The sequence below is a fragment of the Massilia sp. SYSU DXS3249 genome (assembly GCF_053668055.1).
Window position 1 is genome coordinate 1 of sequence record NZ_JBSIPX010000020.1, and the last position, 57,509, is coordinate 57,509.

Sequence of the window (57,509 nt, forward strand, 5' to 3'; positions counted from 1 at the left end):
GCCGCCACACGCTTATGGCCCGCAGTTCCCGACAGATACTCCTGAACCACTTCGAGCTTGAAACGCTCGTCGTACTTCGTCATGAAAAACCCCCAAAAGTTGTGTCCAACTTTTGGGGGTCAGTTCAATATCGCATGACCCTTATTTCCGGCACTGGCTGAACGCGTGGACGGCGGAGCCGTCCACCCTACATGACTCAGCGGAAATAGGCCTCGGACGCAAAGGTAATCACCACCACCAGCAGCACCGCCGCCAGCAGCACCAGCAGGAGCCGCCCGAAGCGGGGCGAGCCGACCGTGTCCGGCTCTTGCGGGTCGTTGTCGTCGCTGAACTCTCTCATGGCAGCAGCCTCATGGCACCAAAATCGTGGAGCCGGTGGTGCGGCGTGCTTCGAGCGCGATGTGCGCCTGGGCAGCGTCGGCCAGGGGATAACGCTGGTGGATGTCGATCTTGATCTTGCCGCTGGCGACCATTTCGAACAGGTCGGCGGCCATGCTTTCCAGTTCAGGGCGCGAGGCGGCGTAGGCGCCCAGCGAGGGCCGCGTGATGTAGAGCGAATTGCGCGAAGCCAGTTCGCCCAGCGAGAACGGCGGCACCGCACCGGACGAGTTGCCGAAGCTGACCATCAGGCCGCGCGGCTGCAGGCAGTCGAGCGAGCGGAGGAAGGTGTCCTTGCCGACCGAGTCGTAGACGACCGGCACCATCGCCCCGCCGGTGATCTCGCGTACGCGCGCCACGATGTCTTCCTCGTTGTAGTTGATGACGTGGGCGGCGCCGTGCGCCTTCGCCAGCGCCGCCTTCTCGTTTGACCCGACGGTGCCGATCAGGTTCACCCCGAGTGCGCGCGCCCACTGGCAGGCGATCAGGCCGACGCCGCCAGCCGCCGCGTGGAACAGGATGGTCTGGCCCGGCTTGAGCTCGTAGGTCTGGCGGAACAGGTATTGCACCGTCAGGCCCTGCAGCATCATGGCGGCCGCGGTCTCGAAATCGATCGCATCCGGCAGGCGCACCAGGATGTCGGCCGGCATGGTGCGCAGCTCGCTGTAGGCGCCGTTCGGACGGCCGGCATAGGCCACGCGGTCGCCCGGCCGCACGTGGGTGACGCCATCCCCCACCGCCTCGACCACGCCGGCACCTTCCTGGCCCAGGCCGGACGGCAGCGGCATCGGATACAGGCCGGTACGGAAATACACGTCGATAAAGTTCAGCCCGATCGCATGGTTGCGCACGCGCGCCTCGCCCGGTCCCGGCTCGCCGACCTCGACGTCGACGTATTCCAGTACTTCCGGTCCGCCCGTGCGGTGCATGCGGATTGCCTTGGCCATCATGTTTCCTTTCTTGTTGTGCAGGTTGATCAGTCCGGGTTCATCAGCTGCCCGAGCACCAGGTGCGCGGTGGCGACGTTGGTCGCGCAGGCGATGTTGTGCACGTCGCAGGCGCGCACCAGGGCGTTGATGTCGGGTTCGTGGGGCTGGGGCGTCATCGGGTCGCGCAGGAAAATCACGCAGTCGAGCTCGCCCGTGACGAGCTGGGCGCCGATCTGCAGGTCGCCGCCGAAGGGGCCCGAATGCTTGCAGTCGACCGGCAGGCCGAGTTCGTTGATCAGGCGCGCGCCGGTGGTGCCGGTGGCCATCAGCGCGCACCCGGCCAGGAAGTCGCGGTACTCGCCGGCGAGCGTGATCATGTCGTCTTTTTTCTTGTCGTGCGCAATCAGCGCGATGCGTGGTTTCGGTGGGTTCATGTTGCGCTACCTCGTTCCTGTTTGAGTGACAGTGCGTAGATTCCGGCCAGTACCAGGCCGGTGCCGGCCAGCTGCACGGCGGTCACGGGTTCGCCGAGCACCAGCGCGCCCAGGAACAGCGTCGAGACCGGGCCGATCATCCCCGCCTGCGAAGCGGTGGCCGCGCCGATGCGCTGCACCGCCGCCATCGTCATGAATACGGGGAGGATAGTACAGAAAACGGCATTCACGAGCGAGAGCCCGTAGACCGGCAGCGGCTGCACCAGCAGGGCGGCCGGCCGCAGCAGGAAAAACTGCGCGACGCCGGCCGCGCTGGAGACGCACATGGCGTAGGCCACCAGGCGCAGCGAGCCGATGCGGCGCACCATCTCGCCCGAGCCCAGCAGGTAGACCGCGTAGGTGACGGCCGAGCCGAGCACGAACAGGGCGCCGAGCGCGGTGTTGCCGGCGCCGCCGGCCAGGTCATGCACGAACACCAGCACGATGCCGCAGTAGGACAGCGCCAGCGCCGCCCACTGGCGCGCGCCGATGCGGCGCTTGAAGACCAGGGCGGTGATGGCCAGCACGAAGGTCGGCGTCAGGAACAGGATCAGGCGCTCCAGGCCTGCCGAGATGTACTGCAGGCCGAGGAAATCGAGGTAGCTCGACAGGTAATAGCCGACCAGGCCGAGCCCGACGATGCGCCAGCGGTCGGCCGCGGACAAGGGGGCTTCGGTACGCATCTTCCAGAAGGCGACGGCAGCGAACACCGGAAACGAGAACAGCATTCTGAACGCGATCAATGTCACTGCATCGATGTGGTAACGGTACAGCAATTTGGCGACGACGGCCTTCGTAGAAAACAGAATGGCGCCCGCGATGGCGATGCCGAGGCCGGCGAGGTAGGCCGGACGTGGCAGCGGAGCGGCAGTTGGGGCTGTTTTTGGCTGGCTCATCCAACGATTGTACGGCCAAGCACATAATCAGGCTCGGCAGGGCCCTCGAACGCAAAGCCGGCTCCGCAGTCCAACCAGAATATCGATCATTCATGAGGAGGAACAATGCCGAACTCGAGCATGACGCGGCCCCCCGCCCCATCCCTCCCACGCCGCCCCTGCGCCGGGCCACGCGCGCGCCGGAGGAAGCCGCGATGAGCGCCCTGATCCGCGTCGACACGCAACCCGGCCGGGAGCGGCCTTTCGTCATCGCCTGCCTGGCCATGCTGGTCGCGGTGTGCTGGGCCTGCCTGGTGTTCCGCGCCCTGCGCATGGCGAACGTCGACCCGGCGGCGCTGCCCGCCGCGGTGTCCACTGTTGGGCCCGCTGCTGCGCCCGCTGTTGCGTCCGGTTCTGCGCTGAGTGCAGCCCCTCCCCCTTACCGCCTGCCCGAGCTCGGCCTGGTGCTGGCCATGTGGGAGCCATGCTGTCGGCGATCATGCTGCCCGGTACGACACCGGCCATCCTGCTGTTTGCGCGCATCAACCGGCTGGTGCGCTCGGTGCGCTTTCCCAACCTGGCGACGCTCCTGTTCGTCGCCGGCTACCTGGCGGTGTGGGGCGGCTTCGGGGTGCTGGCCACGCTGCTGCAATGGGCGCTGCACGACGTCGGCGCGCTCGACACCGGCATGGCCATCGCCAACCACAGCGCCTGCGGCCTGCTGCTGGTGGCGGCCGGGGTCTACCAGTGGACGCCGGTCAAGCACGCCTGCCTGCAGCATTGCCGGGCGCCGCTCTCCTTTGTGGTAACAAGCTGGCGGCTGGGCCTGGCTGGCGCCTTCCGCATGGGGCTCTCGCACGGCCTGTACTGCACCGGCTGCTGCTGGCTGCTGATGCTGCTGCTGTTCGCGGCCGGCGTCACCAACCTGTTCGCGCTGGTCGCGCTGGCGGGTCTGGTGCTGGCCGAGAAGCTGTTGCCGGCCGGGTCGGTGCTGGCCTGCGTCAGCGGCCTGGCACTCGTTGCGTGGGGGACACTGTTGTTGTTTCCACAAGCCTGAGCGAGCGTTTCAAGGGCGGGCCCATGTTAGAATGTCGGCCATTCTTGCATACCGTCTAAGGAATTCTCGACATGGCTGGACACAGCAAATGGGCCAATATCAAGCATAAGAAAGCCGCCACCGATGCCAAGCGCGGCAAGATCTGGACCCGCCTCATCAAGGAAATCACCGTCGCCGCGCGCATGGGCGGCAGCGACATCAACGCCAATCCGCGCCTGCGCCTGGCCGTGGACAAGGCGGCTGATGCCAACATGCCGAAGGACAACGTCACGCGCGCCATCCAGCGCGGCGCGGGCGAGCTCGAGGGCGCCAACTACGAAGAAATCCGCTACGAAGGCTACGGCATCGGTGGCGCGGCGATCATCGTCGACTGCATGACCGACAACCGCGTGCGTACCGTGGCCGAAGTGCGCCATGCCTTCAGCAAGTTCGGCGGCAACATGGGCACCGAGGGTTCGGTCGCCTTCATGTTCAAGCACACCGGCCAGTTCCTGTTCGCGCCGGGCGTGGACGAGGACCAGCTGATGGAAGCGGCGCTGGAAGCCGGCGCCGAAGACGTGGTGCAGGACGAGGAAGGCGGCTTTGAAGTGCTGTGCGATCCGTTCGCCTTCTCGAGCGTCAAGGACGCCCTGGAAAAGGCCGGTTTCAAGGCCGAGGTCGCGGAAGTCACCATGAAGCCGGCCACCGAAACCGTGTTCACCGGCGAAGACGCAATCAAGATGCAAAAGCTGCTCGACGCACTGGAAAACCTGGACGACGTCCAGGAGATCTATACCAACGCCGTGATTGAAGAATAAACGCAGGCTCCTTATGAAAATCCTGGTAGTCGGCTCAGGCGGCCGTGAACATGCCCTGGCCTGGAAACTGGCCCAATCCGAACGCGTGCAGATGGTGTATGTCGCGCCGGGCAACGGGGGCACCGCGCTCGACGCGCGCCTGGTCAACGTCGACCTCAGCGATCCGGCTGCACTGGCCGATTTCGTCGTCGCCGAGCACATCGCCCTGACCCTGGTCGGTCCGGAAGCGCCGCTGGCAAGCGGCATCGTCAACCTGTTCCGCTCGCGCGGCCTCAAGATCTTCGGGCCGACGCGCGAAGCGGCGCAGCTGGAAAGCTCGAAAGACTTCGCCAAGGCCTTCATGCAGCGCCACGGCATCCCGACCGCGAAATACCAGAGCTTCTCCGATGCCGCCCAGGCGCACGCCTATGTCGATGCGAACGGCGCGCCGATCGTGATCAAGGCCGACGGCCTGGCGGCCGGCAAAGGCGTCGTCGTGGCAATGTCGCTCGAGGAAGCGCATGCTGCGGTCGACCACATGCTGTCGGATAACGCGTTCGGCGACGCCGGCGCGCGCATCGTCATCGAGGAATTCCTGGCCGGCGAAGAAGCCAGCTTCATTGTCATGTGCGACGGCAAGAACATCCTGCCGATGGCCACCTCGCAAGACCACAAGCGCCTGAAGGACCGCGACGAAGGCCCGAATACGGGCGGCATGGGCGCCTACTCCCCTGCGCCGATCGTCACCCCGGCCATGCATGCGCGCGTGATGCGTGAGATCATCAACCCGACCATCCAGGGCATGGCCAAGGACGGCATCCAGTTCACCGGCTTCCTCTACGCCGGGCTGATGATCGACGCCGAGGGCAATCCGCGCACGCTGGAATTCAATTGCCGCATGGGCGACCCGGAAACCCAGCCGATCATGGCGCGCCTGAAAAGCGATTACGTGACCGTGCTGGAACACGCCTGCAACGGCACGCTCGACGCGGTCGAACTCGAATGGGACCGCCGCACCGCGGTCGGCGTGGTGCTGGCCGCCGCCGGCTACCCGGACAGCCCGCGCAAAGGCGACGTCATCGACGGCATCCCGCCGGAGACGCCGGAATGCGTGACCTTCCATGCCGGCACCCGCCTCGTCGACGGCAGCCTGCAGACGAATGGCGGCCGCGTGCTGTGCGTGGTCGGCCTCGGCGACAGCGTCAAGATGGCGCAGAAGCAGGCATACGAGGGCGTGGACAAGATCCGCTTCGACGGCATGCAGTTCCGCCGCGATATCGGCTGGCGCGGGATCAAGTAACACCGCGCCGACAGGCAGCATCAATGGAGTCGGGACGACGCCCTGAACCTAGGGTGGCGTCCCGACTCCACGCGTTTACGCCCTATGAACATCCGCGGCTTTCCCCACACCCCACGCCGCAGTGTACAATCCCCCTCTTATTTTTCCGTCACCCATTCCACGCGCCATGTCCACTCCCTCCCCTACCGCCATCAAAGCCTGGCTGCTCGACCTGCAGTCGCGCATCGTTGCGGCGTTGGAAGACGTGGACGGCAAGCCTTTTCTGACGGATAGCTGGGAACGTCCCGAAGGCGGCGGCGGCATCTCGCGCCTGGTCGAAGAAGGCAACGTGCTCGAGCGCGGCGGCGTGAATTTCTCGCACGTGATGGGCGCCAACCTGCCGCCGTCGGCCGCGGCCAGCCGCCCCGAACTGGCGGGCCGCGCCTGGGAAGCCATGGGCGTGTCGCTGGTGCTCCATCCGCGCAATCCGTACGCGCCGACGGTGCACATGAACGTGCGCTTCTTCGAAGCCACAAGCCCGGGCCAGGATCCCGTCTGGTGGTTCGGCGGCGGCATGGACCTCACGCCGTATTACGGCAATGCCGCCGATGCGCGCCACTTCCACCAGGTCTGCCACGACGCGCTCGCGCCCTATGGCGAGACGCTGCACGGCCGCTTCAAGGCCTGGTGCGACGAGTACTTCTACCTGAAGCACCGCAAGGAAGCGCGCGGCGTCGGCGGCATCTTCTTCGACGACTTCAACGAGCTGCCTTTCGACGATGCCTTCGCCATGGTGCGCAGCGTGGGCGACGGTTTCCTCGACGCCTACCTGCCCATCCTCACGGCACGCAAGGACACGCCCTACGGCGAACGCGAACGCGACTTCCAGGCCTACCGGCGCGGACGCTACGTCGAGTTCAACCTGGTGTGGGACCGCGGCACCCACTTCGGCCTGCAGTCGGGCGGCCGCACCGAGGCGATCCTGATGTCGCTGCCGCCGATCGTCAAATGGCGCTACGACTGGCACCCCGAACCGGGCTCGCCGGAAGCCGCGCTGTACAGCGACTTCCTGCCGCACCGGGACTGGCTCGCTTCGTGAGCGCCTGCATCGCCCTGCTGGGGGGCAGTTTCGATCCGGTCCACCATGGCCATGTCGCGCTGGCGCGCCTGTTTGCCGAGACGCTGCGTCCCGACGAACTGCGCGTGCTGCCGGCGCGGCCCTGGCAAAAAGCGGCCTTGAGCGCCAGCGACGAACAGCGCGTGGCGATGCTGGAACTGGCGTTTGCGGATGCCGGCGTGGCGATGGCCATCGACCGCCGCGAACTCGACGCGCAGGGCCCGACCTATACCGCCGAGACCCTGCGCGGCCTGCGCGCCGAACTCGGGCCGGAGGCCTCGATCGTGTTCCTGATGGGCGCAGACCAGCTGCAGAACCTGCACACCTGGCGCGACTGGCAGCAGCTGTTCGCGCTGGCCAACCTCGCCGTCGCCGCGCGTCCGGGTTATACGCTGGACCAGGATTCGCTGCCGCCGGCGGTGGCCGCGGCGCTGGCGCCGCGCCTGGCGCCGGCAGAACAAGTGCGCACCACGCCCGCAGGGCTGGTGTGCCTGGCGCACACGCTCGCGGTCGACATCTCGTCGACCACGGTGCGCGCGCTGCTCAAGAAGGACGACACTTCAGCCGAGGAAGATACGACGGCGGAAGTGAACTTGCTCGTCCCCCGGGTAGTGCTAGACTATATTCAACACCATAATTTATACAAGACCTAATGGATATCAAAAAACTGCAAACGGTCGTCGTCGACGCCCTCGAAGACGTCAAGGGCCAGGAGATCATGCTGTTCGATACGACCGGGCTGACCAGCCTGTTCGATCGCATCGCCGTCGTCTCGGGTACGTCGAACCGCCAGACCAAGGCGCTGGCCGCCTCGGTACGCGACAAGGTCAAGGCAGCCGGCGGCGACGTCGTCGGCCTGGAAGGCGAAGACACCGGCGAATGGGTGCTGGTCGACCTGGGCGACATGATCGTCCACATCATGCAGCCGGCGATCCGCCAGTACTACCGCCTGGAAGAAATCTGGGGCGAGAAGCCGGTCAAGCTGGGCGCCGCCAAGCGCAAGTCGACGCCGGAAGCGGCGGAAGCAGCCGAGCCGAAGACCAAGTCCAAGCACCTGGCCGCCAACCAGGACGCGCCGGAAGTCAAGCCGGTCAACGAGCGCAAACCTGCCGCCAAGCGCGCCACCGCCGTGAAGACGGCCAGCACCGCGGCCGCGAAGAAGCCGGCAGCCAAGAAGGCGCCGGTCGGCAAGACCGTGAAAGTGGCGCCGAGCAAGAGCGAGATCGCCGCCGTCGAAGCGACCAAGGCCAAGCCGCCGAAGCGTACGCCACGTGCCGTCGCCGCCCCTGCGGACGCCGAACCGGCGAAGAAAGTCATCAAGCGCGTCGCCAAGAAGGCTGCTGCCGAGTAATCACCAGCCTGGTTTTACATGCAACTGATCATCGCTGCGGTTGGCCACAAGATGCCGGCCTGGATAGAAACCGGTTTCGCCGAGTACACGAAGCGCATGCCGCCCGAGCTGCGCATCGTGCTCAAGGAAATCAAGCCGGTCGAGCGTTCGGGCAGCAAGACGGCCGCCACCGCGATGGCGCTCGAACGCGAGCGCATCGAAGCCGTGCTGCCGAAAAGCGCACGCATCATCGCGCTCGACGAGCGCGGCAAGGACCTGACAAGTGTTGGACTGTCCCAACAACTGTTGAACTGGCAACAGGACGGCCGCGACACCGTCTTCCTGATCGGCGGCGCGGACGGCCTCGATCCCGAACTCAAGGCCCGGGCCGAAGGCCTGATCCGCATTTCGAGCATGACCTTGCCGCACGGGGTCGTGCGCGTCATGCTGGCGGAACAGCTCTATCGCGCCTGGTCGATTACCCAGAACCATCCGTACCACCGCGTCTGACCCAGGCTCCCCATGAAAGTGTTCGACAAAAAAATCTACCTCGCCTCGAAAAGCCCGCGGCGCCGCGAACTGCTGCGCCAGGTCGGCGTCGACTTCGACCTGCTGATGCTGCGCAGCGATCCGGCGCGCGGCGTCGACGTCAGCGAAGACGTGCGGCCGGGCGAACTGGCGCACGACTACGTGGTGCGGGTCGCGCTGGAAAAAGGCGCCTTTGCCTGGAATGTGCTGCAGCAGCGCCGCCAGCCGCTGCGCCCGGTGCTGACCGCCGACACCACCGTCACGGTCGACGACGAGATCCTCGGCAAGCCCGCCGACCCGGCCGAGGCCGCCCTCATGCTGGAACGCCTGTCGGGCCGCACCCACCAGGTGCTGACCACGGTGGCCGTGCACTTCACCGACATGGCCGAGCACGTCACGCAAGTCTCGAACGTACGTTTCGCCAAACTCACCCCGCAGGCGATCCGCGCCTACTGCGCCACGCCCGAGCCCTACGACAAGGCCGGCGGCTACGGCATCCAGGGCCTCGCCGCCCTGTTCGTCGAGCATATCGAGGGCAGCCACTCGGGGATCATGGGCTTGCCGCTGTTCGAGACGGCGGCCTTGCTGCGCAAGGCGGGCGTGCCGGTTTAAGCTGAGGCGCAAGACGTAGGGTGGGCTCTCGAGCCCACGCGGTACGGCAGCCGAGCAGTCGCATGGCAACCCGGTAGGCCACCAACTAGCAAAACCCGTGTCGATCGTCGAGGTATCGACAATTGCCAACGATGCGGCAGCGGAACCTTCGTACCGCGTGGGCTCAAGAGCCCACCCTACGAAAACCGAATCCACTTCCCCCACGCCGCCCCATCCCAGCGTGTATCATGGCACTCTGAACAATATCCCCGTGCGCAGCGTCCATGAACGAAGACATCCTCATCAATATCACTCCGCAGGAAACGCGCGTGGCGCTGGTCCTGCAGGGCGCGGTGCAGGAGTTGCACATCGAACGCACGCTCACGCGCGGCCTGGCCGGCAACGTGTATTCGGGCAAGGTAGTGCGGGTGCTGCCGGGGATGCAGTCGGCCTTCATCGACATCGGCCTGGAACGAGCGGCCTTCCTGCACGTGGCCGACATCTGGGAAGCGCGTCCGCACGACAATTCCAACGTGCCGCCGACGCCGATCGAAAAGCTGCTCTACGACGGCCAGGTGCTGACCGTGCAGGTCATCAAGGACCCGATCGGCACCAAGGGCGCGCGCCTGTCGACCCAGATCTCTATCGCCGGCCGCATGCTGGTCTACCTGCCGCAGGACAACCACATCGGCATCTCGCAAAAGATCGAGAAGGAAGCCGACCGCGAACTGCTGCGCACGCGCATGGCGGGCCTGCTCCCGAGCGACGAAAAGGGCGGCTACATCGTGCGCACCCAGGCCGAGGAAGCGTCAGACGCCGACCTCGCCGCCGACGTCGATTACCTGCGCAAGACCTGGGCCGCGATCCAGCACGGCGCGCGCACCCGCCCGGCCACCAGCCTGCTCTACCAGGATTTGAACCTGGCCCAGCGCGTGCTGCGCGACTTCGTGCATGACGAAACGGCGACCATCCAGGTCGATTCGCGCGAGAACCACGCCATGCTGGTCGAATTCGCCAAGGTCTACACGCCGAGCGTGCTGGCGCGCCTGCAGCACTACACCGGCGAGCGCCCGCTGTTCGACCTGTACGGCGTCGAGGAAGAAATCCTGCGCGCGCTGGGCCGGCGCGTGGACCTGAAATCCGGCGGTTACCTGATCGTCGACCAGACCGAGGCGATGACGACGATCGACGTCAACACCGGCGGCTATGTGGGCGGACGCAATTTCGCCGACACCATTTTTAAAACCAACCTGGAAGCGGCGCACGCCATTGCGCGCCAGTTGCGCCTGCGCAACCTGGGCGGGATCATCATCCTCGACTTCATCGACATGGACAACAACGAGCACCGCAACGCCGTGCTCGCCGAGTTGAAGAAGACCCTGGCGCGCGACCGCACGAAAGTGTCGGTCAGCGGCTTCTCCGCCCTGGGCCTGGTGGAAATGACGAGGAAGCGCACCCGCGAGTCGCTGGCCCACATCCTGTGCGAGCCCTGCCCGGCCTGCGCCGGCAAGGGGCAAGTCAAAACATCGCGGACGATCTGCTACGAAATCCTGCGTGAACTGCTGCGTGAAGCGAAACAGTTCAATCCGCGCGAGTTCCGTATCCTGGCCTCGCAGGAAGTGGTCGATCTGTTCCTGGAAGAAGAATCGCAGCATCTGGCGATGCTGGGCGACTTTATCGGCAAGAAGATTTCCCTGCAGGTGGAAAAGGGCTATCACCAGGAACAGTACGACGTGATCCTGATGTAGTCCGCGGGAGGCGGGTTCGAACCATTCGCCACGTTTCGCACTCAAATCTGGTAGTTCGACGGCTTCGGACATTGCTTTTCGTCTGAAGCTTGGTACGAATTGCCGACCTTTGATGGTTTTTTCTTGACTTGCAGGCAGAAAATCCCTAGCGTCTAAACAGATAGCATTTTTCGCCACTGTGTGGATTGCGGCAAGTCAACTTGCTCCCAAAATGGGTACACAAATTCCAGGCTTTAACGATACGATGCGCAGCCGGCGTCAGACAAACCTGCTCGAAGGAGGCGGCAAGGATGCCGCTGTGGATGGGGACGCCGATCGTGAAGCCGCCATGCTGCGCATTACCCAGAACCAGATGCTGGTCAACCAGGCGCTGGTGGAAAAGATTTTTGCCTGCGAACGCGCCGAGAGGCCTTGCGCGCTTCCGAACAGAAACTGCACGAACTTCTTGCGCACCAGCTCGCCACGCGCGAGGACGAACGCAAACGCATTTCTCAGGAAATCCACGACTCGCTGGGCCAGAATCTGCTTGCCTTGCGCATGGACATCGTCCGGCTGCACCAGCACACGGCCGGCAAGCATGCGCGCCTGCATCGCTGGGTCGGCACCGCGCTCGAGAACGTCGACACCACCCTGCGCACCGTCAAGGGACTGATCGCCGACCTGCGTCCGTCCATCCTCGAGCTGGGCCTGGTCGATACGGCGGCGATGGAACTGCGCAAGTTCAGCCGCAGCAGCGGCATCGCGGCCGAACTGGCTGCCACCGAAGACCTGGAAAACCTGCCGCTGGACGAAGAACTCGTGCTGGCCGCTTACCGCGCCCTGCAGGAATGCCTGGAAAACGTGTCCGCCCACGCCAGGGCGAGCCGCGTGCACGTTGCCCTGATGCTCGATGGCGACATGCTGACCCTCGTCGTGTCCGACAACGGCGTCGGCTTCGACCCGACCGCCCCACGCAAGCCAGGCAGTTACGGCCTGGTGAGCCTGCAGGAAAACCTGAGCTCGCGCGGCGGCAGCCTCGATATCGACACGGAAGAATCCGCCGGCACCAGCATTACGGTGTCCCTGCCCCTCATTCTCGCCAATCCAGGCTCGTGCCACGAGTCATGATCGGATAGAATCTCTCCTGACAAAAACACAATCTCACCCCGTGGCGTGAAGTGGCAGCATGTCGCCTGCCCACCGCTTCAGTTGCCCGACCACTTATGTCCATCCCGCACGAGTTACTCGCAACGATTACCCAACGGCTGGACCCCAGCCGTGGTCCGGCCGTTGTCGACGACGCGATCGGCTTGTGGCACGCGATGTCGAACCAGTTCAGTCCCCTGCTCGGTCCGCTCAGCACCGAGTTGCTGCTGTTGCGCGCCCTGGAAACGGCCGAGGCGCAGCACCCCTGGCTGCAGGGGGCACATGAACGCGACATCGCCCGGCCGCCTTTCGAGGGACTGCGGCGCTGCTTTACCCAGCGCACGCCGGAAGAAGTGGCAGACGCCAACCGTGCCATTTGCACCGCTTTTATCGGTCATCTGGTGGAACTGATCGGCGCCGCCCTGGCGACCCGGTTCCTGCGCACGGCGTTTCCGGACAGCGACACCCCGGGAAAACAACTAGGAGAATCGGCATGACCGAGAAAATCGACCTGCCCCTGCTGGCGACGGGTGTCCCTGGACTCGACAGCGTCCTCGGCGGCGGCTTGCCGGAGCTGTCCTTCAACATCATCGGCGGCGCCCCCGGCAGCGGCAAGACGACGTTTGCGCAGCAGATCATGTTTGCGCTGGCCGGCCCACGCCGCAAGGCGGTGTTCTTCACCGCCATGGGCGAGCCGCCGGTCAAGATGCTGCGCTACCAGCAGCAATTCGATTATTTCGATTTCGACAAGATCGGCGAGTCGGTCGTCTTCATCAACCTGGCAGCCCAGGTCGAGCAAGGCGATTACGACGCCGTGCTGGCGCAGATCCTGGAAGGCGTGCGCATGCACGCGCCGGCCCTGGTCTTCATCGATTCGTTCCGTTCCTTCGTGCAGGGCGCCCTGGGCGAGCACCAGGAAGTGGCCGCGCTGCAAAAGTTCGTGCAAAAGCTCGTCGCCCACATGACGAGCTGGAACGCGACCAGCTTCCTGATCGGCGAATACCTGGTCAACGAAGCGGACCAGAATCCGATCTTCACGGTCGCCGACGGCATCATCTGGCTGAGCCAGAAATTGCAGCGCAACGCCCTGTCGCGCAAGATCCAGGTGGTCAAGATGCGCGGGCAACGGCAACGGCCGGGCCTGCATTCCTTCCGCATCGAGCGTTCCGGTCTCGAGATTTTCCCGCGGGTGATTCCCGTGGCGCGCGAAGGCGACTTCAAGCCGAAAGTGTCGAAGGAGCGCCTGTCGACGGGCGTGCCGGTGCTTGACGAGATGCTGGGCGGCGGCATCCCGACCGGCTACTCGGTGCTGCTGGTCGGCCCGACCGGCTCGGGCAAGACCATCCTCGCCGGCGAATTCCTGGCAGAGGGTGCCCGCAACGGCGAGTGCGGCGTGGTCGCCCTGTTCGAGCGCACCCCGAACCAGGTCATGAACGAAAAGGTCGAGGCGCTGGTCGAGTCGGGCGATGTGATCATCCTGCCGGTGCGCTCGCTCGACCTGTCTATCGACGAGATGCTGCGCGAAATGCTGGCCCTCATCGACGAGCACAAGGCCACCCGCCTGGTGCTCGACTCGCTGACCGGCTTCGAGATGGCGCTCAACCCCGAGGACCGCGAGGACTTCAACGAAGCGCTGTACCGCATGTCGGCGGTGCTGAACGCGCGCGGCGTGACGGTCATCATGACCAGCGAACTCGAAGACCGTTTCAGCGACCTGCGCTTCAGCCCCTACGGCAGCGCGGTGCTGGTGGACTGCGTCATCATGCAGCGCTATATGGAGTACCAGTCGGAGTTCCATACGCTGATCTCGGTCGTCAAGCTCCGCGGCAGCAAGCACAGCCGTCAAATCCGCACCTTCGATATCACCGAGGAAGGCATCGTCATCGGGACCACCGCGGCCCCTTACGACGGCGTACTGCTCGGCAATCCACAACTGCGGAGCTGAGCCCGCAACGTCCTTTCGGCCCTGGCGTGATTCCATGCCAGGCGCTTCGCCAGCAGCCGCCTGCGAGCGGTTTGCTGGTTGCATTCCTTTCCCTCGCTTCGGCAGACCCGCCACCGCATGCGCGCCGCGACATAATTGCGTTGCAATGCCGTTGATAAACACACCTTATCGGTCACGCAATCCAGACTGACAACGGTATATTCCGGTTGGAAAAACGTCACTGTCGGACTTCTTTACATGTATTGACACCAATAAAGCATGCGTTCGATAACTAATTGAATTTCCTCATTATTTTCTTCGGGCATGGGTATTGCTTCACTAAAAGTCCATCCACCCCGTTGACAATATGTCGAAAGATCAACAATGAATTCCGTTAAAAAACTTCTGTGTGCCGCAGCCGTCGCGCTGGGCACGACCGGTAGCGCAATCGCTGCTCCGGTCCTGACCGATTGGGTGTTCAGCCCGAACGGCGGAGGCTTCGCAGGAGGCCAGACAATCGGTGAATACCTGGACACCAACGGCAATGCCTTCATCCAGCTCACGCCAACCGGCGGTAACTCGTTCGAGTTCAGGGAGCACGCCGTATTCAATATTCTCCAAGCAGACAGCAATGGCCGCCGCTTCCCGGTGAATTTCCCTGGCGGTAATATCAGCGCCACCTTCGAGGCCGTCGGCAGCGGCACTTACGGTGGTGAATTCAGCTTCAGCAGCGGCATCGTCCGCATGTACCAGAACCCGGTCAACCGCCAGTACGGCAGCACGCAAGGCGTGTACGGCGCCAACCTGGGCACCCTGATCGCCGAGTTCGACGTCTTCGGCGGCGGCGGCCGGGTCGATGCGAACGGCGCCCCGATCAACAATGGCCAGGTCAGCGTGTTCGCCAAGGCAATGCCCGGCATGCTCGAGGCGGGCTATTTCTTCAACGCCCAAGGCGAAGACCTCTCGACCAAGGCGATCATGGGCTTTGCGTTCACTAACGCGAACACGATTTCGCGCCCGGGCACGACCCTGGTCAGCGAAGTAGCCTGCCAGTACGCCGGCTTCACCGGCAACGGCTGCACGAGCGGCCGCTACAGCAACCGTCCGAACGAGTATTTCTTCATCGGCGGGAACGGCCAGTTCAAGCTGGGGGAAATCCTGACCGAAGTACCGGAACCAGGCTCGTTCGCCCTGTTCGGCATCGCCCTGCTGGCTGCCGGCGCTACTGCGCGCAAGCGCCGGGTGCTGCGCAAGTAAGGTTTTGTAGACACCATGAAAAAAGCGGCCTTGGCCGCTTTTTTCATGTTCTTGTTCCGCTCAGCGCTTGGCTGTCGGGAAAAACAGCTGCTCGCCGCCAGGCTTGAAGCCAGCGATGCGCGCCTGTCCTTCGGGCGAGGTCATCCATTCGATCAGCTGCTGCGCGCCGCGGTAGTTCACGCCCGGGTGCTTGGCCGGATTGACGGCGATGATGCCGTAGGGGTTGAACATGCGCTTGTCTCCCTCGACCAGGATCGCCAGGCCCGTCCTGGCCTTGTAGGCGCCATAGGTGGCGCGGTCGGTGAGCGTGTAGGCGCGCATTTCGGCGGCCATGTTCAGCACTTCGCCCATGCCCAGGCCGGCCGAGACGTAGGCCGCGCCTGCCGGTTTGGTGCCGGCCGCCTGCCAGTACCCCTTTTCCATCACATCGGTGCCGGAATTGTCGCCGCGGGAAATGAATTTCGCGCCGCTCGCCGCGAGTTTGCCGAAGGCGGCGACGACGTCCTTGCCGCCCCTGATTTTGGCGGGATCGGACTCCGGGCCGACGACGATGAAATCGTTGTACATCACGTCGCGCCGGTCGACGCCCCAGCCCTCCGCGACGAATTTGTCTTCCAGCTGGCGCGCATGCACCAGGGTCACGTCGACGTCGCCGTTCCTGCCCAGTTCGAGGGCCTTGCCGGTGCCGACCGAGATCACCTTGACCTGGATGCCGGTCTTCGCCTCGAAGGCCGGCAGCAGGTGCTTGAGCAGGCCAGAGTTTTCGGTGCTGGTGGTGGTGGACAGGCGGACCGGCTCCTGGGCCAGCGCCAGCGGCGAGGCCGCCATGGCACACAGCAGCACGGCGAACAGATTACGGCGTTTCATCGATTTCTCCTTTGGATGGGGTCTTGCCGGGACGAACTTCCAGCCTGCCCTCGCGCAGCTTCAGGCGGCGCACGCCGGGCAGGCCGATCAGGTCGCGGTCGTGGCAGGCCATGACGACGCTGCCGCCCTGTTCCACCAGCGTCGGGATCAGGGCGATCACCTGCTCGCGCGCGGCGCCGTCGAGGTTGGCGGTCGGCTCGTCCAGCAGCAGCAGGCGCGGCTGCAGCACTCTGGCGCGCGCCAGCGCCACGCGCTGCTTTTCTCCACCCGACAAGCGCGCCGGATCGGTGTCGCGCAGGTAGCTCACGCCCGCCCAGGCCATCGCTTCCTCGACCAGGGCCGCCACCCGCGCCTTCGGTTCGCCGCGCGCCAGCAGGCCGTAGGCGATGTTGTGGGCGACGCTGGTCGAGAACATGATCGGGTGCTGGTGCACGTAGACGATGGCCTGGCGCAGCGCCTTCGGGTAGGGATGCAGGGCGACCGGCCTGCCCTCGAATTCGACCTGGCTCGCCTCCACCCTCTCCAGCCCGGCCAGCGCGCGCAGCAGCGTGCTTTTGCCGACGCCGTTGGGGCCGGTGAGCACATAGGCGCTGGCCGCTTCCAGGCGCAGCTCGTCGATGTCGAACAGCAGCCGCTCGCCATGGCGCCGCGACAGGCCGCGCACGGTCAGCAGCGCGCTCACGACCTGCCTCCGGCCGTATGCGCTTCTCCCTGCAGCAGCATCAGCGCGCCGTTCATCAGCAGCGCCAGCGCGACCAGCACGATGCCCAGCGCGATCCCCTGCGCGAACTCGCCCTTGCTCGTCTCCAGCGCGATGGCGGTGGTGATGGTGCGCGTCTCGCCTTCGATGTTCCCGCCGACCATCAGGGCGCAGCCGACTTCCGAGATCACGCGCCCGAAGCCGCTGATGACGGCCGCCATCACGCCGTAGCGTGCCTCGAACAGGACGGTGCTCATGGTGCGCCAGCGCGAGGCGCCCAGCGCGCGCGCCGTCTCCGCATAGCGCGGATCGAGCGCCTGCACCGCCGCCAGCGTAAAGGCGAGCAGCACCGGCAGGCCCACCACCATCTGGCCGAGGATGACGCCGGGCTGCGAGAACAGCCATTCGAGGGAACCCAGCGGACCGCGGCGCGAGAGCAGCAGGTAGAGCAGCAGGCCGATCAGGACGGTGGGCAGCGACAGCGCGCACTGCGCCAGCCAGACGGCGATGCGGCGGCCCGGGAAGCGGTGCATGGCGATCGCATAGCCGAGCAGCACGGCCGGCGGCGCGGCCAGCAGCAGGCCGATGATGCTGGTCTTGAGCGACACCCAGATGATGCGCCAGAGGGCGGCGTCGCCCGAAAACAGCAGCGCAAACGCGTGCGCCGTGGCGTCGATCAGGGGCATGGCCAAAGAGGATTCAAAGCGGTTCAGTCGGGCCGCATCGGGCCCGTGAGCTCGAGCAGGGCCGGTTCGAACACCAGCCGCTCCTGCCCGGCCAGCAGCAGGAAATGCTTGCCGCTGCAGCGCGCCAGCAGCGACATGCCGACCCGTTCGGCCACCATGTGGCCCATTTGCGTGGTGCCCGAGCGCGAGAGCAGGAAGGGAATCCCCATCTGCGCGCCCTTGATCACCATTTCCGAGGTCAGGCGGCCGGTCGTGTAGAACACCTTGTCGTCGCCGCGCACGCCTTCGAGCCACATCAGGCCGGCGATGGCGTCGACCGCGTTGTGGCGCCCCACGTCTTCCACGAAATACAGGAGCTCGCCGGTGTTCGAGAACAGCGCGCAGCCGTGCACCGAGCCGGCCTGTTTGTAGATCGACTGCTGGGTGCGGATGGTGTCGACGATGCGGTAGACGACCGACTGCTGCAATCTGGCGGTATCACTCAGGGAAATAGTCTCGATCTCATCCATTAACCCGCCAAATACCGAGCCCTGGCCGCAGCCGGTGGTGACGACTTTCTTTGCCGTGCGCTCCTCCACGTCGGCGATGCCATTGCGGGTGACGACCGCCACCGCGTCCACCGACCAGTCGACCTGCACCGAGACCACGTCCTCGATGTCGCGCACCAGGCGCTGGTTGCGCAGGTAGCCCAGGGTCAGCGCTTCGGGCGCGCCGCCGAGGGTCATCAGGGTGACCAGTTCGCGCTTGTCGACGTACACGGTGAGCGGGCGCTCGGCGGGAATCGAGATCGTCGAGCGGCGCGCGCGCTCGTCGAGCACGCTCACCTCGTGCGTGAGGTGGGCGTGCGCATCCGTCAGGAGAGGACGGTAGCGGTGCAGGTCGGGACAGTTCATGTTGCTAATTGTGCCATGCCCTCCAGAATTTGGCCGCCACCGTAGCTGCCCTGCGGTGCGACGGTGCCGCCCGGCGTGACGCGGATCGCACAGTACTTGAATTCCGGGATCTTGCCGAAGGGATCCAGGGCCGCGTTCGTGAGGCGGTTGATGGCCGCCTCGTAGTAGCAGAACGGGACGAAGATCGCTCCCACGGGCGAGCTGTCGTCGGCGCGCGCATACAGGGCGACTTCACCGCGGCGCGAGGCAATGGTGATGACCTCGCCCGGCTTGATTCCCATACGCTCGAGATCCAGCGGGTGCACCAGGGCCACCGGATCGGGCTCGATTGCGTCGAGCACCGTGGCGCGCCGGGTCATGCTGCCGGTATGCCAGTGTTCCAGCTGGCGGCCGGTGATCAGCACCATCGGATAGTCGAGGTCGGGGCGCTCGTCGGCCGGGATGATGTCGGCCGGGACGAAGCGCGCGCGGCCGCCCTCGCGCGGGAAGTCTTCCGTGAACACGACAGGCTGGCCGGCATCGCCCTCGACCACGCAGGGGTAGACCACGGCGCCGTCGCGTTCGAGGCGGTCCCAGGTAATGCCGCCGATGCTGGCCATGGTGCGGCGCATTTCGTCGAACACTTCCGACACGTGGCCGTAGTTCCATGGCAGGCCGAGGCGGTTCGCCATCTGCTGGATGATCCACAGGTCCTGCTTCGCCTCGCCCGGAGGATCGATGGCCTGCCGGCCCAGCTGCACCAGGCGGTCGGTATTGGTGAAGGTGCCGGTCTTTTCCGGGAAGGCGGAGGCGGGCAGGATCACGTCGGCCAGGTAGGCCGTCTCGGTCAGGAAGATGTCCTGCACCACCAGGTGCTCGAGCGCGGCCAGCGCGGCGCGCGCGTGGTTGGCGTCGGGGTCGGACATGGCCGGGTTCTCGCCCATGATGTACATACCGCGGATCTGGCCGGCGTCGATCGCGTCCATGATCTCGACCACGGTCAGGCCCGGCTTCGAATCGAGCGTGGCGCCCCAGGCGGCCTCGAAGCGCGCGCGTGCGGCGGCGTTGTCGACGCGCTGGTAATCCGGCAGCATCATCGGGATCAGGCCGGCGTCCGACGCGCCCTGCACGTTGTTCTGGCCGCGCAGCGGATGCAGGCCGGTGCCGGGACGGCCGATCTGGCCCGTCATCAGCGCCAGCGCGATCAGGCAGCGCGCGTTGTCGGTGCCGTGGATGTGCTGCGAGATGCCCATGCCCCAGAGGATCATCGAACCTTTGGAGGTGGCGTACAGGCGCGCGACGTAGCGGATGGTCTCGGCGTCGATGCCGCAGATCGGCGCCATCGCTTCCGGGCTGTACTCGGCGACGTTCGCTTCGAGGTCAGGATAACCGATGGTGCGGCTGGCGATGAAGGCCTCGTCGACCAGCTTTTCGGTGACGATCACATGCATCATCGCGTTGAGCAGGGCGACGTCGGTGTCCGGCTTGAACTGCAGGTAGCGGTGGGCGTGGCGGGCGAGCTCGGAGCGGCGCGGATCGAGGACGATGAGTTTCGCGCCCTCCTTTACAGCGTTCTTGATCCAGGTGGCCGCGACCGGGTGGTTCACGGTCGGATTCGCGCCGATGATGACGATGACTTCGGCGCGCGTCACGTCCATCACCGGGTTCGACACGGCGCCCGAGCCGATCCCTTCCAGCAGGGCCGACACCGAAGAGGCGTGGCACAGGCGGGTGCAGTGGTCGACGTTGTTGGTCTTGAAACCCGTGCGCACCAGCTTCTGGAACAGGTAGGCTTCCTCGTTGCTGCCCTTGGCCGAACCGAAGCCGGCCAGCGCGGCGCCGCCATGCGTGTCCCGGATGTCCGCCAGCTTGCCGCCGGCCAGCGCCAGCGCTTCTTCCCAGCTCGCTTCGCGGAACACGTCGAGCACGCGGTCCGGGTCCATGGTGAACTCGCCCGTTTTCGGCACGCCCGCGCGCCGGATCAGGGGTTTCGTCAAGCGGTGCGGATGGTGGGCGTAGTCGAAGCCGTAGCGGCCCTTGACGCACAGGCGGCCGTGGTTGGCCGGGCCGTCGCGCCCTTCCACGTAGAGGATCTTGTTGTCCTTGACGTTGTAGGTCAGCTGGCAGCCGACGCCGCAGTAGGGGCAGACCGAATCGACCTGTTTATCCGGGATGTTCAGGGCCACTTCGCGTGCCGGCATCAGGGCGCCGGTCGGGCAGGCCTGCACGCATTCGCCGCAGGCCACGCAGGTGGAGTTGCCCATCGGGTCGTCCTGGTCGAACACGATCTTCGCGTTCTCGCCGCGGAAGGCGAGACCGATGACGTCGTTCACCTGTTCGTCGCGGCAGGCGCGCACGCAGCGGGTGCACTGGATGCAGGCGTCGAGGTTGACCGTCATCGCGGCGTGGCTGTCGTCGCGCTGCGGCTGGCGGCGGGTGGAGGCGAAGCGCGGCTTGCCCAGGCCGAGTTTTTCGGCCCACAGGTCGACTTCGTTCTTGCGGGTGTACTCGGCCTCGGGCATGTCGGCCAGCAGCAGCTCGAGCACCATCTTTTGCGACGCCAGCGCGCGCGGGCTGTCGGTGGTGACCTTCATGCCGGCGGTCGGGTTGCGGCAGCAGGACGGCGCCAGCACGCGCTCGCCGTCGATCTCGACCATGCAGGAGCGGCAGTTGCCGACGGCGTCGAAGCCTTCCTTGTAGCACAGGCGCGGGATGGCCACGCCTTCGCGGTCGGCGACCTCGATCAGGGTCTCGTGCGGCAGCGCCTCGACGGTGCGGCCATTGAGTTCGAAGGAGACGGTTCGGATGATGGCATTCATGGTTGCACCACTGGGGTCGTCAATGCGGGGGTGGTCAATTCGTGCGGGAAGTACTTGATGACGCAGTCGAACGGATTCGGCGCGGCCTGGCCGAGGCCGCAGATCGAGGCGTCGCGCATCACCTGTGACAGGTCGGCCAGCAGCGGCAGGTCCCACTGCGGCTTGCGGATGACGTCGAGCGCCTTGGCGGTGCCGTTGCGGCAGGGCGTGCATTGGCCGCAGGACTCGTCCTTGAAGAAGGCCAGCGTGTTGCGCGCGGCGGCGGTGGCCGTGTCGTGATTGGAAAGAATCACCACCGCGGCCGAGCCGATGAAGCAGCCGTAGGGCTGCAGCGTGTCGAAGTCGAGCGGGATGTCGCCCATGGTCGCGGGCAGGATGCCGCCCGAGGCGCCGCCCGGCAGGTAGGCGTAGAAGCTGTGGCCGTCCTGCATGCCGCCGCAGTATTCCTCGATCAGTTCCTTGACCGTGATGCCGGCCGGGGCCAGTTTCACGCCCGGCTCCTTCACGCGGCCCGAGACCGAGAAGCTGCGCAGGCCGCGCCGGCCGTTGCGCCCGAAGCCGGCGAACCATTCTCCGCCGCGCTCGAGGATTTCGCGCACCCAGTGCAGCGATTCGAAATTGTGTTCCAGCGTGGGGCGGCCGAACAGGCCGACTTGCGCCACGTAGGGCGGGCGCAGGCGCGGCATGCCGCGCTTGCCCTCGATCGACTCGATCATGGCCGACTCTTCGCCGCAGATATAGGCGCCGGCGCCGCGCCGCAAATGGATAGTCGGCATGCCCTGCACCGGCGGATCAAGCCGCAGCTTGTCCAGTTCGGCTTCCAGCATGGCGCGGCAGCCGTGGTATTCGTCGCGCAGGTAGATGTAGATGGCCTCGATGCCGACCGCCCAGGCGGCGATCAGTGCGCCTTCCAGGAAGCGGTGCGGGTCGCGCTCGAGGTAGACGCGGTCTTTGAACGTGCCGGGCTCGCCTTCGTCGATGTTGATCGCCATCAGGCGCGGGCCGGCCTCATTGCGCACGATGCGCCACTTGCGGCCCAGCGGGAAACCGGCGCCGCCCAGGCCGCGCAGGCCGGAGGTTTCCAGCGTCTTGATGACGTCCTCGACGTCGTGCTCGCCGGCGACGCAGGCGCGCAGCAACCCATAGCCGCCGCCCTCGCGGTAGCCCGCGTAGTCGATGTGGCTGGTGACGGCATCGACCGTCTCGCCGCCGCGCACCTTGGCCAGCACGGTCTCGGCGTTCGCCTGCGGCAGCGCCAGCTGGCCGACCACCGCCACTGGCGCCTGCTCGCAGCGTCCGACGCAGGGCGCCTCCAATACCCTCACCTCGCGTCCGAGCAGGGCCGGCAGCTTCGCCAGCAGCTCCTGGGCGCCCGCCATCTCGCACGACAGGCCGGCGCAGACGCGCACGGTCAGCGCGGCCGGGGCCGCCTCGCATTCCTTGACCACGTCGAAGTGGTGGTAGAAGGTGGCGACCTCGTACACCTCGGTCTGCGCCAGGCGCATCTCCTGCGCCAGCGCCGCCAGGTGGTGGCTGCCCAGGCAGCCGAAGTGGTCCTGGATCTTGTGCAGGTGCTCGATCAGCAGGTCGCGCTGGCGCGATGCCGTTCCGAGCAGGGCCTGCACCTCGCTGAGTGCTTGCGGGTCGACGCGGCGGCCCTTCGGGGCTTCGCGCTTGCGCTGGCGGGTCGCGCCGGCGGCGGCGACGGCGATCGGGATGATGGGGTGGTTCATGGGGCGTCCCATTAAATGATCATGTTTCGTTGATGGTAAAACGCGCGGTGTTTCCAACGGTCGTTGGACGCGTGGAGTAATTCAGGCCGGGGCCTGAATTACGAGCCGTCCACCCTACAAGTTCGGTAGGGTGGGCACTTGTGCCCACGCGGTACATCCTCCGAACAGCAATTACTTGAACAGCACCGACGCCTTCTGCAGCGTAATCCACACGCCCAGCAGCAGCGGAATACCAACCGCCGCCCATGCGAATGCGGCCACGGCCGGGTTGTTGGCAACGCCAACGCCGCCGCGGTTGCCCGCCACGCGCACGCCGCCTGCCGCGGAGATGTCCTTTTCATGCGCCAGCTTCTTCTCGGCGGCCAGTTCGGCATCGGTCATGAAATGCTTGTCGGCCAGCGGACGGATCATTGCGTTGAGCACGATGCCCACCACGACCAGGCCGGCCAGCACGTACATCGTCACGTCATACGCCTGCGCCTTCGGCACGCCGTTGGCGATCTGATACTCGCGGATGTAGTTGATCAGAATCGGACCAAGTACACCTGCCGCGGCCCAGGCCGTCAGCAGGCGGCCGTGGATCGCGCCGACCATCTGCGTGCCGAACAGGTCGGCCAGGTAGGCCGGCACGGTCGCGAAGCCGCCGCCGTACATCGACAGGATGATACAAATGAAGCCCACGAACAAGGCCAGCTGGCCGTTGTGCGCCATGGACGGAATCGACGCGTACAGGAAGAAGCCCAGTCCCAGGAACACGAAGTAGGTCGCCTTGCGGCCGATATAGTCGGAGCACGAGGCCCAAGCGAAGCGGCCGCCGATGTTGAAGAGCGACAGCAGGCCGGTGAAGCCGGCGGCGATCGCCGCGATCTGGCCTTTCTGGGTCGCGTCGAGTTCGTTGAAACCGAGGTCGACGCCGATCAGGCGGCCGCCGAAGACTTCCTGCAGCAGCGGCGAGGCCATGCCGAGGATGCCGATGCCGGCCGAGACGTTCAGGAACAGCACGCCCCAGATCAGCCAGAACTGCGGAATGCCCCAGACGCGGCTGGCGTGCACGTGCTTCGAGGTGATCATCGTATTGGCCGAGGTCGCCGGCGGGGTCCAGCCTTCCGGCTTCCAGCCGGTGGCGGGCACGCGGTATGTCATCGCGCCGGCGACCATGAAGACGAAGTAGATCGCGGCCAGGGCCAGGAAGGTTTCCCAGACGCCGACCGAGTTCGCGGTAGCGAAATGCTTCATCAGCCTGTCCGCCAGCGGGGCGCCGATCATCGCGCCGCCGCCGAAGCCCATGATGGCCATGCCGGTGGCCATGCCGCGCCGGTCGGGGAACCATTTGATGAGGGTGGAGACGGGAGAAATGTAGCCGAGCCCGAGGCCGATGCCGCCGATGACGCCGGAACCGAGCCACATCAGCCAGATCTGGTGGGTGTAGATGCCCAAGGCCGAGATGACCAGGCCGCCGCACCAGCACAATGCCGAAACCAGGCCGGCCTTGCGCGGACCCGCGTGCTCGAGCCAGCCGCCGAACAGCCAGGCGGCCAGGCCCAGGAAGACGAAGAACAGCGTGTACATCCAGCCGAGCATCGAGATCTTCCAGTCGCAGGTGGTGGCGAACACTTGGGCCATGAAGCCCATGTCCGCTGGGCAGGCCAGCGATTCGGTAATGCCGATCGCTTTCGAGAGCGGCAGCCAGAACACCGAGAAGCCATACGCCATGCCGATGCACAGGTGAATGGCGAGCGCCGCCGGCGGTACCAGCCAGCGGTTGAAGCCCGGCCCCGCGATCGTATGTTCCTTCTTCAGAAAATCGAATAAAGCCACGTCCCCTCCGTTGTCGTTATAAGTATCGGAATATGCTTTTTAGAGCATATTAAATCGTCATTTTTTGTTATTCGCGGAGGTTAGCATGATGTTTTTCCTTGAGAAATAGGCTATTTTGAGCATATGTTCAAAGTGCATATCCGCCCGCATTGGGAAATCAGCGTCAAGGGCGAGACGCCGCTCGATACCGCCGACCTGCTCGGCCTGCTGCTGTCCATCCAGGACACGGGCTCGATCGCCCAGGCGGCCAAGGCCGTCGGCCTGTCCTACCGCTATGCCTGGGGCTTGCTGCGCGCGGCCGAAGCCCTGTTCGGCGAGCAGTTGCTGCAGACCGGGCGCGGGCGCGGCACGGGACTGACGCCGCTGGCACAAAAACTGGTGTGGGCCGACCGCCGCATCGCCGCCCGCCTCTCGCCCACGCTGCACAGCCTCGCATCCGAACTGGAAGCCGAGCTGGGGCGGGTGTCGACGAATTCGATGCGCACCCTGCGCATGGATGCGAGCCATGGTTTCGCCGTGGCCGCGCTGATCGGCAGCATCGACCGCGACCAGCTCCCCATCGACCTGCGCTACCGCACCAGCACCGATGCCGTGGCGGCGCTGGCGCGGCGCGAATGCGACCTGGCCGGTTTCCACATCCCGATCGGGCGTTTCGCGGCGCCCACCGCAGCCTGGTACCGGCGCTGGCTCGATCCCGGCCAGCATTGCCTGGTCCACGTCGCCGGCCGTCAGCAGGGGCTGATCGCGGCGCGCGGCAATCCGCTGGGCTTGACCGGCATCGCCGACCTCGCGCGGGCGGACGTGCGCTTCGTCAACCGCCAGGCCGGCTCGGGTACGCGCATGCTGCTCGAGATGATGCTGGCCGCCGACGGCCCGCCGCCCGAGGCCATCAACGGCTTCAACAGCGCCGAGTTCACCCATTCGGCGGTGGCGGCCTACATCGCCAGCGGCATGGCCGACGCCGGCTTCGGCATGCGCGCCGCCGCCGCGCAATTCAAGCTCGATTTCATTCCGCTGGTGCGCGAGGAATATTATTTCGCGCTGCGCAGCGAGGCCGTCGACGCGCCGGCGATGCGCGAGCTGCTCGAGCTGATGCGCCAGCCGGCCTACCGCAAGCTGGTCGCCGCCCTGCCCGGCTACGACGCCACTCACACGGGGGAACTGGTGGCGCTCGCGGACGCCTTTTCGCTCCAGCCCGCCCAGGGAGACCTGCCCCCCTGACGTGCGATCGCGACACCCTGGCGATGCGCCCGCGGTCCTTGCGGCGCCCGCCCAGCACTTCTGAGGTCCCTCAAGCCAGCAGCCTCGGCGCTGGCTAGATTGGAGTCTTTGCGTCGACGACGCATCGCTCACAGGGACGCCATGCTCCGCAGATACTTCATCACGCTCGGCGCGCCGACCACGGCGGGGGGCAAGGTCACCTCGGCCCAGCATCTCGACCGGATCGAGGGCGTCCCGATCGCGCTCGAAGGCGACACCTGCTGGTGCCCCGCCTGCCTCTCGGAAGGCGTGATCCGGCCCGACGGGCCGCGCCTGAACGACACGTTCGAGACCCGCGAACTGGCGCTGGCCGACGACCTGTGCCTCTGCAAATGCAGCCCGCCGCCCCGCCTGCTTGCCGCGCAAACCCTCATGTATCAATTGGTCGACGGCGAACGCTACGCCGGTGACGCCGCCATCGTCTCCGGGCTCGCGGCCCAGGCGAATGCGGTTCCGAAGGACGTCCCTGCCGCGGACAGGCTGCCGCTCGCGCTGCTCGACCCGGACACGCAGGAACCGCTGCCCAACCGCCCTTACCGGCTGGAGCTGGCGGACAAGGTCATCGAAGGCACGCTCGACCAGAACGGCCGCACCCAGCCGCTCACCGCGGCCGAACGCGCCGCCGTGCTCAGCTGGCAGGTGCAGCGCGCGGTCTCCTGAGCGTCCCCAGCGATTCCCTCACCCCATCCAAACGCCTCCAAGGAGCGTTGCATGCTGGCGAAATATGACCCTGGAGCGCCCAATCCCTGGTTTGCCAAACACAAGTACCACGGCATCCCGGTCTACCGGAACATCAAGCCGATCCAGGACTGCAAGCTTTACCATTGCGTCGGCCCGGCAGCCACCTTGCAGAAGGCCATCGCCGTCCACATCCTGACGCCCGAACACCTGTGGGGCACCTTCCAGGTCGAGGCCGAGAACATCCTCAAGGTGAACGGCAGCCTGGAGGGAAACGAACGCGAACGTAACCGCCGCATCAACGCGGCCTACGCCAAGCTGTGGCTGGCCGACAACCGCTTCCAGTGGGCGGGACTGGCCGCGTTCGCTTCTAAACAGGTCGGGTGCGGGCTGCTGCATTCGGCGGAGACGATCGCGAAGAACCGCAGCGAGCGGGAACGCGTATGGCAATCGATCGGCGCCGTCGTCCCGGCCATGCGGACCGCCACTTCGGTGCAGGCGGCAACGGAAGCGGGTGCGGCTTACGTGTACCGGAAGCTGGGCTTCGGGAATGCGCATTTGTTTTTGGATATTTATCCGTTACATAGGTTTTTTATGGAGCGGGGATGGGAGGAGTTCAGTACGTATTTGAAGAACAGGCAGAACGATAAATATCCGGTGCATTGGGCAATCAACAGGGACACGCTTCGGTTTGGAACGCCATTTCAAGACATCCACGATGGATTCGATCTCATCAATTCAGGAAACTTGGCAGCGAGCGTAGAACAGATTGCCCAGCACGAACAAGTCAACATTCTGCAAAAGATTTTGTACAACGATCCTGTCCTGCAGAGGTTGCTTGCCATGAATCAGTATGCTTGGGCGACCGGATTTCCAACTGGTGACTATGAAGAGATCAAACTGACGCTGTCTGCCGAGTGCAGGGCCAAGCCGGGTTTCACATCGTGGTTCTCTCGGGACAAGGGCGCAAAGCTTTGGTTGGCTTCGGAGCGGATGCAGTTCGTGCTGGCGGCGGCCAGACAGTTCCACAGCCTGCTGAACGGTCCTGAGCGCCCCTATGTCGAGGCATCGATGCGCGCGATCGCTGCCGGCGGGAGCGTTGCATGAACCGCCGCTATCGCATCGGGGTCGTATTGGCAGGCCTTATCCTCGCAGCAGCATGGTGGCATTTGCGCACGCCTGAACCGACTGTGCTCGCTTTCCGCCTTGGTCAGACCTTTGAACAGGTCGCGCGGGATTCAACCTATCCCGTGATGCAGCGCTCGAACCGCCCTGTCGACGACCCTGGCGAACACAAATTCGGCGTCGTCTGGGTTGAGGAACCGGCTGTGATCATTCGCTTTACCGATCCGAAACACGGCTTTACGCTGCCGCCGACCAAGTTTGCTGCACTGACCTTCTCAGAAAATCAGGCCGTTTCGCTGGCGACCTCGCCAATGCTCGACCCGCTGCCCTTCGACGAAGCCGTCGCCATTTTGGAAAACCTGCAAAACCAGTTCAAAGCAGGCGGGTGGGAGCCGTGGACTGTAAACGACAGTACTTGGTTCGACCTTACTCCGGAAGGAAAAAAAAGATTGTATGCGCGCATGTTCGAGCGAGGGTACATGGAAACAAATAATCTACGTGTCCCCAAGTTCTACGGCATGACCTTCCGGCTGAAATGTACTGAAGGCTGCTGGACGCGAGAACCACCCTACCTGTTTCTCATCGATATCGGAGTAGGCGACGACGTATATGGGAGGGTGCCGGGTGAAAGGATGCGGTGGAGGCAACCCGAGGGAGCCATCACCGGCAGCAGCGTGCCAGGATGAAAGCACGCTATCGCCGCCTGGCCCCTTTGGCCGGCCTCATCCTCGCCGCCACTTGGTGGCATTCACGCACGCCCGAGCCGACCGTGCTGGCCTTCCGTCTTGGTCAGACCTTCGAACAGGTCGCGAGAGAGTCGACCTATCCGGTGATGGAGCGCTCGAACAAGCCTGCCGAGGATTCGGGCGACCATAAATTCGGCGCCATCTGGGTTTCGGAACCGGCCGTGATCATCCGTTTCACCGATCCGAAACACGGTTTCACGCTGCCGCCGACCAAGTTCGCCGCGCTCACTTTCTCGGAAAACCAGGCGATCTCACTCTCTACCTCGCCAATGCTTGATCCGCTCCCCTTCAACGAAGCCGTCGCTATTCTGGAAAACCTGCAGAACCAGTTCAAGGCAGGCGGCTGGGAACCGTGGAAGGAAAACGACAGCACCTGGTTCGACCTGACACCGGAAGGAAAGAAGCGGCTATATGCAAGGATGTTCGAATCGGGATACATGGAGACGACTAACTTACGTGTTCCCAGGTTCTACGGCATGATCTTCCGGCTGAAATGTACCGAAGGCTGCTGGACACGGGAACCGCCTTACCTCTTTCTCATCGATGTCGGCCTTGGCGACGACATCTACGGCTGGAAACTGGGCGAGCCGATGCGGTGGATGCGTCCCGAGGCGTCCGTCACCGGCAGCAGCGTACCCGGATGAAAACGCACGCCTCTTCCGGGTATCCCCCTAAGGCCGCCGCTTCCTCCAGTTGTAATCCGGCCCCGTCACATCCACCCCCGGATGCCCCACCACGTCGGGATGTTCCGAGCACATCGTAATAAACCGCACTCCCTCACCGGCCCGCTGGCGGCGCCGCAACTCCTCCATGAATCCCATGGCCTTCACCATCTCCTCGGTGCCGAAACCCTCGGCGTGGGGGCGGGTCTCCGTTTCGTCAAACATTGTCCAATACACCATATACATAAACCGCTCCTCGCTGCATTTTGACGGAATTACCGAACTGGCAACTATGCCGCAATTTTGCGCGCTAGTTGCATTCTGTAGCGCACGCTTTCGCTGAAGATAGCAGATATTTAGCAGAGGAAATTGAAAGTAAGATAAAAAGTAGGACTAGTCCGAAATGTCCCCTATATGTTCGCCGTTTAACACAAGGCCATACGTCAGACCGCTAGTCTTTAGCCTGTCTACATCAAAGCAGGTATATCTCATGAATTACGACAAGCAAATCCAGCCACATTCCGTACCTGAGCTGGCGCTTTGGGGCGGACTCGAATGTACAGTCAATCGCGTACGCGACAATTACTTCAGCCAGATGGAACGCAATGGCCACGTCGGCCGCCTGCAGGACATCGAACGTTTCGCTTCCCTTGGTATCCAGGCCATCCGCTACCCCGTCCTGTGGGAATGCGTCGCGCCCGAGCGCATCGAGGATGCCGACTGGTCCTGGTCCGACGAGCGCCTGCCGGCGCTGCAAAAGCTCGGCGTGACGCCGATCGTCGGCCTGCTGCACCATGGCAGCGGCCCGCGCCACACCAGCCTGGTCGATGCCGACTTCCCTGAAAAGCTCGCCGAGTACGCCAGCGCGGTAGCGAACCGCTACCCCTGGGCCGAGTACTACACCCCGGTCAACGAACCGCTGACCACGGCGCGCTTCTCAGGCTTGTACGGCGTCTGGTATCCGCATGGCGAGAGCCACGAACTGTTCATCCGTGCGCTGATCGGCGAATGCCGCGGCACGGTGCTGGCGATGCGCGCCATCCGCGCCGTCAACCCGAATGCGAAGCTGGTGCAGACCGACGACTTGTCGAAGACCTATGGCACGCCGGAGATGGAAGATCTCGTCGGCTTCTTCAACGAGCGGCGCTGGCTGGGCTGGGACCTGCTGTGCGGGATGGTCGACGAAGAGCACGGGATGTGGGGCTACCTGATGGAGTCGGGCGCCACGCCCGAGGAAGTGCTCTGGTTCCGCGACAATCCCTGCCCGCCCGACATCATCGGCGTGAACTACTACGCCACCAGCGAGCGCTGGATCGACCACCGCCGCGAACGCTACCCGCAAGAACGCTGGGCCGGCTATAACGGCCGCGAGTACGCCGACATCGAGACGCCGCGCGCGCTGGCCACGCCGACGCCCGGCATCGGCCCCCTGCTGCAGGAAACCTGGGAGCGCTACGGCCTGCCGATCGCGGTCACCGAAGCCCACATCGACGCCAACCGCGAAGACCAGATGCGCTGGCTGCTGGAGATCTGGAACGCCGCCAAGAAAGTGCGCCAGAGCGGCGCGGACGTGCGCGCCGTCACCGTCTGGGCCCTGCTCGGCTCCTACGACTGGAACTGCCTGGTGACCGAATGCCGCGGCTACTACGAGCCCGGCCCCTTCGACGTGCGCGGCCCCGAGCCGCGCCCGACCGCCGTAGCGACCCTGATGCGCGAACTCTCGTCCGGCCGCCCGCTGAGCCATCCGGTGCTGCAGGGAGAAGGCTGGTGGCGCCGCCCCGACCGCTTCATGTGCAAGCCGGTCGCGACCCGCACCGCGGTGGCAGACCTTGCCGTGCGCGGCCAGTTCAAGTCGAGCGTGGTGCAGCCGATCCTGATCACCGGTGCAACCGGCACCCTGGGTTCCGCCTTTGCGCGCATCTGCAAGAAGCGCAATCTCGCCTGCCACGTGCTGACGCGCCAGGAAATGGACATCACCGACCCGGCCTCGGTCGAGGCGGCGATCCAGCGCTTCAAGCCCTGGGCGATCATCAACGCCGGCGGCTATGTGCGCGTCGACGAGGCCGAAACCGACGTCGACGCCTGCATGGACGGGAACATGCACGGCCCGAACATCCTGGCCCTGGCCTGCATCCGCCATGCGATCCGCTTCATGACCTTCTCGACCGACCTGGTGTTCGACGGCAGCAAGGGCGAGCCCTACGTCGAGTCCGATCCGGTTGCGCCGCTGGGCGTGTACGGCCGCAGCAAGGCCGAAGCCGAGCGCCGCGTGCTCGACGCCGACCCGCAGGCGCTGGTGATCCGTACCAGCTCCTTCTTCGGTCCCTGGGACAGGCACAACTTCGTCACCCAGGCACTGGACGCGCTGCGCAACGGCCGGCCGTTCACCGCCACCAACGACGTGGTGGTGTCGCCGACCTACGTGCCGGACCTGGTCAACACCAGCCTCGACCTGCTGATCGACCGCGAGCGCGGCGTCTGGCACCTGACCAATGCGCAGTCCATGAGCTGGGCCGAGCTGGCCCGCAAGGCCTGCGAGCTGGCCGGGGTGGATGCGAGCGGCCTGCAGGAGCGTTCGGCCAGCGAATCGGGTTACGTGGCGGTGCGCCCCGCGTTCTCGGCCCTGACCAGCGAACGCGGCGTGCTGCTGCCTGCGGTCGAAGACGCGCTGGCACGCTACATCAAGGCGCTCGAGGAAGAAGCGGAAGACGATGGCCAGATGCCGGGAGAAGCCCCGCACTACGCCAGCAGCTGACGCGAACGCAGCGTTTGAAGGGCCGTCCGGACCGCGGGTCCGGCGGCGACCGGCCGGTGCATGACGCAGGACGCGTCGGCGCCGGCCGGTTGTTGTTTGGCTGTTCCAAAGTCCGCGGCAGGGAAATTTTTACGAAGCGCTGCGGTACGACCGCGTGGGCACTTGTGCCCACGCGTTTTTTCGTGTCCTGACGTACCCCTACCGCGCCAGCACCGGCCCCAGCTCGCGCCACACCAGCGGCGCCTCCATCTGCTCCATGCAATTGTGATGCCCCAACGGGCACTCGCGCTGGCGGCAGGGCGAGCAATCGAGGCGCAGCGAGAGCGAGCGGGCGATGTCGGAAAACGGCGGCGCGTGGTCCGGGTCGGTGGGGCCATACAGCGCGATCACCGGCCGGTTCAGGCTCGAGGCAATGTGCAGCAGGCCCGAGTCGTTCGCCACCATGGCCGAGCAGCGAGCGATGACGGCGATTGCCTCGTCGAGCCTGGTCTGGCCCGCCAGGTCCAGCATGCGCGGCGCGGCGTCGCTGGCCAGCGCCAGCACCTCCTCGCAGGTGGCGCTGTCCTTCGGCGAACCGAGCAGCACGATGCGCGCCGCCGGATCCTGGTCGACGATGGCGCGCGCCAGCGCCGCGAAGTGGCGCGGCGGCCAGCGCTTGGCCTGGCCGAATTCGGCGCCCGGCGCGAACGCGACGAGGGCCCCGTCGCCCGCGATGCCGAGGCGCGCGCAGGCGGCCTCGATGCGCTCGTCCGGCACGACAAGGCGTGGTCGCGGACTTGGCGACAGCGGGGCCTGCGGCGCGCGCGCCAGCGCCGCATAGAACGGCACCATCGGGCGCGGCGGCTGCTCGTCAAAGTGCATCACGTTGACCAGGCCGTAGCGCATCTCCCCCTTGTAGCCCACTCGTTTCGGGATGCCGGCCAGCCAGGGGATCAGCGCGTACTTGAGCGTGTTGGGCAGCACGTAGGCCTCGCCGTAGCCGCGTGCGCGCAGCACTTGCGCGTACTTCCAGCGCTCGCGCAGCTGCAGCGCCTTGTGCCGGAACGGCGTCTCGAGCACCGTGTCGACTTCCGCCACCGCGCGCCAGACCGGCGCCACCGCGGGCGGCGCCAGCACGTCGATCGGCCGTCCCGGGTGCTGCTGCTTCAGGCGCGCCAGCAGCGGCTGCGCCATCACGGCGTCGCCGATCCAGTTGGGCGAAATGACGAGGATGCGCGCGCTCATGAACCCTCCTGCTCCGCCACGGCCTGCGCAAACTGCAGGCGGTACAGGTTGGCGTAGGAACCGCCCCTGGCCAGCAGCTCGTCGTGCGTGCCCTGCTCGACGATGCGGCCGTGCTCCAGCACGGCGATGCGGTCGGCGCCCTCGATGGTCGACAGGCGGTGCGCGATGACGATCGTGGTACGGCCGGCCATCAGGGTGTCGAGCGCGGCCTGCACGGCGCGCTCGGATTCGTTGTCGAGCGCCGACGTCGCCTCGTCCAGGATCAGGATCGGCGCATCCTTGTAGATCGCGCGCGCGATCGCCACGCGCTGGCGCTGGCCGCCCGACAGGCGCATGCCGTTCTCGCCGATCATCGAGTCGACGCCGTCGGGCAGGCGCGCCACGACGTCGGTCAGGTGCGCCGCCTTGACTGCCGCGGCCAGGCGCTCGTAGTCGACCTGCTCCGCGCCGTAGGCGATGTTGGCGGCCAGCGTGTCGTCGAACAGCACCACGTTCTGGCTCACCATCGCCAGCTGGGCGCGCAGGCTGGCCAGGCGCAGCTCGGGATAGGGCACGCCGTCGAGCAGGATGCGGCCGGCTTCGGGATCGTAGAAGCGGGTGACCAGGTTGACGAAGGTCGACTTGCCGCCCCCGGAGGTGCCCACCAGCGCCACCGTCTGGCCGGGGGCGATGTCGAGCGAGATGTTCTGCAGGGCCGGATTGGCGGCGTTCGGGTAGCGGAACGAGACGTTCTCGAAGACCAGGCGGCCCTCGGCGCGCCCGATCTCGCGCGTGCCGGTGTCCTCTTCGACCGGCGAGTCGATCATCTGGAACACGGTTTCGGCGGCGGCGATCCCGCGCTGCATCGGGCCGTTGACCTCGGCCAGCGACTTGAGCGGCGTGAGCAGCATCAGCATCATCGTGATGAAGTTGGTGAATTCGCCGACCGTCATGTTCGAGCGGATCGCCAGCACCACCACCAGCGACAGCGCCAGCGAGGTCGCGATCTGGGTCACCGGGGCGGTGGCGGCAAAGGCGACCGTGGTGCGCTGGGAGAAGCCGCGCAGGGCCTCGCTGCGCATGGCGAAGCGTTGCTGTTCGTAGCGTTCGCCGGCGAACACGCGGATCACCTGGTGCCCGCGCGCGGCTTCCTCGACCACCTGCGTCATCTCGGCGGTGACGCGCTGGTTTTCGCGGTTCAGGCGGCGCAGGCGCCCGGTGGTGGTGCGCACGATGACGGCGGTGAGCGGGACCACGACGATCGCCACCAGGGTCAGCTGCCAGTTCAGGTAGAGGAGCGCGGCCAGCAGGCCGACCACGACCAGGGTGTCGCGCACACAGGCGACGAAGACCGAGTTGATCATGTCGACCACCTGGCGCACGTCGCCGATCACGGTGTTGATGATCTTGCCGGTCGACTCTTCGTGGAAGCGCGCCACCGGCAGGCGCAGCAGGCGGTCGAACATGCGGCCGCGCAGGTCGTTGAGCACGCGGCTGATGACCCAGTTGTTCAGGTAGGCGGTGGCGAAGGTGCCGATCCCGCGCACGATGAAGATCGAGATCAGGATGCCCGGAATCCACCAGAGGGAAAATTCGACCTTGTTCTTGAAGCCCCGGTCGAGCAGCAGTTCGATGGCCTTGCCCAGCAGCGGCTGGGTGGCCGCGGTGAGCGCCATGGCCAGCAGGGCCATGTAGGCGCGCGAACGGTAGGGTTTGATGAACGCCCACAGGCGTTTGACGATGACACTGTTTTCCACGTTGCTCTTTTCGCTTGCGAGGCGGGCGCCGAAGGTCGGACTGCGCCGCGGGATACCGGCCCGTCCGGAAAAGGACGGTCAACTCGCCATTTTCGCACACTCGCGCCCGCGTGCGCCGCCACCGCCCGCCACGCCGGCCACCCATGAGCTCCTATGTTTGCTGTTGTACAATGCTGCGGTTCCGGCGGCGGCCCTCCCCGCCCTGGCACAGTGTTCAAAGGAAAAAAATGCAGGACTGGTTCCGTCCCCTCGCCGCTCCCCCATCTTCCGGCCCAGCGGTCGGCCCGATTGTCGGCCCAGTCATTGGCCGCGTTGAACGGCTTGCCCAGCACCTGCTGCTGCTGGGGGCATTCGTCATTCCCTTCTCCACGGCCCTGGCGAATTTCTTCGTCGGCCTGACCCTGATTGCCTTCGTGCTCGCGCTGCTGCTGGACCGCTCGCTGGCGCAGCCGCTGCGCAAGCCGGCCCCGCTGCTGGCGCTGGCGCTGCTGGCGCTGGTCCTGATCGGCGCCGCCTGGTCGATCGCGCCGCCCGACGAAGTGCGCGACGGCATGCGCAAGTACGCCAAGCTGCTGGTGCTGCCGATCGCCGTCTGCCTGTGCTGGCGCGCACCCGCCCTGCCCGCGCGCGTGCTGCGCTGGTCGCTGGCCGGCTGCGCTTTCCTGGCCACGGCGATCTACCTGGTCTGGCTCGACATGATGCCCACCTCCAGCCTCGGCTGGTGGCGCGTGGGCGACATGAGCGACCCCTTCGTCTTCCGCAACCACATCACCAACGGAATCCTGCTCTCGTTTGCCTCCTGCGCCTGCTTCCTGCTCGCCACCTGGCACCGCACTGCCGGCGCGCGCCTGGCGGCGGTGGCGGCCGGCATCTACCTGTGCGCGCCCATCCTGAGCGGGAACGGGCGCACCGGCTACGTCGGCGTGGCCGTCGGCCTCTTCGTGCTGTTCCTGCTGCGCTCGCGCGTGACCCTGGCGCGCACCGCCGCCGCCGGCGCCGCGATCGTGCTGCTGTTCGGCCTCGTCTACCAGGTCTCGCCCAACTTCAAGACCCGCACCGACCTCCTGATCCACGAAGTGCAGGCCAAGGACCCGACGACGCCCAACGGCCTGCGCCTGAGCTACATGCGGGCCGCCGGCGCGGCCCTCCTGCAGCGTCCCCTGCTCGGCCACGGCACCGGTTCCTTCGCCGAGGTCTTCGAAGAGGAAGCGCGCACCACCCTGACCGCCCTGCCGGAACTGACGACCGCGCGCCACCAGCCGCACAGCGAACCGCTGCTGCTGGCGGTCCAGCTCGGGCTGCCCGGCCTGCTCCTGTTCGCGGCCCTGGTCCTCACGCTCGGCAAGGCGGCGCTGGCGCGGCGCGAGCCCGGCTACGATGCGCTGGCGCTGCTGGTGGCGGTGTTCGGCGTCGCCTCGCTGTTCAACAGCCTGCTGTGGGACCCGACCGAGGCCTACTGGTTCCTGCTGCTGGCCGGGGCGCTGTATGCGCATTGCGTACAGCGGCGTGAGGCTACAATGAGCGCTGCATAATATAGACGCTCCAGCACCGCTTGCGCCCGACCATGACCAACACCCGGATTTCCCTCGTCATCGCCACCTATAACTGGCCCGAGGCGCTGCGCGCCTGCGTGGAAGCCTGCTTCCGCCAGACCGACGACAATTACGAGATCATCATCGCCGACGACGGTTCGGGCGAGCCGACGCGCGCACTCGTGGCCGAGCTGTGCGCGCGCTCGCCGGTGCCGATGCGCCACGTGTGGCAGCCCGACGACGGCTTCCGGCTGGCGATGGCGCGCAACCGCGGCATCCTCGCCGCCAGCGGCGGCTACATCATCGCCATGGACGGCGACTGCATGCCCCAGCCCGACTTCGTCGCCCGCCACCGCCAGCTGGCCGAGCCCGGCCACCTGGTCACCGGCAGCCGCATCCTGCTCAGCCAGGACTTCAGCCGGCGCGTGCTCGGCGGCGAGGTCGACCTGCAGGCGCTCGGCCTGGCCGACAAGCTGCGCTACCGCCGCCAGGGCGGGCTGAACAAGGCGGCGCCGCTGCTGTTCAAGCTGCCCGACATCGGCCGCCGCCGCCGCTTCAGCTTCCGCCGCATCAAGGGCTGCAACATGGCCTTCTGGCGTTCCGACCTCGAGCGCGTGAACGGTTTCGACGAGAGTTTCCGCGGCTGGGGCCATGAAGACGCCGACATCGTCGTGCGCCTTCACCACGCCGGCGTGGCGCGCAAGGATGGCGCCTACGCCACCGAAATCTTCCACCTGTGGCACCGCGAAGCGCAACGCGACCAGGCGACCAGCAACAAGCACCTGGTGCTGCAGCGCTTGGCCGACAAGACGACCCAGGCCGTCATCGGGCTGAAACAGCATGCCGGCGACAGCGCTTGACAGCGCGAGCGGCGGGCGCCGCGTCCTGCTGGCCGGCGCCACCGGCCTGGTCGGCGGCGAGCTCCTGCGCGGCCTGCTGGCCGACGACACGGTGGCCGCCGTGCACGTGCTGGCGCGGCGTCCGCTGGAGGTCCGGCATCCGAAACTGCGGGTCCAGGTGGTGGATTTCACCGCCCTGCCCGGCTTGCCCGCGCTCGACGAGGCCTACCTCGCCCTCGGCACCACGATCAAGGTGGCCGGCAGCCAGGCCGCCTTCCGGGCGGTCGATTTCGACGCGAATCTGGCGGTGGCGCGTGCAGCCTGCGCCGCGGGTGCGCGCCGGCTCGGGCTGGTCAGCGCGATGGGTGCGGATGCGCGGGCGCGCGTGTTTTATAACCGGGTCAAGGGCGAACTCGAGGAGGCGGTGCGGGGGCTCGGCTTCGAGGCCGTGGTGATTGCGCGGCCCTCGCTGCTGCTGGGCGACCGGGCCGCGCTCGGGCAGCCGGCGCGCGCGGGCGAGCATCTCGGGGCGCTGGTGGCGGGGGTGTTGCGGCCGTTGATTCCGGTGCGGTACCGGCCGATCAGGGCGTTGGATGTGGCGCGGGCCTTGCTGGCGCGAGTACCCGGGGCGCAGGGCGAAGTGGTGTTGCCGTCGGATGCGATGCAGGCTGAGCGGCTCACGTAAACGCGTGGAGTCAGGACTCCACGCGTTTTGAAACCGTTGTGCAGCCCGACCGGCTTAATACTCGACCGCCACGTCCTTCGCCCCCAGCGTCAGCTCCAGCGCCAGCTTGAGCGCATCCGACGGCGCCACGCGCCATTCGTCGCCCAGCTGCAGCGTGCACTCGACGCCTTGCGGCTTGATGCGCAGGCTGACCGGCAGACCGTCCGCGTGGCGGTACGGCGTCAGCACCTCGGCCATCTTGGCCGGGCTGATGGTGCAGGCGACGTCCATCTCCAGCTTGTGGCCGTAGTGGATGCGCGAGGCGGCGATGTCGAACACTTTTTCGGCCGTGATGCGCAGCCCGCCGTTGAAGCGGTCTTCCGACACTTTACCCACCACCATCAGGAACTCGTCTTCCTTGAAGATGTTCTTGTTGGCCTCGAACACCTCGTTGTAGACCGTGACCTCGACCACGCCGGTCTTGTCGTCGAGCGCGACGATCAGGATCTTGCCGCGCTGGGTCATTTGCGTGCGCACGCCGGTGATCACGCCGCACAGCATGCGCGGGTCGCGCGAGGGTTCCAGGTCCTTCAGTTTCGTCTTGGCGAAGCGCCGCACTTCCTGGGCGTAGGAGTCGAACATGTGGCCCGACAGGTAGTAGCCGAGCGCGATTTTTTCCTCGGCCAGCTTCTGGCGGTCGGTCCAGGGCGTCGCCTTCACGTACTCGGGCGGGGCGACCAGGTCGGAGTCGTCGCCGCCGAACAGGCTGACCTGGTTCGCGGCCGCCGCTTCCTGGCCCGCCACTTCCATTGCAAAAGTCACCGAGGCCAGCAGGATGGCGCGGTCGACGCCGAAGCAGTCCATGGCGCCGGCGCGGATCAGCGATTCGATCGTGCGGCGGTTGATCTGCTTGCGGTCGACGCGCTTGCAGAAGTCGAACAGGTCCTTGAACTTGCCGCCTTCCTTCCGTGCCGCGATGATCGCCTCGATCGCGCCCTGGCCGGCGCCTTTCACGCCGCCCAGGCCATAGCGGATGTTGGACACCTGCTTGCCCGTGACCGACTTCGGCTGCCCTTCCGGCGTGAAGCGGAACTGCGATTCGTTGACGTCCGGCGGCAGCAGCGTCAGCTTGCAGACGTCGATCGCGTCCTCGACGAGGATCTTGATCTTGTCCGTGTCTTCCATCGCCAGCGACATGTTGGCTGCCATGAAGGCGGCCGTGTGGTGCACTTTCAGGTAGGCGGTATGGTAGGACAGCAGCGCGTACGCCGCGGCGTGGGATTTATTGAAGCCGTAGCCCGCGAACTTCTCCATCAGGTCGAAGATCTCGTCGGCCTTTTCGGTCGACAGGCCGTCTTTCGCCGCACCGGCGCGGAAGATCTCGCGGTGCTCGGCCATCTCTTCGGCCTTCTTCTTGCCCATCGCGCGGCGCAGCATGTCGGCGCCGCCCAGCGAGTAGCCGCCGACGATCTGCGCCATCTGCATGACCTGCTCCTGGTAGACCATGATGCCGTAGGTCTCGGACAGGATGGACTCGGTGCGCGGGTCCGGATAATCGAATTTCTCGCCGTGCTTGCGCTTGCAGAAGTCGGGGATCAGGTCCATCGGGCCCGGACGGTACAGCGCCACGAGCGCGATGATGTCCTCGAAGCGGTCGGGACGCGCATCCTTCAGCATGCCCTGCATGCCGCGCGACTCCAGCTGGAAGATCGCGACCGTCTTCGCATCCGACAGCAGCTTATAGGACGGCCGGTCGTTCAGCGGCAGCGTCTCGAGGTTGAATTCGGCGTCCACCGGATCGAGGGCGCGGATGTAGTTCACGGCGCGGTCGAGGATGGTCAGCGTGGTCAGGCCCAGGAAGTCGAACTTGACCAGGCCGACGGCTTCGACGTCGTCCTTGTCGTACTGCGAGACCACGCCGGCGTCGCCGCCCTGGGTGTACAGCGGGCAGAAGTCGGTGAGTTTGCCCGGCGCGATCAGCACGCCGCCGGCGTGCATGCCGATGTTACGGGTGATGCCCTCGACCTGCTGCGCCAGCTCCAGCACCTGTTTGACTTCTTCCTCGTTCTCGAGGCGCTCCTTGAGCAGCGGCTCCTCTTCGATCGCCTCCGCGATCGAGACCGGCTTGCCGGGCTTGAACGGGATCAGCTTGGAGATGCCGTCGCAGAAGTTGTAGCCGTAGTCGAGCACGCGGCCGACGTCGCGGATCGCGCCCTTGGCCGCCATGGTACCGAAGGTGGCGATCTGCGAGACCGCGTCGCGCCCGTACAAGTCCTTCACGTGCTGGATCACCAGTTCGCGCTTTTCCTGGCAGAAGTCGATGTCGAAGTCGGGCATCGAGACGCGTTCCGGGTTCAGGAAGCGCTCGAACAGCAGGTTGTATTTCAGCGGATCGAGGTCGGTGATCTTGAGCGCATACGCCACCAGCGAACCCGCACCCGAACCGCGGCCGGGGCCGATCGGCACGCCGTTGTTCTTGCCCCACTGGATGAACTCCGCAACGATCAGGAAGTAGCCAGGGAACTTCATCTTGATGATGGTCTGGTTCTCGAATTCCAGCCGCGCCTCGTAGCGCGGGCGCTCGGCCTCGCGTTTTACCGGATCGGGGAACAGCTGCTCGAGGCGCTCTTCCAGGCCCTTCTTGGTTTCGGCGACGAGGAACTCGTCGATGGTCATGCCCGGCGGAGTCGGGAAGTCCGGCAGCTGCGGCTTGCCCAGCGTGAGCACGACGTTGCAGCGTTTCGCGATTTCGACAGAATTGGCGAGCGCGCCGGGCAGGTCCTTGAACAGCTCGGCCATCTCGGCCTGCGACTTGAAGCACATCTCGTCGTTGAAGCGGCGCACGCGCTTGGCGTTGGCCAGCATTTCGCCCTCGGCGATACAGGTGCGCGCCTCGTGGGCGATGAATTCGTCCTTGCTGATGAACTGCACCGGGTGGGTCGCCACCACCGGCAGCCCGAGGCGCCCGGCCAGCGCCACCGAGTGGCGCACCGCCTGCTCCTGGTTGGAGGCGCCGGCGCGCTGAATCTCGATGTAGAAGTGGCCCGGGAAGATGCTGGCCCAGCGCTGCGCATTGCGCTCGGCGCGCTCGATGTCGCCGTTGTCGATCGCCTGGCCGACGTCGCCAAAACACGCGCCCGAGAGCACGATCAGGGCATTCGCCTGATTGACTTCCGGCTCCAAAGTGGAGACAGAAGTAGCTAATGCTTCCAGCCACTCGACGCGGATCTCGGCCCGGCCTTTATATTGATTGGTGAGCCAGGCCTTCGACAGCAGGTCGCACAGCTGCAGGTAGCCGGTGCGGTTCTTCGCCAGGATCAGCAGGCGCGAGGGCTTGTCGCGGTTGTCGTCGTTGGTGATCCAGGCATCGACCCCGACGATCGGCTTGATCCCCTTGCCGCGCGCCGCCTTGTAGAAGCGCACCATGCAGAACATGTTGGCGAGGTCGGTGACGGCGAGCGCCGGTTGCTTGTCCTTGGCGGCGGCGCCGACCAGGTCGTCGATGCGCACCAGGCCGTCCACGATCGAGTATTCGGAGTGGACGCGCAGGTGGGTGAAAGTCGGGGAAGTCATACCGTATTTTAACCTGCCGGCGGCTCATCGGCGCCGCCGGCAGGCGCAGTTGCAACAAGACAACACGCACCCCTCAGGCAGCCTGGAGACGCTTCCTGCCTGCGCCATCTTATAATACTGTCCACTGCGTTCAAGCCGTTCCGGCCTGCGCATCGCTTCCGTTTCTGCTTCCACTGCTGCTTCCACTTCGGCCCCGACGATGACCTGTTTCCGCCCCACCGCGCGCCTGCCCAGATGAGCCCGATGCCCCCGTCCCTGCTGGACCTGCTGCTGGCGCAGCCGGAACCGGGCCGGCCGGCCATCGCCGTCCTGCCGCCCGCATCCGGCCCGGCCCTTGCGCCGGCCAAGCCGGCTGCTGGTGCGCGCCCGCTGCGCCGCCTCGCCGGGCCGCTGATGCTGCTCGCCCGCGCCGTGCTGCGCCGCCCGCAGGTGCGCCAGCTGGCGCTGCGCATCCTGAAGCGCTCGCCGGCCCTGTATGCACGCGCCTACCGGATGATGATGGCTTCCGGGGGCGCCGCCGTCCCGGCGCCGCGCGCCGCGGCCGGTACGCTCTCGCCCCGTGCGCAGGCAATCCTGCGCACGCTACGCGGCCTGCGCGACACACCGGTGCGCGATGGCGCCAGGCCGCGGCTGGCCTTCGTCTCGCCCCTGCCGCCGGAACGCACCGGGGTGGCTACTTATGCCGTCGAACTGCTGGCGGAACTGTCGCCCCACTTCGACATCGAACTCGTCGTCGCCCAGCCGGACGTGGTCCTGCCACCGGCGCTCGGCCACCTTCCGGTGCGCCAGGCCGGCTGGTTCGCCGAATATGGCGACCGCTACGACCAGGTGCTCTACCAGATCGGCAATAGCCCCTTCCACAGCCACATGTTCCCTCTCCTGGCGCGCTTCCCAGGTGTCGTCGTGCTGCACGACTTCTTCGTCGGCGGCGCCCTGCTGCACGCCCAGATGAGCGGCGCCGACCTACATGCCTGGGACGAGGCGCTGCTCCACTCGCACGGCTATGCCGCCGTGCGCTCCAGCCAGGCCGGAGGCGCCGGCGGCCACGCGCACCGCGACTGGCCGTGCAGCCTGCCGGCCCTGGAAAACGCGACCCGGACCATCGTCCATTCGCGCCACGCGCGCCAGCTCGCGGCCGACTGGTTCGGCGCCGAGCTTGCGCGCACGATCGACGTCATCCCCCATCCGCGCAGTGCGCCGACGACGGTCGACCGCGCCGCCGCGCGCGCCGCGCTCGGCATTCCCGAGGACTGCTTCCTGGTCTGCAGCTTCGGCTTCATCGCGCCCAACAAGTTGACCCACGAGCTGCTGCGCGCCTGGATCGCCTCCTCCCTGCACGCCGATCCGCACTGCGCCCTGGTGCTGGCCGGCGCCAACCACGACAGCCCCTACGGGGTCGAGGTCGAGGCCCTGATCCGGCGCGCCGGGCCGGACGCAAACATCCGCATTGCCGGCTGGCTCGACGACGCGGCCTACCGCCACTACCTGCAAGCGGCCGACCTCGGCGTGCAGCTGCGCACCAACGCGCGCGGCGAAAGCTCGGGTGCGGTCCTCGACGCGATGAACCATGGCTTGCCGACGATCGTCAACGCGAACGGCTCGATGGCCGAATTCCCCGCCGGCGCGGTATGGTCCCTGCCTGACGCCTTCGAGGTCGCCGAGTTGACTCAAGCCCTGGAAACCCTGCGCCACGATCCGGCGCGGCGCCAGGCGCTCGGAGAAGGCGCGGTGGCCCTGCTCGACGCCCAGTTCCGCCCGGCCCGCTGCGCCGGCCTGTATCTCGACACTCTCGAACGCGCCCGCGCCGCCACGCAGGCGCAGCACGCGGCCTGGCGCGCGGCGCTGGCGCAGGCCGCCCCTAGCGACGACGACGCCCTGCAGCGCCTGGCCGCCAGCCTGGCGCAGGACGAAACCGGCGCGCGCCGCCGGCTGCTGCTCGACCTCGGCGCCGCGCCGGATGCCCAGCTCGTGGCGCTGCTGGCGCAGGAACACCCTGGCCTGTGCATCGAACCGGTCTTCCTCGACACCGCCGCAGACGCGCCCTGCCTGCGCCAGGCGCGCAATGCGGCCGGGCGCCTGCTCGGCCTGGGCTGGCCGGCGCAGCCCGAGCCGGTGATCGACGTGCGCGCCGGCGACACCTGGTGCGCGGACGCCGCCGCGCCGGCCGTCGCGCAGTTGCTGGAAGCCGGCCTGCTGGCGGCCTGGCAGGCGCGCGGCGCGCGGGTGACACTGCTGGCGCGCGCGCCGCTCGAAGGCGCCGCCCTGCGCGCGGCCGCCGGCGCCGACGGGGTGATCTGCCGCTCGGAGGCGATTGCACAACAGTTGATGGCCGGATTGGCCGCCGCGGGCGGCGCCGGGCCGGCCGCCACGGTCCCGCACGAGCCCGACGGCTTATAATAGCGGTCGACCAGAATTGATTCTCTTAGCAATCATGCAAACCACCACCCATCATTCGGCGGACGCCAGCGGCGTCGCCAGCACGCAGGCAGGCGCGGGGCGCTACGTCAACATCGCCGCCTACAAGTTCATCACGTTCGAGAACACCGAGGAAATGCGCCCGCAGTTCCAGGCCCTGTGCGCGGAACTGAACCTGAAGGGCACGATCCTGCTCACGCCGGAAGGCATCAACATGTTCCTGTCGGGCCTCCCGGCGGACATCGAGCGCTATCTCGACTGGCTGCGCGCCGATCCGCGCTTCGCCGACATCGAGGTCAAGTACAGCTACTCGGACGAGCAGTCGCACAAGCGCATGCTGGTGAAGATCAAGAGCGAAATCATCACCATGCGCATGCCGCTGATCAAACCGGAACTGGGCCGCGCGCCCTCGGTCGACCCGGCCACCCTCAAGCGCTGGCTCGACCAGGGCCATGACGACGCCGGCAAGCCGGTCGTGATGGTCGACACCCGCAACGACTTCGAGGTCGACGTCGGCACCTTCGACAACACGGTCGACTACCGCATCGCCAAGTTCACCGAGTTCCCGGAAGTGATCGCCGCCCACAAGGACGACTTCGCCGGCAAGACCGTGGTCACCTTCTGCACCGGCGGCATCCGCTGCGAAAAGGCGGCGATCCACATGCAGAACATCGGCTACGACAACGTCTACCAGTTAGAGGGCGGCATCCTCAAGTATTTCGAGGACGTCGGCGGCGCCCATTACACGGGCGACTGCTTCGTGTTCGACTACCGTACCGCGCTCAACCCGAAGCTCGAGCCAACCGTCACCACCCAGTGCTTCGCCTGCCGCGCCGTGGTCACGCCGCGCGAGCAGCTCTCGCCGCAGTACGTGTATGGGGTGTCGTGCCCGCACTGCGCGGACCAGCCGGCACAAGCTTGAGCATGGTGCGCCAGGTCGTCAAGAAAGCCGCGTTGCGCGTCGTAGCCTTCGTCGTGGCGCGCCCCCGCCTGGACGATTTCCTGCGCCGCCAGATCTACCGTTTCCCCGGGCTCGCCGGCCGGGTGCGCGCGGCCGTTGCACACTCGCGCCGGGCCGATTGGCAGACCTTGCCCGTCCTGCTCTCCGACGAGGCCGATCTGACCGATAGCGCGCGCCAGGTGCTGGGCGACCTGCGCCGAGCCATCGACCATACCCGTACACAGTAAAGCTCCCCCATGCGCATCATCCTCGACCTGCAGGCCTGCCAGGCTTCCAGCATGCACCGCGGCATCGGCCGCTATTCGATGGCGCTGGCGCTGGCCATGGCGCGCAACAGCGGCGGGCATGAGCTGCGCATCGTCCTCAACGAGGACTATCCGGACAGCGTCGCCACGATCCGCAAGGCTTTCGACGGCCTTCTCCCGCAGTCACACATCTCGACCTTCGTCACGCCAGTGCCGGTCGGGGAAGTTGACCAGCGCAACGCATGGCGCATCCGCACCTCGGAACGCATCCGCGAACACTATCTGGCTGGCCTGCGTCCCGACATCGTGCACGTCGCCAGCCTGTTCGAGGGCCTGGGCGACAACGTGGTAGCCTCCGTGCCCCGGGCGGAAAAGCGTTTCGATACCGCCGTCACGCTATACGACCTGATTCCGCTGATGCGCAAGGAGCGCTACCTGGGCGACCCGAACGTGGCTGCCTGGTACTACCGCAAGCTCGAACAGCTGAAGCAAGCCGGCCTGCTGCTGGCCATCTCCGGTTCGGCGCGTAAAGAAGGGATCGAGCTGTTACAGTTGCCGCCGCAGCGCGTGGCGAACATCTCGTCGGCTGTTGACGCCATCTTCCGTCCGCGCACAATGACGCCCGAAGAGCGTGCCGCGCTGCTGGCGCGCCACGGCATCAAGAGCGACTTCATCATGTACACCGGCGGCATCGATTACCGGAAAAATATCGAAGGTCTGATCGAAGCTTATGCGGCGTTGCCCGCCCCGTTGCGCCGACAGTACCAGCTGGCCGTGGTCTGCAGCATCCAGGACCCCGACCGCTTCCGCCTGGAGCGGCTGGCAGCCAGGTTCAATCTCCCAAAGGAGGACCTGGTGCTGACCGGCTTCGTGTCGGACGACGACCTGGTCGCACTGTACAACTGCACTTCGCTCTTCGTGTTCCCTTCGCTGCACGAAGGTTTTGGTTTGCCTGCGCTGGAGGCGATGGCCTGTGGCGCTCCGGTGATTGGCTCGAACACCAGCAGCATTCCGGAAGTGATTGGACGCGCCGACGCCATGTTTGACCCGACCAGCGTTGCCGCTATCAGTGCCGCCATGGCGGCGGTGCTGGGCGATCCGGCACGCCAGGCCGAGCTACGTGCCTGGGGCCTGGTCCAGGCACAACGCTTCTCCTGGGATGCCAGCGCGCAGCGTGCCATTGCGGCGTTCGAGGAAGCACACCAGCGTCGCCTCGCATCGCACAGCGCGAGCGTGGCGGTTGCCTCGCTACCGGCATGCAAGCCGCGTCTGGCCTACGTCTCGCCATTGCCGCCGACGCGCTCGGGCATCGCCGCCTATAGCGCCGACTTGCTGCCGGAACTGGCGCAGTACTATGAGATCGAACTGGTGCTGGCGCAGGAGGGCGTCGACGACCCTGCCCTCACGCACTTCCCGCAGCGTTCGAGCGAATGGTTCGACGCCAACGCCCACGCGTTCGACCACGTTATCTATCAGTTCGGCAATTCCGAATTTCACGCACACATGTTCGGCCTGCTCGAGCGCCATCCGGGTGTAGTCGTGCTGCACGATTTCTACCTGAGCGGCGTTCTCAACCATGCCGAAGCGAACCATCACCTGCCCAACCATTACTGCCGCTCGCTGTACCTGGCGCATGGCTACGGCCCGCTCAAGGAAGAGAAGGACGAGGGCCGCACAGCCTCCGTCATGACCTACCCGAGCAACAAGGCAGTACTCGACCGCGCTACCGGCGTGATCGTGCACTCGGCCCATTCGGCGCAGCTGGCCGAGCGCTGGTACGGCCCGGGCTTCTCGGCCGACTGGCGCGTGCTCCCGCTGGTTTGCCTGCGCCCCGGCGCGGACACGGCGGACCGCGCGCTAGTGCGTCAGGAACTGGGATTCGGCGCGGACGACTTCGTTGTCTGCTCGTTCGGCATCCTGTCTGCGCCGAAGTGCAACGACCGGCTGGTCGAGGCCTGGCTCGACAGCAGCCTGGCGCACGATCCGCACTGCCACCTGGTGTTCGTCGGGGAAATCGCCGCCGGGCGCTTCGGCATGGCGCTACGCGACCGCATCGCGGCCCACCCGCGCATCTCGGTCACGGGCTATGCCAGCACTGCGCTCTACCGGCGCTACCTGGCCGCGGCCGATGCGGCCGTGCAGTTGCGCGCTGGCTCGCGCGGGGAGACCTCGGGCGCGGTGTTTGACTGCCTGTCCTACGGCCTGCCGGTCATCGTCAACGCCCATGGCTCAGCCGCCGAAATACCGGAACAAGTTTGCCTGCGTCTTGCCGACGCCTTCGGCCAGGAGGCGCTGCGCGCCGCCATCGAGCGCCTGCATGGCGACGCCGCGCTGCGCACACGCCTGCGCGGCGACGCCTCTGCCTATATGGCGGCAACCCACTCCCAGGCCCGCATCGCCGGACTGTACCGCGATGCGGTCGAACACTTCGCGCGCGCCGGCGCTGGCCAGGCTGAGCAGGGCCTGATCCGGGCAATCGTGGCCACGGATACCGAAGTCCCCGATCCGGATTTGCTGCAGGCCGCAGCGGCGATCGCCGCCAACCGACCGCGCCTCTGCGCGCGCCAGGTGCTGGTGGACGTCAGCATCCTCGGCGACGCCGCCGCTACGCCGGAACATGAACTGTTGCGCGCCATGATCGAGCAGGTGCCGGACGGCTGGCGCATCGAGCCGGTGCGCCACGATGGCACCCGCTACCGCTACGCGCGGCGCTTTGCCCTTGACCTGATCGACCGTCCGGACTTGCAGATCGAGGATGGGGTGGCCGATGCCAAAGCCGGAGATGTGCTCGTGACGCTCGGCAAGGGGCCGGCGGCGGTGATGCCCGAAAAATGGCTGGCGCGCGGGATAGAGGCTGGCCGACTGGCGACCGGCTCCGATGCGGATACGGGCGAGCGGCTTGCCGCCCTGTTGGCCGTCGGCGGCCCCGATTGCGTGGCCTGAACGCCGCACTGGAAGACGGGTGCGGCCGCCGCAGACGCTGTGTCTAGTGCGCCTGCCAACGCAGCAGCGCGTCCCGCATGCGCTCCCAGTCGAAGAACCTGCGCTGTTCATAATACAGCTTGCCCGGATGGGGCCTGTGTTCCAGGCGCTCCGTGCTGACTGCCTGCAGTGCCTGCCTGCCGTCGAGCAGGTAGTGCAGCAGCACGAAGGGGAATAGGCCGATCCACGTCGTGCGCTGAGAGGGATATTCCAGGCACAGGCGCAGGTAGGTCAGGCGCCTCCCCCACTCAATGGCCTTTAACTCCACCGGGCCGTTCGCTGCCAGCGGCGACAGCACCCGGAACAGGGGACCGGGGCATCCCTTGTGGTTATACAGCGCGAACTGGCGCACCTTCGGCAGCAGGGCGCGCCGGTGCGCCGCACGCACCGTCAGCGCATGCAGTGCGTCGTGATCGTGGTGCCCGCCCTCCCAGGCCGTCACGTAGATTCGTCCAATCGCGCCGAAGGAGCCGATCCATTCGTCGATCCACTCCCCGGCGGCGTCGAGCGACAGGTGCAGCTGCGCGTCGTCGATGGCGAGCAGGTCGCCCGCAAACACGACGTCGCGCGGGTCCACGCCGAGCTTTCCCAGCACCTGCAGCGACTCCGCGTTGCGGCGCGCCGCAAGGCCGTTCACGCCGCGCGTGAGGTAGGCGCAGGCGGCCCTGCGGCCCTGCCGCCGGCATTCGTCGATCGCGTGGAACACGCCGAACTCGTCGTCCTGGTGGGCAAACAGGAACAGATCGACAGGTGCGCCGTGTTGCGGCTCAATAGGCATCGAAGTCGAGGAACGAGAAGCGGATGCGCGCCGGGTCCAGCACCGTACCCGGGTCTGGCAGCGACCGGTAAATCAGGTTCAGCGGCGACGGCCTCAGGCGCTTCGGAATCGCGGCATAGCCGCCCACGCGCCGCTCTACGTCAGGCATCAGGCCGAGGTACAGACGCAAGGGGCTGGCCGGAGCGCCCGTCGGCGCCAGGCTGATCGTGGCCGGCAGCGCCAGTTGCGCATACGCGTGGATCCAGGGACCGAAGGCCGGCGCATGGAACTGCCAGCCGCTGCCGCCGCGGCGGCAGCGCACCGGGTTGGACGGACTGGCGCAGCGCCACTCGAGCGCGGCCTGGCTCCATACCCGTTCGAAGGCTGGCGCCTGGCCAGCCGCCGGGCCGGCCCTGCCGATGCCGCCGACGCCGACCAGCGCCTCCAGCGGCCTGACCAGCTGGAAGCCGAGTTTGCGCACGAAGCCCGGGGTGCTGTTGGCGTTGGCGACGCCGTATACGCCGGCATAGCCAGCGACGGCCGCCGCTTCGTAGGTCATCGCGGCCAGCTTCGTGAACAGGCCCTGGCCCTGGAACTGGGGATGGGTGGCGGTGTTGAGCGACAGCAGGACGCGCACGGGGCGCCTCTCGATGCTCGCCTGCGCCGGGATGCACACGTAATGGGCAGCCAATACATTGCCTTCCCAGGCGTCGAAACCGAAGGCGCGGCCGTCGGGATTGTGCACGTACAGCCACGCCAGGTAATCCCGCGTAAACTTCCCGGAATCGGGGAAACAGGCGGCAAACAGGGCGCTGTACCGGGCCAGTGCCGCGTCGTCGAACTCGATGGGCGCGAATCGCATCACTTGAATATCCAATGTTTACTCAGGAAGAAACCGTTCACCGCCACCAGCGGCAATGACGCCAGCTTGCCCACCAGGGGCTGCTCGACGAGCGCGACCGACAGGGCCACCAGGCCGAGCGTCAGCAGGTAGTTCAGGCCCACGACGCACAGGAAACGCGACAGCGTGCGAAGCGTGGTCACGTTGTTGAAGGTGACTTTCGCGTGAAAGGCATAGTTGACGGCCAGGCCCGCAATGAATCCGGCCGACGTCGCCTGCAGCGGCGCCACGCCTTGATAAACCAGCAGCTGCAGCAGGCCGATATCGACCAGCGCGCTCAGGCAGCCGCCGGCGACGAATACCAGGAACTGCGGCCCGGGCCAGCTCAGTCGCCGCATAACCGGCGCCAGGGACGGGTTTTCTTGTGCAGCGGCCGCTTTGGCACCGACGCAATATCGTTCGACAGGAAAGCCAGCACCAGCTGCATACCCATCAACATCGGCAGCGCCGCCATCATGACGGTCCCTGCCGGCGTTTCCACGCCGGCGCGCGCGGACTCGATCCAGTTGGCCACGCCGTACACCGATCCCAGCACGAACAGCGTCACGCCCAGCGGCAGCTCGATCGAGGCCAGCGACATATTGCGCAGGTAGTAATTGTAGAAGATGCGCTTGCCGAAGTTACGGATGTGCTTGAGGAGGAATTCGGTAACGATCTTGGAAATCTTCAGGTTGCTCACTTCGTCGCCGTAGCTGGCGTCCATCGGCACGTCGACCACCACCGCCTGCAGAGTATTGAGACGAAACAGTATGTCCGTTTCGAAGAAGTAGCGACGGCTGATCTTGTTGAACGGCAGGTGGCGTGCCGCATCCGCATGGATCGCCGTGTAGCCGTTGGTCGGGTCGAACAGGTCCCAGTAGCCGGAAGACAGCTTGGTCATCAGCGACAGCACAGCATTGCCGAACAGGCGCAGCGGCGGCATGGCGCCAATCTGCTCGAGGTCGAAGAAGCGGTTGCCCTTGGCGTAGTCGGCCTCGCCGCGCAGGATCGGCGCAATGAATTGCGGGATCAGGCGCGGGTCCATCTGGCCGTCGCCATCGACCTTGACGATGACCTCCATGCCTTCGTCGATCGCGGCCTGGTAGCCGGTCATGACGGCACCGCCGACGCCCTGGTTCTGGACATGCTCGATCACGCGCACCCGCGGGTCGGTACAGCTGCCGCGCACCAGTGCGCCGGAACCGTCCGGACATTTGTCGTCAACGACATAAATGCGGCTCACTTCCGGGCCGATCCCTGCAATCACACCAAGGATATGCCGAGTCACGCGGTAACTGGGAATGACGACGGCGATGGCGTCCTGGGGATTCATACTGATATACCTGTACAAGAGAGCGATTATTATTGCTGAATAAGGGGCAAATGCCAATCCGGAAAGCCGGTCCAGGCGCGACCGCGCCTAGGCCTCGACCGGCTGGCCCAGGCGCAGCGCATGGGCCGCAGCGACCAGCGAAGCGCCCGTGTCGCGCCAACTGGCCGGGCGGTAACTGGCCCGGATTGCGGCTTCGCGCTGCGCCACGTCCTGCGGATGCTCGATGTACCAGCGCAGGCGCTCGGCCCAGCGCGGCACGTCCCAAGGGTCCACGTATTCGATCAGCTCGCCCCCCGCTTCCGGGATCGATGCCGCCGACGATGCCAGGCAGAATTTGCCATACGCCAGGCTTTCGGCCACCGGCAGGCCCCAGCCCTCGTACAGCGACGGATAGGCGGTGAAATAGGCCTGCTCGTAGAGGCGCGCCAGGTCGCCGTCGGATACGTTGTTCAGGATGCGCAGGTAGGGACGAATGCGCGGATCCAGCTTCAGGTCCGACATCAGGTCGTTCATGCCCCAGCCGGCCATTCCGACGAAGACCAGCAGCGGCAGGCCGGTCATGCCCGCATCGACCAGCCTGGTATAGGCCCGGTACAGCGTTTCGTGGTTCTTGCGGCGCTCGATGGTCGAGACGAACAGGACGAAACGGCGTCCGAGCACGTCGGCGACCTGGGCCGATGGCGGCGCGGCGCCCGCACTGGCGATCTCGCAGCCGAGCCGGACCACGCCAAGTTCGGGCACCGGGACCTGCGAGGCTTCGAGGAACTTGCGCAGGTCGGCGCGCGAGTATTCCGAGATGCAGACGATGCGGTCGGCGCAGCGCGCGACGTCAAGGAAGTAGCGCGAGAACTTGGCGGCGACATCGGCCACGCACAGGTGCGGCAGCCGGATCGGGATGATGTCGTAACACATCAGCAGGACCTTGAGCCCGAGCCGCTGCTTCAGTTCGTACAGGTAGGGCAGGTTTTTCTGGTCCCAGTCCAGCCCGAGGGAGACATACACGTCGCCGGGGCCGAACAGGATGTCCGGCTTGACGAGGGCGGCAGGGGCAGCGGGCGCGGCCGGCGCCTGTGTTGCGGCGGGCGAAGAACCGCGCCACAGCAGGCTGGCGCTGCGACGCAGTTCGCGCGCAGCTGCGCGCATGCCGCGCAGCCCATCGAGCCGGCTGCGGGCAAACCCGCGCACGGGCACCTGCAGCGGGCCCGGCAGGACGGCAATGCCGCGCGCCGCCCAGCGGCGCCATCCCGGCGGGACAGCCGGTGCTCCGGCGATCGCGGCCGGAGCGGCAGCAGGAACTGCGGCTGCGGCCGGGGCATGGTGTTCGCCACCGGCGTCGAGCCGCGCCAGTGCGAAGCCCAGCTCCTCAGGGCCGACCTCGAAGTAGGAATCGTAGTCGAGGTCGAAGCGGCAGAAGCGGATGCCGGGATCGCCCGAGTGCAGGAACTGGCGCGCAGTCTCCGCCTCCACGCGCACGATACCGAGCGCCGGCCGGCTCCAGCCGCGGGTGGTGGTCACGTCCAGCCAGATCGTCATGCGCCCTCCTTCCCTTGCGCCAGCAGCGCCGCTACTTCACGCGGCACGGTGGCCAAGCAGGCGTCCCAGGTCAGGCTGGCGCGCACCGCGTCCACGGCCGCGGGCGCCGCTGGCGTCAACTCGAGCACCTTGCGGATGCTGTCCTGGAACTGCGCGGGCGTCTCGGCAATCAGCACTTCCGGCAGGCCGGCGAAGCGCTCGAAGCCGCGCATTGCGGTCGGCGTGCAGACCACTGGCCGCCCGGAATACAGGGCTTCGGCGGTCTTGATGTTCGATCCCCCGCCGCCGCCGATGGGCAACAGGAAGGCATGCGCCAGGCTCTTGACGGCGGCCAGGTCGGCGTCGTCGAGCACGCCCAGCACCTGCAGGCGCGACAGGTTCAATTCGCGCCAGCGCGACTTGCCCAGCTCGCGCTCGAGATGGGGGCCGGCGCCGCCGGCGATGACCAGCTTCGATCCTTCCGGGATGCAGGCGAGCGAATCGCCGACCGCGTCGAGAAAGCCCGTGTAATTCGGCGGATGGGCACTGGCGATGAAGATCGGCCAAGGCTGCTGCGGCAGGCGCGCGCGCCAGCGGGCGCAGCGCTCGGGATCGGCCTGCCAGGGGCTGATCCCGTTGGCAGCATGCAGCACGCTCGGCGCGCCGTACGAGCGCAGAGTCTCGGCGTCCTCGCGCGTCACGGCGAGCGACAGCGCCGCGTCGCGCGCCAGCTCGGCTTCGATGGCCGCCATGTCGGCGACCGCCTGCTCGATCAGCGCCGGCTCGTACTGCTGCCCGAGGATCGCGCGCTTCATCGGCGCCTCGATGTTGTGCGAACTATTGACCAGCATGGCGTCCCGGCACAGAGGCGATTCGAGCTGCAGCCAGCGTGCCAGCGGGTACAGCCAGGCCTGTTCGATCTGGATTACATCGACCGGGCCCGGCAGCGCGCCGGCGACCTGGCGGAACACCGTGTCGGACGCGACCGAGAATGGCCCCATCAGGAAGTCGGACAGCGCCGGCATCGGCACGCCGCGGTAATTGCGGAATGGACTGTCGCCCGGGAAGGCGACATCGTCAGGACCGATGTCGGCCGCCTCGTAGGCCTCGGCCTGGTAGAAGCCGACCGGATGCACGTCGAATCCGGCCGCCTCGTACACGCGGACCATGGCGGCGGCACGCAGTTGGCCGCCGTGGCGCGGGCGGCGTACCGGGTAAGGCGCCAGCATCAGCATGCGCGGACGGCGGCGCGCCGCCGGCGCCGGGGCCAGCAGCTGCGTCGCACGCCCTTCCAGGCCCAGCACGACCTGCATCAGCTGGCGCGCGCTGGCGGCCCAGGTCAGCCACGGCAGGCCGTCCGGGGACGGCGCGGCGCCGGCCGCGTAGAGTGCGAGCCATTCGGAGAGCGCTGCGGCGAGGTCCTGAGGCTGGGTGCCGCGGAAGTAGAAGGCACGGTCGCCGCCGACTTCGCGGAACACCGGCAGGTCGCGCGCGATGATCGGCAGCTTGTGCTGGGCCGCCTCGATCAGCGGCAGGCCGAAGCCTTCGCCCACAGACGCCGCAACCAAGCCGTTCGATGCGGCATACACTTTTTCCAGGTATTCGTCGCTGACGCCTTCCAGCCAGAACAGGCGCTTGCCGGCTTCCGGGTGACTGCGCAGGCGCACCGCCAGTTTGTCCACCATCCAGCCCTGCTTGCCGACCATGACCAAGTTGACGTCGTTGTCCTGGGACCACAACAGCTCGAAGGCGGCGAGTAGTTGCCCGTACTGCTTGCGCGGCTCGATAGTGCCGACCGCGAGCAGCGTCGGGCAGCGCGCGAGGCGGGCCAGCACGTCGGCAGCGTTCTCGGGCAGGCCGCGCGAAGGCACCGAGCGACTGACGTCCGCGCCGAGGTGGAACCAGGCGATCTCGAAAGGCAGCAGGCGCGGCGCTGCATGGGCGCGCTGCCAGGTGGCCAGTTCCTGCGCCACCGCGCGCGAAATGCAGACCGCACCGTCGAAAGCGGAGATGGCGTGCAGCCAGGCGGCGTGCCCGTCCGCCGTGCCCGGCGGGAAGTGCTCGGGCATCAGGACCGGCAACAGGTCGTACACGACGAAAAACACTTTCACGCCGTCGCGGTGCATGTCTTCCAGGAACGGGCGGTGCTGCGGGACCAGTTGCGGCAACAGATCCAGGCCGAGGAACACGTCGCCCGGCTGGTAATCGATCGGGGCATCGGCGCCGGCCGGGGCGCTCTGCAGGAACTGCGCCGTGAACGCGCGGGCGTAGCGATAGCCGGTGCTGCTGCCGGTCACATACACGGGCAATACTTCATAGCCGGCCGGAGGATGGTCGAGGAGCTCCCTCAGAATGCTGCGCGTGACGCGCTGCACACCGGTGCGGGCGTCGCGCTGGACCAGTTCGGACACGTCCACCAACATCTGACGCGTTCCCGGCGCCTGCGGAAAGCGGCTCAATGCATGGGCCCACCTGCGCAATTCTGCATCGTTTGCCGGCGTGCCGAGCGCCTGCGGGACGCGCTCGATCAGTTGTTTGAGGAGCGCATCGGCGGAGGCCGGCGCGCTATTGGGCGCGGCGCCGGCATGCAGCGCCTCGAGCGCCGCCAGGGCGCGTTCGGCCATATGATCCCAGCCGGCCGGCGGCGTATCGGCATTGCGTCCGGCCGACAGGTCGAGCGCCTCCCTGCCGAGCAGGCCGGCCGCATCGCGTGCGACGGCGGGATCCGTGGCCAGCAGTTGCGCGGCCTGCCGCAGCGCCCCGGACTTGGCGCGGAGATGCGCGGCGCGGCCTGGCTCGGGCGCTGCATCGAGCAGCGGGCGCAGGTCATGCACCAGTACGGCCACCGGCGGGTGCTGCACAAAGTCGCCAATGCTGGTGACGCCATTGCCGGCATAGCCTTCGAACGGGCTGGTGACCAGTACCACGTCCGCGCCCAGGCAGGCCAGGAAGGCTTCGCGCACCGATTCGGCCAGCGTGCGGCGCGCATCGTTGGCGGGCATGCGCGCCGCCAGCGGGCCGGGTGTGTGCCAGACGCGGATGTGTTCCTGCGCCAGAAGACCGTCGAAGGCCGCGCGCAGCGGCTCGATGGTTTCCGGGAACAGGCCATTCAGGGCCAGCACCACTTCGTGCCTGCCGCGCCGGCGCACGATGGCGCGCACCAGCGACAGCGCGCAGCGTCCAGTCGGGTCGAACCGGTGCTCGGCTTGCGCCCCCTGCATGTCGATCACAATACGCATCAGTCTGCCTTAGAGTGGATGACCTGGTGAATTTCGGCGAGGATCCGGTTGGCGCGCGGCGACAGCTCGCGCAAGGCTTGTTCTTCATGCTGCGCTGCCTGGGCCGCGTGCACGGGCGTTGCTGCCTGCGGCATCGGGACCGGCGCCGACCGGCCGGCCATCCTGCGCAAGCGGCCCTTGATGCGGCGTGCGAGGTCGATGGCGCGACGCATCGGGGCGGTGACGCGCCAGGAGGTGCTGGCCTGGAGCGCCGCGACCTGCGCGCGCAGCGACCCGGCTTCGGCCGAAAGGTGCTCGCGCTCGCGCGACACGGTATCCGATTGCCGCTGCATCCATTCGATATGGGCATGCAGGCGGGCGGTCTCGCCCAGCGCCGTGTCGTGCTGGCCCTGCATCCATTCGATGTGGGCGTGCAGGCGCGCCGTGTCGTCCTGCAGCGCGTCGAGCCGGGCGCGCAGCGAGGCCCTTTCCGCCTCAAGGCGGCCGCTCAGCTCGCGTTCGTCGGCTAACTCGCGCTCGGTTGCGGCGAGCCGTTCGCCATCGGCGTTCGCCTGGGCCAGCTCGGCCTGGTGGTGCGCGATCAGACCGCGGCACAGTTCGGAGTTGGCCAAGCCGCTCAGGCGCACGCTGTCGAACACGTTCGGCGGGCTGGAGAAGGCGGCCATCAGCTCGGGATGCTCGTCGGCGACATAGAAACGATTCAGGCCGTCGAAATAGACGAAGCGGTAGCCGGCGCCCGTGACCAGCGGTTCCCAGCTCGCGTAGTCGACTCGCGTCGTGGTGGGCACTGTCGCTTCGATCACCATGATCCACGGCCGCAGGCGCGCTGGATCCCATCCGCGCAAGACCTTTTCCTCGAGGCCTTCGACGTCTATCTTCAGCCAGTGCACGTCCTTCCCTTCCAGGAACTCCAACGCGCTCTTCAGGGTAAGCATCGGCACCTTCACCGTGGTGTGCGTAAAGCCTTGTTCGGCCTGGTAGCGCTCGGCATAGGCGTCGATCGCCGTGCTCAGGCCAGTTTCGGGAATCACGTTCAGATCGAGGATGCCTTCGCTGTCCGACAGCGCCATCTGTAGCACGGTGTCGTCCGGACGGTCCTGGCGAAGCAGGTCGGCATAAGCCTGCACCGGCTCGACATGCACGCCGCGCCATCCGTGCTCGTAGAAGGCCTTGCTGACCGAATCGACCACGGGGTGCTGGGCACCGACATCGACATATACGCCATGCTCGACGTGCTTGAGGGCACGCCAGAGCATCACGTCTTCAAAATTTTGGGCGTATGAAATAAAACTCATGAAACTCACTGGGTAGCATCCTCACGTTCGCGAGTCACCGCGAAGTGGGCGTTCAAGGAAGTGGAGCCGATGAAAAAGTCGCGACTGACGTTGACGACGTCGAATACCAGCAGGTTGTCCACCCATTCGTAGTTGTCGCTCAGGTGGGTATCGCAGCTGACAAGCGCCGGCGAGACCGAATACGAGCCCGGACCGAGGTCGCAGGTGAATTCCA

General features: G+C 66.4%; 49 protein-coding genes (1 of these 49 running past the window's edge). 26 read left to right on the forward strand and 23 right to left on the reverse strand.

Going from position 1 to position 57,509, the window contains the following annotated elements:
* Positions 1-196: 196 nt before the first annotated feature.
* The 4 genes from ACWCIA_RS19505 to ACWCIA_RS19520 are packed head-to-tail and all read right to left on the reverse strand — an operon-like array spanning position 197 to position 2,676.
* Positions 197-340, reverse strand: a complete 144-nt coding sequence (locus ACWCIA_RS19505; RefSeq protein ID WP_454165957.1) for a hypothetical protein — start codon at positions 338-340, stop codon at positions 197-199.
* A gap of 10 nt (positions 341-350) precedes the next feature.
* Entirely contained in the window at positions 351-1,325 is a 975-nt protein-coding gene (locus ACWCIA_RS19510; protein ID WP_454166100.1) for a quinone oxidoreductase family protein, read from the reverse strand.
* 29 nt (positions 1,326-1,354) lie between these two features.
* Positions 1,355-1,741, reverse strand: a complete 387-nt coding sequence (locus ACWCIA_RS19515) for a methylglyoxal synthase (RefSeq protein ID WP_454165959.1) — start codon at positions 1,739-1,741, stop codon at positions 1,355-1,357.
* The gene (locus ACWCIA_RS19520) at positions 1,738-2,676 is read right to left on the reverse strand and encodes a DMT family transporter (RefSeq protein WP_454165960.1); all 939 of its coding nucleotides are present in this window, start codon (positions 2,674-2,676) and stop codon (positions 1,738-1,740) included. The genes ACWCIA_RS19515 and ACWCIA_RS19520 overlap by 4 nt, the downstream gene beginning before the upstream one ends.
* A 463-nt stretch (positions 2,677-3,139) precedes the next feature.
* Here ACWCIA_RS19520 and ACWCIA_RS19525 point away from each other — a divergent pair, with 463 nt between their 5' ends.
* The 13 genes from ACWCIA_RS19525 to pepA all read left to right on the forward strand — a co-directional run bounded on the left by ACWCIA_RS19525 (position 3,140) and on the right by pepA (position 15,387).
* Positions 3,140-3,712, forward strand: coding sequence for a DUF2182 domain-containing protein (locus ACWCIA_RS19525; protein ID WP_454165961.1), 573 nt, complete (start codon positions 3,140-3,142; stop codon positions 3,710-3,712).
* A 71-nt stretch (positions 3,713-3,783) separates the two neighbouring features.
* Positions 3,784-4,509, forward strand: coding sequence for a YebC/PmpR family DNA-binding transcriptional regulator (locus ACWCIA_RS19530; RefSeq protein ID WP_454165963.1), 726 nt, complete (start codon positions 3,784-3,786; stop codon positions 4,507-4,509).
* A 13-nt stretch (positions 4,510-4,522) separates the two neighbouring features.
* Entirely contained in the window at positions 4,523-5,788 is a 1,266-nt protein-coding gene (purD, locus tag ACWCIA_RS19535; protein WP_454165964.1) for a phosphoribosylamine--glycine ligase, read from the forward strand.
* A gap of 166 nt (positions 5,789-5,954) precedes the next feature.
* The gene (gene hemF / locus ACWCIA_RS19540; protein WP_454165966.1) at positions 5,955-6,866 is read left to right on the forward strand and encodes an oxygen-dependent coproporphyrinogen oxidase; all 912 of its coding nucleotides are present in this window, start codon (positions 5,955-5,957) and stop codon (positions 6,864-6,866) included.
* Entirely contained in the window at positions 6,863-7,537 is a 675-nt protein-coding gene (locus tag ACWCIA_RS19545) for a nicotinate-nucleotide adenylyltransferase (protein ID WP_454165967.1), read from the forward strand. Before hemF ends, ACWCIA_RS19545 begins: the two co-directional genes overlap by 4 nt.
* On the forward strand, positions 7,537-8,235 hold the full coding sequence (gene rsfS / locus ACWCIA_RS19550) for a ribosome silencing factor (RefSeq protein ID WP_454165968.1): 699 nt from the start codon (positions 7,537-7,539) through the stop codon (positions 8,233-8,235). The genes ACWCIA_RS19545 and rsfS overlap by 1 nt, the downstream gene beginning before the upstream one ends.
* Before the next feature lie 18 nt (positions 8,236-8,253).
* Positions 8,254-8,724 (forward strand): 23S rRNA (pseudouridine(1915)-N(3))-methyltransferase RlmH, encoded by a 471-nt coding sequence (gene rlmH, locus ACWCIA_RS19555; protein ID WP_454165969.1) that lies wholly within the window; start codon positions 8,254-8,256, stop codon positions 8,722-8,724.
* Between the two features lie 12 nt (positions 8,725-8,736).
* Positions 8,737-9,354 carry a Maf family protein gene (locus ACWCIA_RS19560; RefSeq protein WP_454165970.1) on the forward strand — a complete coding sequence of 206 codons (618 nt, stop codon included), beginning with the start codon at positions 8,737-8,739 and terminating at the stop codon, positions 9,352-9,354.
* Positions 9,355-9,617: 263 nt separating this feature from the next.
* Entirely contained in the window at positions 9,618-11,081 is a 1,464-nt protein-coding gene (gene rng, locus ACWCIA_RS19565; protein ID WP_454165971.1) for a ribonuclease G, read from the forward strand.
* Between the two features lie 411 nt (positions 11,082-11,492).
* Positions 11,493-12,188 (forward strand): sensor histidine kinase, encoded by a 696-nt coding sequence (locus ACWCIA_RS19570; RefSeq protein ID WP_454165972.1) that lies wholly within the window; start codon positions 11,493-11,495, stop codon positions 12,186-12,188.
* Between the two features lie 95 nt (positions 12,189-12,283).
* Positions 12,284-12,703, forward strand: a complete 420-nt coding sequence (locus tag ACWCIA_RS19575; RefSeq protein ID WP_454165974.1) for a hypothetical protein — start codon at positions 12,284-12,286, stop codon at positions 12,701-12,703.
* Complete coding sequence (locus tag ACWCIA_RS19580; RefSeq protein ID WP_454165976.1) at positions 12,700-14,151, forward strand: RAD55 family ATPase; 1,452 nt, start codon at positions 12,700-12,702, stop codon at positions 14,149-14,151. Before ACWCIA_RS19575 ends, ACWCIA_RS19580 begins: the two co-directional genes overlap by 4 nt.
* Before the next feature lie 363 nt (positions 14,152-14,514).
* Positions 14,515-15,387, forward strand: coding sequence for a flocculation-associated PEP-CTERM protein PepA (pepA, locus tag ACWCIA_RS19585; protein ID WP_454165978.1), 873 nt, complete (start codon positions 14,515-14,517; stop codon positions 15,385-15,387).
* A 60-nt stretch (positions 15,388-15,447) separates the two neighbouring features.
* Here the strand turns inward: pepA and ACWCIA_RS19590 are convergent, their stop codons facing one another.
* The 7 genes from ACWCIA_RS19590 to ACWCIA_RS19620 all read right to left on the reverse strand — a co-directional run bounded on the left by ACWCIA_RS19590 (position 15,448) and on the right by ACWCIA_RS19620 (position 24,882).
* Positions 15,448-16,254 (reverse strand): extracellular solute-binding protein, encoded by an 807-nt coding sequence (locus ACWCIA_RS19590; RefSeq protein WP_454165980.1) that lies wholly within the window; start codon positions 16,252-16,254, stop codon positions 15,448-15,450.
* Positions 16,241-16,936 carry an ABC transporter ATP-binding protein gene (locus ACWCIA_RS19595; protein ID WP_454165982.1) on the reverse strand — a complete coding sequence of 232 codons (696 nt, stop codon included), beginning with the start codon at positions 16,934-16,936 and terminating at the stop codon, positions 16,241-16,243. The genes ACWCIA_RS19590 and ACWCIA_RS19595 overlap by 14 nt, the downstream gene beginning before the upstream one ends.
* Positions 16,933-17,640 carry an ABC transporter permease gene (locus ACWCIA_RS19600; RefSeq protein ID WP_454165984.1) on the reverse strand — a complete coding sequence of 236 codons (708 nt, stop codon included), beginning with the start codon at positions 17,638-17,640 and terminating at the stop codon, positions 16,933-16,935. Before ACWCIA_RS19600 ends, ACWCIA_RS19595 begins: the two co-directional genes overlap by 4 nt.
* Positions 17,641-17,663: 23 nt before the next feature.
* Positions 17,664-18,533: a formate dehydrogenase accessory sulfurtransferase FdhD gene (locus tag ACWCIA_RS19605; protein ID WP_454165986.1), complete on the reverse strand. Its 870-nt coding sequence runs from the start codon at positions 18,531-18,533 to the stop codon at positions 17,664-17,666.
* Positions 18,530-21,331, reverse strand: a complete 2,802-nt coding sequence (gene fdhF / locus ACWCIA_RS19610; protein WP_454165988.1) for a formate dehydrogenase subunit alpha — start codon at positions 21,329-21,331, stop codon at positions 18,530-18,532. The genes ACWCIA_RS19605 and fdhF overlap by 4 nt, the downstream gene beginning before the upstream one ends.
* Positions 21,328-23,064 carry an NAD(P)H-dependent oxidoreductase subunit E gene (locus ACWCIA_RS19615; RefSeq protein ID WP_454165990.1) on the reverse strand — a complete coding sequence of 579 codons (1,737 nt, stop codon included), beginning with the start codon at positions 23,062-23,064 and terminating at the stop codon, positions 21,328-21,330. Before ACWCIA_RS19615 ends, fdhF begins: the two co-directional genes overlap by 4 nt.
* Before the next feature lie 171 nt (positions 23,065-23,235).
* The gene (locus ACWCIA_RS19620) at positions 23,236-24,882 is read right to left on the reverse strand and encodes an OFA family MFS transporter (RefSeq protein WP_454165992.1); all 1,647 of its coding nucleotides are present in this window, start codon (positions 24,880-24,882) and stop codon (positions 23,236-23,238) included.
* A 123-nt stretch (positions 24,883-25,005) separates the two neighbouring features.
* Here ACWCIA_RS19620 and ACWCIA_RS19625 point away from each other — a divergent pair, with 123 nt between their 5' ends.
* From ACWCIA_RS19625 to ACWCIA_RS19645, 5 genes are all read left to right on the forward strand, one after another.
* On the forward strand, positions 25,006-26,103 hold the full coding sequence (locus ACWCIA_RS19625) for a substrate-binding domain-containing protein (RefSeq protein WP_454165994.1): 1,098 nt from the start codon (positions 25,006-25,008) through the stop codon (positions 26,101-26,103).
* Between the two features lie 141 nt (positions 26,104-26,244).
* Entirely contained in the window at positions 26,245-26,802 is a 558-nt protein-coding gene (locus ACWCIA_RS19630; protein ID WP_454165996.1) for a PAAR domain-containing protein, read from the forward strand.
* A 51-nt stretch (positions 26,803-26,853) separates the two neighbouring features.
* Complete coding sequence (locus tag ACWCIA_RS19635; protein ID WP_454165997.1) at positions 26,854-27,927, forward strand: DUF2515 family protein; 1,074 nt, start codon at positions 26,854-26,856, stop codon at positions 27,925-27,927.
* Complete coding sequence (locus ACWCIA_RS19640) at positions 27,924-28,631, forward strand: hypothetical protein (RefSeq protein ID WP_454165999.1); 708 nt, start codon at positions 27,924-27,926, stop codon at positions 28,629-28,631. The genes ACWCIA_RS19635 and ACWCIA_RS19640 overlap by 4 nt, the downstream gene beginning before the upstream one ends.
* Positions 28,628-29,335 (forward strand): hypothetical protein, encoded by a 708-nt coding sequence (locus ACWCIA_RS19645; RefSeq protein WP_454166001.1) that lies wholly within the window; start codon positions 28,628-28,630, stop codon positions 29,333-29,335. Before ACWCIA_RS19640 ends, ACWCIA_RS19645 begins: the two co-directional genes overlap by 4 nt.
* A 27-nt stretch (positions 29,336-29,362) precedes the next feature.
* On the opposite strand, the gene ACWCIA_RS19650 is transcribed toward ACWCIA_RS19645, so the two are convergent.
* Entirely contained in the window at positions 29,363-29,599 is a 237-nt protein-coding gene (locus ACWCIA_RS19650) for a hypothetical protein (protein ID WP_454166003.1), read from the reverse strand.
* Between the two features lie 349 nt (positions 29,600-29,948).
* Between ACWCIA_RS19650 and ACWCIA_RS19655 the strand changes: the two genes are divergently transcribed.
* The gene (locus tag ACWCIA_RS19655; protein WP_454166005.1) at positions 29,949-32,108 is read left to right on the forward strand and encodes a family 1 glycosylhydrolase; all 2,160 of its coding nucleotides are present in this window, start codon (positions 29,949-29,951) and stop codon (positions 32,106-32,108) included.
* Between the two features lie 198 nt (positions 32,109-32,306).
* Here ACWCIA_RS19655 and waaF read toward each other — a convergent pair whose 3' ends face one another.
* A complete protein-coding gene (gene waaF, locus ACWCIA_RS19660) occupies positions 32,307-33,332 on the reverse strand; it encodes a lipopolysaccharide heptosyltransferase II (protein WP_454166007.1) in 1,026 nt (341 codons plus the stop codon).
* Positions 33,329-35,068, reverse strand: coding sequence for a lipid A export permease/ATP-binding protein MsbA (msbA, locus tag ACWCIA_RS19665; protein WP_454166009.1), 1,740 nt, complete (start codon positions 35,066-35,068; stop codon positions 33,329-33,331). Before msbA ends, waaF begins: the two co-directional genes overlap by 4 nt.
* A gap of 227 nt (positions 35,069-35,295) precedes the next feature.
* Between msbA and ACWCIA_RS19670 the strand changes: the two genes are divergently transcribed.
* Genes ACWCIA_RS19670 through ACWCIA_RS19680 form a run of 3 tightly spaced genes read left to right on the forward strand, consistent with a single transcriptional unit; the run spans position 35,296 to position 38,124 of the window.
* The gene (locus ACWCIA_RS19670) at positions 35,296-36,600 is read left to right on the forward strand and encodes an O-antigen ligase family protein (RefSeq protein ID WP_454166011.1); all 1,305 of its coding nucleotides are present in this window, start codon (positions 35,296-35,298) and stop codon (positions 36,598-36,600) included.
* A gap of 32 nt (positions 36,601-36,632) precedes the next feature.
* A complete protein-coding gene (locus tag ACWCIA_RS19675) occupies positions 36,633-37,460 on the forward strand; it encodes a glycosyltransferase family 2 protein (RefSeq protein WP_454166013.1) in 828 nt (275 codons plus the stop codon).
* The gene (locus tag ACWCIA_RS19680) at positions 37,441-38,124 is read left to right on the forward strand and encodes an NAD(P)H-binding protein (RefSeq protein ID WP_454166015.1); all 684 of its coding nucleotides are present in this window, start codon (positions 37,441-37,443) and stop codon (positions 38,122-38,124) included. The genes ACWCIA_RS19675 and ACWCIA_RS19680 overlap by 20 nt, the downstream gene beginning before the upstream one ends.
* A gap of 54 nt (positions 38,125-38,178) precedes the next feature.
* On the opposite strand, the gene dnaE is transcribed toward ACWCIA_RS19680, so the two are convergent.
* On the reverse strand, positions 38,179-41,676 hold the full coding sequence (gene dnaE / locus ACWCIA_RS19685; protein WP_454166017.1) for a DNA polymerase III subunit alpha: 3,498 nt from the start codon (positions 41,674-41,676) through the stop codon (positions 38,179-38,181).
* A 243-nt stretch (positions 41,677-41,919) separates the two neighbouring features.
* On the opposite strand from dnaE, the gene ACWCIA_RS19690 reads away from it, so the two are divergent.
* From ACWCIA_RS19690 to ACWCIA_RS19705, 4 genes are read left to right on the forward strand one after another with little or no spacing between them, the layout of a single operon-like run.
* A complete protein-coding gene (locus ACWCIA_RS19690) occupies positions 41,920-44,073 on the forward strand; it encodes a glycosyltransferase family 4 protein (protein ID WP_454166019.1) in 2,154 nt (717 codons plus the stop codon).
* A gap of 34 nt (positions 44,074-44,107) precedes the next feature.
* Positions 44,108-45,013 (forward strand): sulfurtransferase, encoded by a 906-nt coding sequence (locus ACWCIA_RS19695; protein ID WP_454166021.1) that lies wholly within the window; start codon positions 44,108-44,110, stop codon positions 45,011-45,013.
* 2 nt (positions 45,014-45,015) lie between these two features.
* Positions 45,016-45,279: a hypothetical protein gene (locus tag ACWCIA_RS19700; protein WP_454166023.1), complete on the forward strand. Its 264-nt coding sequence runs from the start codon at positions 45,016-45,018 to the stop codon at positions 45,277-45,279.
* A gap of 9 nt (positions 45,280-45,288) precedes the next feature.
* On the forward strand, positions 45,289-48,240 hold the full coding sequence (locus ACWCIA_RS19705) for a glycosyltransferase (RefSeq protein WP_454166024.1): 2,952 nt from the start codon (positions 45,289-45,291) through the stop codon (positions 48,238-48,240).
* Between the two features lie 43 nt (positions 48,241-48,283).
* Here ACWCIA_RS19705 and ACWCIA_RS19710 read toward each other — a convergent pair whose 3' ends face one another.
* The 8 genes from ACWCIA_RS19710 to ACWCIA_RS19745 form a co-directional block, all read right to left on the reverse strand.
* Positions 48,284-49,057, reverse strand: coding sequence for a PIG-L deacetylase family protein (locus ACWCIA_RS19710; protein WP_454166026.1), 774 nt, complete (start codon positions 49,055-49,057; stop codon positions 48,284-48,286).
* Positions 49,047-49,898, reverse strand: coding sequence for a GNAT family N-acetyltransferase (locus ACWCIA_RS19715; RefSeq protein ID WP_454166028.1), 852 nt, complete (start codon positions 49,896-49,898; stop codon positions 49,047-49,049). Before ACWCIA_RS19715 ends, ACWCIA_RS19710 begins: the two co-directional genes overlap by 11 nt.
* Complete coding sequence (locus tag ACWCIA_RS19720) at positions 49,898-50,275, reverse strand: GtrA family protein (RefSeq protein WP_454166030.1); 378 nt, start codon at positions 50,273-50,275, stop codon at positions 49,898-49,900. The genes ACWCIA_RS19715 and ACWCIA_RS19720 overlap by 1 nt, the downstream gene beginning before the upstream one ends.
* Positions 50,263-51,249: a glycosyltransferase family 2 protein gene (locus ACWCIA_RS19725; RefSeq protein ID WP_454166032.1), complete on the reverse strand. Its 987-nt coding sequence runs from the start codon at positions 51,247-51,249 to the stop codon at positions 50,263-50,265. The genes ACWCIA_RS19720 and ACWCIA_RS19725 overlap by 13 nt, the downstream gene beginning before the upstream one ends.
* 87 nt (positions 51,250-51,336) lie before the next feature.
* Positions 51,337-52,782, reverse strand: a complete 1,446-nt coding sequence (locus ACWCIA_RS19730) for a glycosyltransferase family 4 protein (protein WP_454166034.1) — start codon at positions 52,780-52,782, stop codon at positions 51,337-51,339.
* Positions 52,779-56,000, reverse strand: coding sequence for a glycosyltransferase (locus tag ACWCIA_RS19735; RefSeq protein WP_454166036.1), 3,222 nt, complete (start codon positions 55,998-56,000; stop codon positions 52,779-52,781). The genes ACWCIA_RS19730 and ACWCIA_RS19735 overlap by 4 nt, the downstream gene beginning before the upstream one ends.
* Positions 56,000-57,256 carry an FkbM family methyltransferase gene (locus ACWCIA_RS19740; protein ID WP_454166038.1) on the reverse strand — a complete coding sequence of 419 codons (1,257 nt, stop codon included), beginning with the start codon at positions 57,254-57,256 and terminating at the stop codon, positions 56,000-56,002. Before ACWCIA_RS19740 ends, ACWCIA_RS19735 begins: the two co-directional genes overlap by 1 nt.
* Positions 57,257-57,300: 44 nt before the next feature.
* Positions 57,301-57,509, reverse strand: partial view of an ABC transporter ATP-binding protein gene (locus ACWCIA_RS19745; protein WP_454166040.1) — the final stretch only. The gene runs 1,042 nt beyond the window's last position; only the last 209 of its 1,251 coding nucleotides appear in the window; its start codon lies off the right edge, out of view; the stop codon is at positions 57,301-57,303.

Coding starts and splice junctions, on each gene's coding strand:
- ACWCIA_RS19505 (WP_454165957.1), bottom strand. CDS start 340: ATGAGAGAGTTCAGCGACGACAACGACCCGCAAGAGCCGGACACGGTC.
- ACWCIA_RS19510 (WP_454166100.1), bottom strand. CDS start 1,325: ATGGCCAAGGCAATCCGCATGCACCGCACGGGCGGACCGGAAGTACTG.
- ACWCIA_RS19515 (WP_454165959.1), bottom strand. CDS start 1,741: ATGAACCCACCGAAACCACGCATCGCGCTGATTGCGCACGACAAGAAA.
- ACWCIA_RS19520 (WP_454165960.1), bottom strand. CDS start 2,676: ATGAGCCAGCCAAAAACAGCCCCAACTGCCGCTCCGCTGCCACGTCCG.
- ACWCIA_RS19525 (WP_454165961.1), top strand. CDS start 3,140: ATGCTGTCGGCGATCATGCTGCCCGGTACGACACCGGCCATCCTGCTG.
- ACWCIA_RS19530 (WP_454165963.1), top strand. CDS start 3,784: ATGGCTGGACACAGCAAATGGGCCAATATCAAGCATAAGAAAGCCGCC.
- purD (WP_454165964.1), top strand. CDS start 4,523: ATGAAAATCCTGGTAGTCGGCTCAGGCGGCCGTGAACATGCCCTGGCC.
- hemF (WP_454165966.1), top strand. CDS start 5,955: ATGTCCACTCCCTCCCCTACCGCCATCAAAGCCTGGCTGCTCGACCTG.
- rsfS (WP_454165968.1), top strand. CDS start 7,537: ATGGATATCAAAAAACTGCAAACGGTCGTCGTCGACGCCCTCGAAGAC.
- rlmH (WP_454165969.1), top strand. CDS start 8,254: ATGCAACTGATCATCGCTGCGGTTGGCCACAAGATGCCGGCCTGGATA.
- ACWCIA_RS19560 (WP_454165970.1), top strand. CDS start 8,737: ATGAAAGTGTTCGACAAAAAAATCTACCTCGCCTCGAAAAGCCCGCGG.
- rng (WP_454165971.1), top strand. CDS start 9,618: ATGAACGAAGACATCCTCATCAATATCACTCCGCAGGAAACGCGCGTG.
- ACWCIA_RS19575 (WP_454165974.1), top strand. CDS start 12,284: ATGTCCATCCCGCACGAGTTACTCGCAACGATTACCCAACGGCTGGAC.
- ACWCIA_RS19580 (WP_454165976.1), top strand. CDS start 12,700: ATGACCGAGAAAATCGACCTGCCCCTGCTGGCGACGGGTGTCCCTGGA.
- pepA (WP_454165978.1), top strand. CDS start 14,515: ATGAATTCCGTTAAAAAACTTCTGTGTGCCGCAGCCGTCGCGCTGGGC.
- ACWCIA_RS19590 (WP_454165980.1), bottom strand. CDS start 16,254: ATGAAACGCCGTAATCTGTTCGCCGTGCTGCTGTGTGCCATGGCGGCC.
- ACWCIA_RS19600 (WP_454165984.1), bottom strand. CDS start 17,640: ATGCCCCTGATCGACGCCACGGCGCACGCGTTTGCGCTGCTGTTTTCG.
- ACWCIA_RS19605 (WP_454165986.1), bottom strand. CDS start 18,533: ATGAACTGTCCCGACCTGCACCGCTACCGTCCTCTCCTGACGGATGCG.
- fdhF (WP_454165988.1), bottom strand. CDS start 21,331: ATGAATGCCATCATCCGAACCGTCTCCTTCGAACTCAATGGCCGCACC.
- ACWCIA_RS19615 (WP_454165990.1), bottom strand. CDS start 23,064: ATGAACCACCCCATCATCCCGATCGCCGTCGCCGCCGCCGGCGCGACC.
- ACWCIA_RS19625 (WP_454165994.1), top strand. CDS start 25,006: ATGTTCAAAGTGCATATCCGCCCGCATTGGGAAATCAGCGTCAAGGGC.
- ACWCIA_RS19630 (WP_454165996.1), top strand. CDS start 26,245: ATGCTCCGCAGATACTTCATCACGCTCGGCGCGCCGACCACGGCGGGG.
- ACWCIA_RS19635 (WP_454165997.1), top strand. CDS start 26,854: ATGCTGGCGAAATATGACCCTGGAGCGCCCAATCCCTGGTTTGCCAAA.
- ACWCIA_RS19640 (WP_454165999.1), top strand. CDS start 27,924: ATGAACCGCCGCTATCGCATCGGGGTCGTATTGGCAGGCCTTATCCTC.
- ACWCIA_RS19645 (WP_454166001.1), top strand. CDS start 28,628: ATGAAAGCACGCTATCGCCGCCTGGCCCCTTTGGCCGGCCTCATCCTC.
- ACWCIA_RS19650 (WP_454166003.1), bottom strand. CDS start 29,599: ATGTATATGGTGTATTGGACAATGTTTGACGAAACGGAGACCCGCCCC.
- ACWCIA_RS19655 (WP_454166005.1), top strand. CDS start 29,949: ATGGAACGCAATGGCCACGTCGGCCGCCTGCAGGACATCGAACGTTTC.
- waaF (WP_454166007.1), bottom strand. CDS start 33,332: ATGAGCGCGCGCATCCTCGTCATTTCGCCCAACTGGATCGGCGACGCC.
- ACWCIA_RS19670 (WP_454166011.1), top strand. CDS start 35,296: ATGCAGGACTGGTTCCGTCCCCTCGCCGCTCCCCCATCTTCCGGCCCA.
- ACWCIA_RS19675 (WP_454166013.1), top strand. CDS start 36,633: ATGACCAACACCCGGATTTCCCTCGTCATCGCCACCTATAACTGGCCC.
- ACWCIA_RS19680 (WP_454166015.1), top strand. CDS start 37,441: ATGCCGGCGACAGCGCTTGACAGCGCGAGCGGCGGGCGCCGCGTCCTG.
- dnaE (WP_454166017.1), bottom strand. CDS start 41,676: ATGACTTCCCCGACTTTCACCCACCTGCGCGTCCACTCCGAATACTCG.
- ACWCIA_RS19690 (WP_454166019.1), top strand. CDS start 41,920: ATGCCCCCGTCCCTGCTGGACCTGCTGCTGGCGCAGCCGGAACCGGGC.
- ACWCIA_RS19695 (WP_454166021.1), top strand. CDS start 44,108: ATGCAAACCACCACCCATCATTCGGCGGACGCCAGCGGCGTCGCCAGC.
- ACWCIA_RS19700 (WP_454166023.1), top strand. CDS start 45,016: ATGGTGCGCCAGGTCGTCAAGAAAGCCGCGTTGCGCGTCGTAGCCTTC.
- ACWCIA_RS19705 (WP_454166024.1), top strand. CDS start 45,289: ATGCGCATCATCCTCGACCTGCAGGCCTGCCAGGCTTCCAGCATGCAC.
- ACWCIA_RS19710 (WP_454166026.1), bottom strand. CDS start 49,057: ATGCCTATTGAGCCGCAACACGGCGCACCTGTCGATCTGTTCCTGTTT.
- ACWCIA_RS19715 (WP_454166028.1), bottom strand. CDS start 49,898: ATGCGATTCGCGCCCATCGAGTTCGACGACGCGGCACTGGCCCGGTAC.
- ACWCIA_RS19720 (WP_454166030.1), bottom strand. CDS start 50,275: ATGCGGCGACTGAGCTGGCCCGGGCCGCAGTTCCTGGTATTCGTCGCC.
- ACWCIA_RS19725 (WP_454166032.1), bottom strand. CDS start 51,249: ATGAATCCCCAGGACGCCATCGCCGTCGTCATTCCCAGTTACCGCGTG.
- ACWCIA_RS19730 (WP_454166034.1), bottom strand. CDS start 52,782: ATGACGATCTGGCTGGACGTGACCACCACCCGCGGCTGGAGCCGGCCG.
- ACWCIA_RS19735 (WP_454166036.1), bottom strand. CDS start 56,000: ATGCGTATTGTGATCGACATGCAGGGGGCGCAAGCCGAGCACCGGTTC.
- ACWCIA_RS19740 (WP_454166038.1), bottom strand. CDS start 57,256: ATGCTCTGGCGTGCCCTCAAGCACGTCGAGCATGGCGTATATGTCGAT.